Annotated in this window: 59 protein-coding genes and 1 tRNA gene (2 of these 60 cut by a window edge); 40 read left to right on the top strand and 20 right to left on the bottom strand. The window is 63.5% G+C overall.

What is annotated here, in order from left to right:
- The 4 genes from dusA to ACVOKO_RS04495 form a co-directional block, all read left to right on the top strand.
- Positions 1-860, top strand: partial view of a tRNA dihydrouridine(20/20a) synthase DusA gene (gene dusA / locus ACVOKO_RS04510; RefSeq protein WP_346497690.1) — the 3' portion only. Its footprint begins 148 nt before the window's first position; only the last 860 of its 1,008 coding nucleotides appear in the window; its start codon lies off the left edge, out of view; it ends in the stop codon at positions 858-860.
- 198 nt (positions 861-1,058) lie between these two features.
- Positions 1,059-1,445, top strand: coding sequence for a PepSY domain-containing protein (locus ACVOKO_RS04505; RefSeq protein ID WP_346497688.1), 387 nt, complete (start codon positions 1,059-1,061; stop codon positions 1,443-1,445).
- 73 nt (positions 1,446-1,518) lie between these two features.
- On the top strand, positions 1,519-2,202 hold the full coding sequence (locus ACVOKO_RS04500) for a response regulator transcription factor (RefSeq protein ID WP_057627010.1): 684 nt from the start codon (positions 1,519-1,521) through the stop codon (positions 2,200-2,202).
- Between the two features lie 21 nt (positions 2,203-2,223).
- The gene (locus ACVOKO_RS04495; RefSeq protein WP_346497685.1) at positions 2,224-3,651 is read left to right on the top strand and encodes an ATP-binding protein; all 1,428 of its coding nucleotides are present in this window, start codon (positions 2,224-2,226) and stop codon (positions 3,649-3,651) included.
- A gap of 208 nt (positions 3,652-3,859) precedes the next feature.
- Here ACVOKO_RS04495 and ACVOKO_RS04490 read toward each other — a convergent pair whose 3' ends face one another.
- The gene (locus ACVOKO_RS04490; protein ID WP_346497683.1) at positions 3,860-4,606 is read right to left on the bottom strand and encodes a M90 family metallopeptidase; all 747 of its coding nucleotides are present in this window, start codon (positions 4,604-4,606) and stop codon (positions 3,860-3,862) included.
- An 8-nt stretch (positions 4,607-4,614) separates the two neighbouring features.
- On the bottom strand, positions 4,615-4,899 hold the full coding sequence (locus ACVOKO_RS04485; protein WP_430980713.1) for a hypothetical protein: 285 nt from the start codon (positions 4,897-4,899) through the stop codon (positions 4,615-4,617).
- Positions 4,900-5,025: 126 nt separating this feature from the next.
- On the opposite strand from ACVOKO_RS04485, the gene birA reads away from it, so the two are divergent.
- From birA to ACVOKO_RS04455, 6 genes are all read left to right on the top strand, one after another.
- A complete protein-coding gene (gene birA, locus ACVOKO_RS04480; protein WP_346497679.1) occupies positions 5,026-5,991 on the top strand; it encodes a bifunctional biotin--[acetyl-CoA-carboxylase] ligase/biotin operon repressor BirA in 966 nt (321 codons plus the stop codon).
- Positions 5,988-6,725, top strand: coding sequence for a type III pantothenate kinase (locus ACVOKO_RS04475; protein WP_346497677.1), 738 nt, complete (start codon positions 5,988-5,990; stop codon positions 6,723-6,725). Before birA ends, ACVOKO_RS04475 begins: the two co-directional genes overlap by 4 nt.
- A 9-nt stretch (positions 6,726-6,734) precedes the next feature.
- Positions 6,735-7,538, top strand: a complete 804-nt coding sequence (locus tag ACVOKO_RS04470; protein ID WP_346497675.1) for an SPOR domain-containing protein — start codon at positions 6,735-6,737, stop codon at positions 7,536-7,538.
- A 106-nt stretch (positions 7,539-7,644) separates the two neighbouring features.
- A tRNA-Thr gene (locus ACVOKO_RS04465) sits at positions 7,645-7,720 on the top strand.
- Positions 7,721-8,011: 291 nt separating this feature from the next.
- On the top strand, positions 8,012-8,776 hold the full coding sequence (locus ACVOKO_RS04460) for a DUF72 domain-containing protein (protein WP_346497673.1): 765 nt from the start codon (positions 8,012-8,014) through the stop codon (positions 8,774-8,776).
- The gene (locus ACVOKO_RS04455; RefSeq protein ID WP_346497671.1) at positions 8,769-9,545 is read left to right on the top strand and encodes a DNA-formamidopyrimidine glycosylase family protein; all 777 of its coding nucleotides are present in this window, start codon (positions 8,769-8,771) and stop codon (positions 9,543-9,545) included. Before ACVOKO_RS04460 ends, ACVOKO_RS04455 begins: the two co-directional genes overlap by 8 nt.
- A 131-nt stretch (positions 9,546-9,676) precedes the next feature.
- On the opposite strand, the gene arsB is transcribed toward ACVOKO_RS04455, so the two are convergent.
- Positions 9,677-10,717 (bottom strand): ACR3 family arsenite efflux transporter, encoded by a 1,041-nt coding sequence (gene arsB, locus ACVOKO_RS04450; RefSeq protein WP_346497738.1) that lies wholly within the window; start codon positions 10,715-10,717, stop codon positions 9,677-9,679.
- An 8-nt stretch (positions 10,718-10,725) separates the two neighbouring features.
- On the bottom strand, positions 10,726-11,040 hold the full coding sequence (locus ACVOKO_RS04445; RefSeq protein ID WP_346497669.1) for an ArsR/SmtB family transcription factor: 315 nt from the start codon (positions 11,038-11,040) through the stop codon (positions 10,726-10,728).
- A 56-nt stretch (positions 11,041-11,096) separates the two neighbouring features.
- Here ACVOKO_RS04445 and arsH point away from each other — a divergent pair, with 56 nt between their 5' ends.
- Together arsH and arsC are read left to right on the top strand one after the other, a co-directional pair.
- Positions 11,097-11,819 carry an arsenical resistance protein ArsH gene (gene arsH, locus ACVOKO_RS04440; RefSeq protein ID WP_346497736.1) on the top strand — a complete coding sequence of 241 codons (723 nt, stop codon included), beginning with the start codon at positions 11,097-11,099 and terminating at the stop codon, positions 11,817-11,819.
- On the top strand, positions 11,816-12,247 hold the full coding sequence (gene arsC, locus ACVOKO_RS04435; RefSeq protein WP_346497667.1) for an arsenate reductase (glutaredoxin): 432 nt from the start codon (positions 11,816-11,818) through the stop codon (positions 12,245-12,247). Before arsH ends, arsC begins: the two co-directional genes overlap by 4 nt.
- Before the next feature lie 75 nt (positions 12,248-12,322).
- On the opposite strand, the gene ACVOKO_RS04430 is transcribed toward arsC, so the two are convergent.
- Positions 12,323-12,463: a hypothetical protein gene (locus ACVOKO_RS04430; protein WP_346497665.1), complete on the bottom strand. Its 141-nt coding sequence runs from the start codon at positions 12,461-12,463 to the stop codon at positions 12,323-12,325.
- Positions 12,464-12,585: 122 nt separating this feature from the next.
- On the opposite strand from ACVOKO_RS04430, the gene ACVOKO_RS04425 reads away from it, so the two are divergent.
- The gene (locus ACVOKO_RS04425) at positions 12,586-12,939 is read left to right on the top strand and encodes a BON domain-containing protein (RefSeq protein ID WP_346497663.1); all 354 of its coding nucleotides are present in this window, start codon (positions 12,586-12,588) and stop codon (positions 12,937-12,939) included.
- Positions 12,940-13,093: 154 nt separating this feature from the next.
- Here the strand turns inward: ACVOKO_RS04425 and ACVOKO_RS04420 are convergent, their stop codons facing one another.
- A complete protein-coding gene (locus ACVOKO_RS04420) occupies positions 13,094-14,257 on the bottom strand; it encodes a zinc-dependent alcohol dehydrogenase (protein ID WP_346497661.1) in 1,164 nt (387 codons plus the stop codon).
- A 487-nt stretch (positions 14,258-14,744) separates the two neighbouring features.
- Here ACVOKO_RS04420 and ACVOKO_RS04415 point away from each other — a divergent pair, with 487 nt between their 5' ends.
- Positions 14,745-16,775, top strand: a complete 2,031-nt coding sequence (locus ACVOKO_RS04415) for a catalase (RefSeq protein WP_430980714.1) — start codon at positions 14,745-14,747, stop codon at positions 16,773-16,775.
- Between the two features lie 137 nt (positions 16,776-16,912).
- A complete protein-coding gene (locus ACVOKO_RS04410) occupies positions 16,913-17,125 on the top strand; it encodes a hypothetical protein (RefSeq protein WP_346497657.1) in 213 nt (70 codons plus the stop codon).
- 77 nt (positions 17,126-17,202) lie between these two features.
- On the opposite strand, the gene ACVOKO_RS04405 is transcribed toward ACVOKO_RS04410, so the two are convergent.
- The 4 genes from ACVOKO_RS04405 to ACVOKO_RS04390 all read right to left on the bottom strand — a co-directional run bounded on the left by ACVOKO_RS04405 (position 17,203) and on the right by ACVOKO_RS04390 (position 19,228).
- Complete coding sequence (locus ACVOKO_RS04405) at positions 17,203-17,382, bottom strand: hypothetical protein (protein ID WP_346497655.1); 180 nt, start codon at positions 17,380-17,382, stop codon at positions 17,203-17,205.
- Between the two features lie 61 nt (positions 17,383-17,443).
- A complete protein-coding gene (locus ACVOKO_RS04400) occupies positions 17,444-18,085 on the bottom strand; it encodes a DUF4142 domain-containing protein (RefSeq protein ID WP_346497653.1) in 642 nt (213 codons plus the stop codon).
- A 243-nt stretch (positions 18,086-18,328) separates the two neighbouring features.
- Positions 18,329-18,619 carry a hypothetical protein gene (locus tag ACVOKO_RS04395; protein ID WP_346497651.1) on the bottom strand — a complete coding sequence of 97 codons (291 nt, stop codon included), beginning with the start codon at positions 18,617-18,619 and terminating at the stop codon, positions 18,329-18,331.
- A gap of 420 nt (positions 18,620-19,039) precedes the next feature.
- The gene (locus ACVOKO_RS04390; RefSeq protein ID WP_346497649.1) at positions 19,040-19,228 is read right to left on the bottom strand and encodes a VHS/ENTH/ANTH domain-containing protein; all 189 of its coding nucleotides are present in this window, start codon (positions 19,226-19,228) and stop codon (positions 19,040-19,042) included.
- Positions 19,229-19,517: 289 nt separating this feature from the next.
- On the opposite strand from ACVOKO_RS04390, the gene ACVOKO_RS04385 reads away from it, so the two are divergent.
- Both ACVOKO_RS04385 and ACVOKO_RS04380 read left to right on the top strand, forming a co-directional pair.
- On the top strand, positions 19,518-19,901 hold the full coding sequence (locus ACVOKO_RS04385) for a response regulator (RefSeq protein ID WP_346497647.1): 384 nt from the start codon (positions 19,518-19,520) through the stop codon (positions 19,899-19,901).
- Positions 19,891-21,300, top strand: a complete 1,410-nt coding sequence (locus ACVOKO_RS04380) for a sensor histidine kinase (RefSeq protein ID WP_346497645.1) — start codon at positions 19,891-19,893, stop codon at positions 21,298-21,300. Before ACVOKO_RS04385 ends, ACVOKO_RS04380 begins: the two co-directional genes overlap by 11 nt.
- 92 nt (positions 21,301-21,392) lie before the next feature.
- Here the strand turns inward: ACVOKO_RS04380 and ACVOKO_RS04375 are convergent, their stop codons facing one another.
- From ACVOKO_RS04375 to ACVOKO_RS04365, 3 genes are read right to left on the bottom strand one after another with little or no spacing between them, the layout of a single operon-like run.
- Entirely contained in the window at positions 21,393-21,605 is a 213-nt protein-coding gene (locus ACVOKO_RS04375; protein WP_346497643.1) for a hypothetical protein, read from the bottom strand.
- A gap of 44 nt (positions 21,606-21,649) precedes the next feature.
- The gene (locus tag ACVOKO_RS04370; RefSeq protein ID WP_346497641.1) at positions 21,650-22,123 is read right to left on the bottom strand and encodes a DUF2269 family protein; all 474 of its coding nucleotides are present in this window, start codon (positions 22,121-22,123) and stop codon (positions 21,650-21,652) included.
- On the bottom strand, positions 22,104-23,384 hold the full coding sequence (locus ACVOKO_RS04365) for an SDR family oxidoreductase (protein WP_346497639.1): 1,281 nt from the start codon (positions 23,382-23,384) through the stop codon (positions 22,104-22,106). The genes ACVOKO_RS04370 and ACVOKO_RS04365 overlap by 20 nt, the downstream gene beginning before the upstream one ends.
- On the opposite strand from ACVOKO_RS04365, the gene ACVOKO_RS04360 reads away from it, so the two are divergent.
- Positions 23,316-23,858, top strand: a complete 543-nt coding sequence (locus tag ACVOKO_RS04360; protein WP_346497744.1) for a hypothetical protein — start codon at positions 23,316-23,318, stop codon at positions 23,856-23,858. The two genes, ACVOKO_RS04365 and ACVOKO_RS04360, sit on opposite strands and share 69 nt — an antisense overlap.
- Positions 23,859-23,867: 9 nt before the next feature.
- On the opposite strand, the gene ACVOKO_RS04355 is transcribed toward ACVOKO_RS04360, so the two are convergent.
- Complete coding sequence (locus ACVOKO_RS04355; RefSeq protein ID WP_346497637.1) at positions 23,868-25,355, bottom strand: FAD-dependent oxidoreductase; 1,488 nt, start codon at positions 25,353-25,355, stop codon at positions 23,868-23,870.
- Between the two features lie 272 nt (positions 25,356-25,627).
- Here ACVOKO_RS04355 and ACVOKO_RS04350 point away from each other — a divergent pair, with 272 nt between their 5' ends.
- Positions 25,628-26,614, top strand: a complete 987-nt coding sequence (locus ACVOKO_RS04350; protein ID WP_346497635.1) for a magnesium transporter CorA family protein — start codon at positions 25,628-25,630, stop codon at positions 26,612-26,614.
- Positions 26,615-26,737: 123 nt separating this feature from the next.
- On the opposite strand, the gene ACVOKO_RS04345 is transcribed toward ACVOKO_RS04350, so the two are convergent.
- Positions 26,738-29,659: an EAL domain-containing protein gene (locus tag ACVOKO_RS04345; protein ID WP_346497633.1), complete on the bottom strand. Its 2,922-nt coding sequence runs from the start codon at positions 29,657-29,659 to the stop codon at positions 26,738-26,740.
- 384 nt (positions 29,660-30,043) lie between these two features.
- On the opposite strand from ACVOKO_RS04345, the gene ACVOKO_RS04340 reads away from it, so the two are divergent.
- The 4 genes from ACVOKO_RS04340 (at position 30,044) to ACVOKO_RS04325 (ending at position 32,217) form a co-directional block, all read left to right on the top strand.
- Positions 30,044-30,181: a hypothetical protein gene (locus ACVOKO_RS04340; RefSeq protein ID WP_346497631.1), complete on the top strand. Its 138-nt coding sequence runs from the start codon at positions 30,044-30,046 to the stop codon at positions 30,179-30,181.
- A 137-nt stretch (positions 30,182-30,318) separates the two neighbouring features.
- Positions 30,319-30,834 (top strand): lipocalin family protein, encoded by a 516-nt coding sequence (locus ACVOKO_RS04335; protein WP_346497629.1) that lies wholly within the window; start codon positions 30,319-30,321, stop codon positions 30,832-30,834.
- Positions 30,835-31,064: 230 nt separating this feature from the next.
- The gene (locus tag ACVOKO_RS04330; protein ID WP_346497627.1) at positions 31,065-31,310 is read left to right on the top strand and encodes a hypothetical protein; all 246 of its coding nucleotides are present in this window, start codon (positions 31,065-31,067) and stop codon (positions 31,308-31,310) included.
- Positions 31,311-31,464: 154 nt separating this feature from the next.
- On the top strand, positions 31,465-32,217 hold the full coding sequence (locus ACVOKO_RS04325) for a ferritin family protein (RefSeq protein WP_346497625.1): 753 nt from the start codon (positions 31,465-31,467) through the stop codon (positions 32,215-32,217).
- Positions 32,218-32,363: 146 nt separating this feature from the next.
- Here the strand turns inward: ACVOKO_RS04325 and ACVOKO_RS04320 are convergent, their stop codons facing one another.
- From ACVOKO_RS04320 to ACVOKO_RS04305, 4 genes are all read right to left on the bottom strand, one after another.
- Positions 32,364-32,543, bottom strand: coding sequence for a hypothetical protein (locus tag ACVOKO_RS04320; protein WP_346497623.1), 180 nt, complete (start codon positions 32,541-32,543; stop codon positions 32,364-32,366).
- 609 nt (positions 32,544-33,152) lie between these two features.
- Positions 33,153-33,440, bottom strand: coding sequence for a hypothetical protein (locus ACVOKO_RS04315; RefSeq protein WP_346497621.1), 288 nt, complete (start codon positions 33,438-33,440; stop codon positions 33,153-33,155).
- Between the two features lie 8 nt (positions 33,441-33,448).
- A complete protein-coding gene (locus ACVOKO_RS04310; protein WP_346497619.1) occupies positions 33,449-33,613 on the bottom strand; it encodes a hypothetical protein in 165 nt (54 codons plus the stop codon).
- 419 nt (positions 33,614-34,032) lie between these two features.
- Positions 34,033-34,464 (bottom strand): CBS domain-containing protein, encoded by a 432-nt coding sequence (locus ACVOKO_RS04305; protein WP_346497617.1) that lies wholly within the window; start codon positions 34,462-34,464, stop codon positions 34,033-34,035.
- Between the two features lie 837 nt (positions 34,465-35,301).
- Here ACVOKO_RS04305 and ACVOKO_RS04300 point away from each other — a divergent pair.
- Positions 35,302-35,628 (top strand): hypothetical protein, encoded by a 327-nt coding sequence (locus tag ACVOKO_RS04300; protein WP_346497615.1) that lies wholly within the window; start codon positions 35,302-35,304, stop codon positions 35,626-35,628.
- Here ACVOKO_RS04300 and ACVOKO_RS04295 read toward each other — a convergent pair.
- Complete coding sequence (locus tag ACVOKO_RS04295) at positions 35,625-36,029, bottom strand: hypothetical protein (protein WP_057627026.1); 405 nt, start codon at positions 36,027-36,029, stop codon at positions 35,625-35,627. The genes ACVOKO_RS04300 and ACVOKO_RS04295 overlap by 4 nt on opposite strands.
- A gap of 196 nt (positions 36,030-36,225) precedes the next feature.
- Between ACVOKO_RS04295 and moaA the strand changes: the two genes are divergently transcribed.
- The 16 genes from moaA to ACVOKO_RS04215 form a co-directional block, all read left to right on the top strand.
- Complete coding sequence (moaA, locus tag ACVOKO_RS04290; protein ID WP_346497613.1) at positions 36,226-37,206, top strand: GTP 3',8-cyclase MoaA; 981 nt, start codon at positions 36,226-36,228, stop codon at positions 37,204-37,206.
- 8 nt (positions 37,207-37,214) lie between these two features.
- Entirely contained in the window at positions 37,215-38,213 is a 999-nt protein-coding gene (gene moaCB / locus ACVOKO_RS04285) for a bifunctional molybdenum cofactor biosynthesis protein MoaC/MoaB (protein WP_346497611.1), read from the top strand.
- Positions 38,210-39,469: a molybdopterin molybdotransferase MoeA gene (locus ACVOKO_RS04280; RefSeq protein WP_346497609.1), complete on the top strand. Its 1,260-nt coding sequence runs from the start codon at positions 38,210-38,212 to the stop codon at positions 39,467-39,469. Before moaCB ends, ACVOKO_RS04280 begins: the two co-directional genes overlap by 4 nt.
- Complete coding sequence (locus ACVOKO_RS04275) at positions 39,466-39,726, top strand: MoaD/ThiS family protein (RefSeq protein ID WP_057627030.1); 261 nt, start codon at positions 39,466-39,468, stop codon at positions 39,724-39,726. Before ACVOKO_RS04280 ends, ACVOKO_RS04275 begins: the two co-directional genes overlap by 4 nt.
- 1 nt (position 39,727) lies before the next feature.
- Complete coding sequence (locus ACVOKO_RS04270) at positions 39,728-40,228, top strand: molybdenum cofactor biosynthesis protein MoaE (protein ID WP_346497607.1); 501 nt, start codon at positions 39,728-39,730, stop codon at positions 40,226-40,228.
- Positions 40,206-40,772: a molybdenum cofactor guanylyltransferase gene (mobA, locus tag ACVOKO_RS04265; protein ID WP_346497605.1), complete on the top strand. Its 567-nt coding sequence runs from the start codon at positions 40,206-40,208 to the stop codon at positions 40,770-40,772. Before ACVOKO_RS04270 ends, mobA begins: the two co-directional genes overlap by 23 nt.
- Positions 40,769-41,140: a DUF7009 family protein gene (locus tag ACVOKO_RS04260; RefSeq protein WP_346497603.1), complete on the top strand. Its 372-nt coding sequence runs from the start codon at positions 40,769-40,771 to the stop codon at positions 41,138-41,140. The genes mobA and ACVOKO_RS04260 overlap by 4 nt, the downstream gene beginning before the upstream one ends.
- Positions 41,141-41,289: 149 nt before the next feature.
- On the top strand, positions 41,290-42,708 hold the full coding sequence (locus tag ACVOKO_RS04255) for a NarK family nitrate/nitrite MFS transporter (RefSeq protein ID WP_346497601.1): 1,419 nt from the start codon (positions 41,290-41,292) through the stop codon (positions 42,706-42,708).
- A 69-nt stretch (positions 42,709-42,777) separates the two neighbouring features.
- Complete coding sequence (locus ACVOKO_RS04250; protein WP_346497599.1) at positions 42,778-46,533, top strand: nitrate reductase subunit alpha; 3,756 nt, start codon at positions 42,778-42,780, stop codon at positions 46,531-46,533.
- Positions 46,533-48,077: a nitrate reductase subunit beta gene (gene narH, locus ACVOKO_RS04245; protein WP_099589916.1), complete on the top strand. Its 1,545-nt coding sequence runs from the start codon at positions 46,533-46,535 to the stop codon at positions 48,075-48,077. The genes ACVOKO_RS04250 and narH overlap by 1 nt, the downstream gene beginning before the upstream one ends.
- Positions 48,074-48,754: a nitrate reductase molybdenum cofactor assembly chaperone gene (narJ, locus tag ACVOKO_RS04240; protein WP_057627037.1), complete on the top strand. Its 681-nt coding sequence runs from the start codon at positions 48,074-48,076 to the stop codon at positions 48,752-48,754. Before narH ends, narJ begins: the two co-directional genes overlap by 4 nt.
- Positions 48,751-49,455 carry a respiratory nitrate reductase subunit gamma gene (narI, locus tag ACVOKO_RS04235; protein ID WP_346497596.1) on the top strand — a complete coding sequence of 235 codons (705 nt, stop codon included), beginning with the start codon at positions 48,751-48,753 and terminating at the stop codon, positions 49,453-49,455. The genes narJ and narI overlap by 4 nt, the downstream gene beginning before the upstream one ends.
- A 3-nt stretch (positions 49,456-49,458) precedes the next feature.
- The gene (locus tag ACVOKO_RS04230) at positions 49,459-50,349 is read left to right on the top strand and encodes a peptidylprolyl isomerase (RefSeq protein WP_346497594.1); all 891 of its coding nucleotides are present in this window, start codon (positions 49,459-49,461) and stop codon (positions 50,347-50,349) included.
- Positions 50,350-50,372: 23 nt separating this feature from the next.
- Positions 50,373-51,704, top strand: a complete 1,332-nt coding sequence (locus ACVOKO_RS04225; RefSeq protein ID WP_346497592.1) for an MFS transporter — start codon at positions 50,373-50,375, stop codon at positions 51,702-51,704.
- A gap of 44 nt (positions 51,705-51,748) precedes the next feature.
- Positions 51,749-52,960 carry an oxygen-independent coproporphyrinogen III oxidase gene (locus ACVOKO_RS04220; RefSeq protein WP_346497590.1) on the top strand — a complete coding sequence of 404 codons (1,212 nt, stop codon included), beginning with the start codon at positions 51,749-51,751 and terminating at the stop codon, positions 52,958-52,960.
- A gap of 7 nt (positions 52,961-52,967) precedes the next feature.
- Positions 52,968-53,064, top strand: the beginning of a protein-coding gene (locus tag ACVOKO_RS04215) for a helix-turn-helix domain-containing protein (protein ID WP_346497588.1). It continues 680 nt past the right edge of the window; only the first 97 of its 777 coding nucleotides appear in the window; the start codon lies at positions 52,968-52,970; its stop codon lies beyond the right edge, outside the window.

Raw genomic sequence — 53,064 nt, 5'->3', positions numbered from 1 at the left:
ATGCGGTGATCCATGGCGACCGTGAGCGGCTGATCGGTTTCAATCCGGTCGAGCAGCCACTGGCGCTGCAGCTCGGTGGCAGCGATCCGGCCGCGCTGGCGCAGGCTGCGCGGATTGCCGCCGATTGGGGCTATGACGAGGTCAACCTCAACTGCGGCTGCCCGTCGGACCGCGTCCAGGCCGGGCGCTTTGGTGCCTGCCTGATGCGCGAACCTGAATTGGTGGCGGACTGCGTCGCGGCAATGGTGGCGGCGGTGGATATCCCGATCACGGTGAAGTGCCGCCTGGGTGTGGACGAGGACAAGGACTACGAGGTTTTTGCCGGTTTTGTCGACCGCCAGGCCCAGGCCGGTGCCGCGATGGTGGTGGTTCACGCCCGCAATGCCTGGCTCAAGGGGCTCTCGCCCAAGGAGAACCGGGAGATCCCGCCGCTGCGTTACGAATGGGCCTACCAGCTCAAGCGCGAGCGCCCGCAGCTGCCGGTGGTGATCAACGGTGGCATCGCCACGGTCGAGGCCGCCCAGCAGCACATGCAGCACCTGGACGGGGTGATGCTCGGCCGCGCGGCCTACCACGACCCCTACGTGCTGCACGCGCTGGACTGTGCCCAGACCGGCCAGCCGCTGCGTGGGCGTGAGGAACTGCTGCTGGCGCTGCGCCCGTATGTGGAGGCGCAGCTGGAGGCCGGCCTGGCCTTGAAGCACATCACCCGTCACCTGCTTGGCCTGTTCCACGGACAGCCCGGCGGGCGTGGCTTCCGCCAGGTGCTCAGCGAGGGTGCGCACCTGCCCGGCGCCGATTGGACGCTGCTGGAGCAGGCGCTGCAGGTCACCCGCCGCCAGGCTGCGCGGGTAGCCTGAGCGCTGGACCCCGGCGGCGGCCCGCTGTTTGTCCGGCCATTTTGCTGAACGGGTGTACGGGGCAGGGGCAGGGTTCAGATCGGATTCACCCCTAAAAATCAAGAATTTGGCTCAATTTCGTGAGGTCCATGGAAAATCTCCCCGGGCCGTTGTTTACGAATTTTGAACGTTGCCTCGCCGTCCGCTAGGATCTGTCACATGCACTCGCTTTCCCGTCGTCGTCTGCTCGTCGCTCTGATTGCCGCGCTGGTCGTGGCCGGTCCGGGCGTGGTCGTGGCGTCGGCCCAGCAGCCGCAGCCATCGCGGGGCGAACACGCCCGCGGGATTGAAGGTGGCGAGCGCGTCGCACGCGCCGGCCGGCCGGCCAATGACCGCTCGTTGTCCGATGCGGTGCGGCGTGTGCAGCGTGAAACCGGTGGGCGCATTCTTGGCGCTGAGCGCGTGCCGTATGACGGCCGTGACATCAATCGTGTCAAATACATGGATGACCGTGGGCGCGTACGCTACATGGACGACCCTTCGCCTTCACGAGACCACCCGCGCGACCAGCGGGCGGAGCTGCCACCACGCGGCGATAACTCCTGAACAGCGATAGTGGTTGTGGTTATTGAATACACACGCTGGCCGCTTGGCCGGCCCAAAGTACTAGGGAGAGTTCATGCGTATCCTTCTGGTTGAAGACGAAGCCCCGCTGCGGGAAACCCTTGCGGCCCGCCTCAAGCGCGAAGGTTTTGCCGTGGATGCCGCTCAGGATGGCGAGGAAGGCCTGTATATGGGCCGCGAAGTGCCGTTCGACGTGGGCATCATCGATCTGGGCCTGCCCAAGATGTCGGGCATGGAGCTGATCCGCGCGCTGCGTGACGAGGGCAAGAAATTCCCGGTGCTGATCCTGACCGCGCGTTCCAGCTGGCAGGACAAGGTCGAGGGCCTGAAGCAGGGCGCCGACGACTACCTGGTCAAGCCGTTCCACGTCGAAGAGTTGCTGGCCCGCGTCAACGCGCTGTTGCGCCGCGCCGCTGGCTGGTCCAAGCCGACCCTGGAATGTGGCCCGGTGGCGCTGGATCTGGCCGCACAGACGGTGAGCGTGGCCGGCAGCAATGTCGACCTCACCAGCTACGAGTACAAGGTGCTGGAGTACCTGATGATGCATGCCGGTGAGTTGGTCTCCAAGGCCGACCTGACCGAACACATCTACCAGCAGGACTTCGACCGCGACTCCAACGTGCTGGAAGTGTTCATTGGCCGCCTGCGCAAGAAGCTGGATCCGGACGGTGAGTTGAAGCCGATCGAAACCGTGCGTGGCCGCGGCTACCGTTTCGCGATTCCGCGCAACGAGGGCTGAGCCCCGTAGGGGCATTGCATCATGACGGGCCGTCAGTGGCTATTGAAGCGTTGGCGGCCCCGCTCCCTGCAGGCCCGCCAGCTGCTGGCTGCCTCGGTGGGCCTGGTGGCCTTCCTTGCGCTGGCCGGTTATGCGCTGGATGCCGCGTTCGGCCAGACCGCGCGTGACAACCTCAGCGAGCGCCTGAAGAACTACGCCACCGCCTATGCCGGTGGCATCGATTTCACCCGCGATGGCTCACTGTACATCCGCGAACAGCCACCGGACCCGCGCTTTGATGTGCCTGGCAGCGGCCTGTACCTGCAGGTTGTGATGCCCGGCCATGTCGCCAACTCGATGTCGGCCGAAGGCCCGATGCTGCCGGATGTGAGCGAGCGTACGCTCAAGCCGCGCGAGGAAGTCTTCGAAGGCCCACTGCCCATCACCCAGATCGACGGCACGCCCGGCGAGGTCTACCGCTATGGCATAGGCCTGGTATGGGGTGGCGATGGCGCGCCCGAATCCGAATTTCCGTACACCATCTACGTGCTCGAGGACTCGCGCGCGCTGGGCATGCAGCTGCGCAGCTTCCGCGCTGCGGTGTGGTTCTGGCTGGGTGTTACCGGCCTGATCCTGCTGTTGCTGCAGACACTGGTGCTGCAGTGGAGCCTGCGCCCGCTCAAGCGCGTGATCAACGAACTGACCCGCGTGCAACGCGGCGAGCGCGAGCGCATGAGCGAGCTGCATCCGCGCGAGCTGGAACCGCTGACCGAAAGCATCAACGCCTTCATCGAAAGCGAGCGCGAAAACCTCGAACGCCAGCGCAACACGCTGGCCGATCTGGCGCATAGCCTGAAGACGCCGTTGGCGGTGCTGCGCACCCAGCTGGAAAGCGGCAACAGCAGTGATGGCGAACTGCGCGAAGAGGTAGGCGTGCAGCTGCAGCGCATGAACAATCTGGTGTCCTACCAGCTGGCGCGTGCGGCATCGTCCGGGCACAAGCTGTTCTCCGCACCGGTGCCGATCGAGACCACGGCCGAAGAGATCGTGCGTGGGCTGGAAAAGGTCTACGCCGCCAAGGGTGTGCTCTGCGAGTTCGAAGTAACGCCGGGCGTGAACTTCTACGGCGAGCCGGGCGACCTGCAGGAGCTGCTGGGCAATCTGCTGGAAAACGCCTTCAAATGGGCCAACCGCCGGGTACTGCTGACGGCGCGGCCGATTACCGCAGGCAACGGCAAGCGTGCCGGCCTGATGCTGGCGGTGGACGACGATGGCCCGGGCATTGCCGAGGACAATATCGCCAAGGTGCTGCAGCGTGGCGTGCGTGGCGATGAGCGCGTGCAGGGCCACGGCATCGGCCTGTCGATCGTGCAGGACCTGATCAAGGCCTATCGCGGCGAACTGCAGGTCAAGCGTTCCGAGGAACTGGGCGGCGCCCGTTTTGAAGTGACCTTGCCGCCGGGCATCTGACCTCGGAAAGGCTGAGGGTTCGCCGGCCGTGTGTGTTCGCTGCGTTGGCTGTGCGGGGGAGCCCCAAAGCCAAAGTCAAAAACAAACCCCTCCCCAGCCCTTCCCTACGCACTGCGTGCGCAAGGGAGGGAGCAGGGCATGCGCTCTGCCCCCTCCCTTTGGCGTAGCCAAGGGGAGGGCTGGGGAGGGGTTGGCAGTTGATCCTGCTCTACCGCAGCCCGCCTTCAACCGGCCCATAAAACCGCCGCAGGTGCGCAGCCACCGCCGGCATCGTCTGCACCAGCAGTTCCGGCGCGGAGAAGTGGTACTCGCTGACCACCGCAAAGAACTCCTCCGGTGCCTCCGCCGCATAAGGGTCGATCACGGTTTCAACATCCGCATCCACCTGCGCGCAGAACGCGTCATAGGCCTGCTGGAAATCCCGCGCCCATTGCCGCTGCCATTCGCGCGGCAATGGCGGGGTGCCATCGATGGCGCCATCGAGCGCATCGATCTTGTGCGCCATTTCATGCACCGCCACGCAGAAGCCGGCCTGCGGCTCGGCAATATCGGCCTGCACATCCGCCCACGACAGAATCAATGGGCCACTGCCCCAGGCCTCGCCAATCAGTTCGTCATCCCACTCATGCAGCACGCCGGCCGCATCGGTATGGCTGTGGCGTACGCGGAATGCATCCGGGTAGACCACCAGCTCCGACCAGCCATGCAGGCCTTCGCGGCCGAATTCGATCAGTGGCAGGCAGCACAGCGCGGCCAGCAGCATGCGCTGGCCGTCATCCAGTTGCAGCCCGGCAACCGGGGTGATGGTCTTGCGCTGCAGGAACAGTTCCACCAGGGCGCGCAGTTTGCGCTCGCGCACAGCCGACAAACCGTGCAGCCAAGGGCATTGCTGGCAGGTCTGCTGCCAGAGGGTGTCATCAAGCGGTGGCGGTATGCGCTGCAACCAGCGCAACAACGACTGGATCAGCGGAACATCCCGGGCAACAGGCGGTGCCAGCGCGGTGCACGCAGGCGTGGCAGCAGGTCATCGTCGCTGCCGCCACCGGTACGCGGGGTGACGGTCTTGGCCGGGGCCGGGGTTGCCGGCGGGGCGTTGGCGATGCCAACCGCGGCGGCCGGGGCCGCAACCCGCTCCACTTCAGCCGGGGCGTAGCTGCACGCACTTTGGCCAGCGCCGCCGAGCGCGTCCGAAGCCTGCGCTGCAACTGGCGCCAGCAACAGGATCAGGCAATGAGCGAGGTGGCGCATCGTCAACATCCAAGAGCGGGCTAATTCCCGATTCTAGCCTGCTTTTTCTCCCGGTTTGGGTGGCCGGTGCTGGGCGGCCTGTAAGGCTTGCCGCATAATTTCCAAGTCTGTCGTGAGGGTACTGCTGTGGATGACCGCCAATTGCTGGCCAAGCTGGGTGCCGGGGCGTTGTCCGGCGACGCGCTGGCGCGCGAGCTGGGGCTGACCCGGGCGGCCGTCTGGAAGCGTATTCAAGGGCTTCGCGCCGCTGGGGTGGCGATCGAAGGCCGTGCCGGCGATGGCTATCGCCTGGCCCAGCCGCTGGAATTGCTGGACCTGGCACGGATCCGTGGCGGCCTGCCTACGGCCGTGCAGGCGCTGTTGGCGGAGTTGGAAATCGGCTGGACATTGAGCTCGACCAACACAGAATTGCTGCAGCGCAGCGCGCCTGAGCGCGGAACGGCCGTTCTGCTGGCCGAGCGCCAGACCGGCGGCCGGGGGCGTCGTGGCCGCCATTGGGCCTCGCCGCTGGCGGCGCATATCTATCTGTCGCTGTCGCGTGGCTTCGCCGGCGGCCTGTCGCGGATGGGCGGCCTGAGCCTGGCGGTGGGCGTGGCGGTGGTCGAGGCCCTGCATGAATTGGGCTTCAAGGACGCCGGCCTGAAATGGCCCAACGACGTGGTCGTGGACGGGCACAAGCTCGGTGGCCTGCTGGTGGAGGGCGGTGGCGAGTTTGCCGGCCCGGCGCGGGCGGTGATCGGGCTGGGTTTGAATGTCCGCATGCCAGCGGCCAATGCCGCCGAGATTGGCCAACCATGGACCGATCTGGATACGCTGGCCGGCGCCGAGGTGTCGCGCAATGCGGTGGTGACGGCCTTGCTGGCGGCCTTGCTGCCGGCATTGCAGCAGTTCGAGCAGCACGGGCTGGCCCCGTTCCTGCCGCGCTACGCGGCGATGGATGTGTTGCGCGGGCGCGCGGTGCGGGTGGAAGAAGCGGGCGTGCTGCACGATGGCGTGGCCTGCGGGCTGGCCGAGGACGGTGCGTTGCGGGTGAGCATTGCGGGGCAGGAGACCTGTTTCCATGCCGGCGAAGTCAGCGTGAGGGCGGCATGAGCGATTGGTTGTTTGATCTGGGGAATTCGCGTTTCAAATTTGCACCGCTGCAGGGCAACCGTGCCGGCAGCGTGCAGGCCTGGGCGCACGGTGCCGAGGCGATCACCGCCAGCGCGCTGGAGGCCCTGCCTAGGGGCGACACCGCCTGGGTAGCCAGCGTGGCGGCGCCGGCCTTGACCGAAGAAGTCCTGCAGATCCTGCAAGGCCGCTTCGGCAAGGTGCAGGTGGCCAGGACCTTGCCGCGCTGCGCCGGGGTGAGCGTGGCCTATGCGCGGCCCGAGAAATTCGGGGTCGATCGCTTCCTCGGATTGCTGGCCGTCGCACCCGCGCGGCAATCGGTGCTGGTGGTAGGCGTGGGCACCGCGCTGACCATCGATCTGATCGATGCGGACGGCCTGCACCGGGGCGGTCGAATCGCTGCCTCACCCACGGTCATGCGTGAAGCCTTGCATGCGCGCGCTGTGCAGCTGCCTGCCAGCGGCGGCGACTACGCCGAGTTCGCCAACGACACCGCCGATGCGCTGGCATCCGGCTGCGACGGTGCGGCCGTGGCGCTGGTCGAGCGCAGCCTGCGGCAGGCGCAGACCTTGCTCGGCACCCCGCCGCAGCTGGTGGTCCACGGCGGCGGCGCCTTGCCCTTGCTGCCCTTGTTGGCCGACGCCGATTACCGGCCCGCACTGGTGCTCGATGGTCTGGCGCGCTGGGCGGTTCACCATGACGCGTGTGAACGGTAGGATCGCCGCATGCTGACCCGTCTTCTTATCGTTCTGCTGGCCATCCTCAACGTGGGTGTCGCGCTGTGGTGGATGGCGCCGCGCGCCGAACCGGTGGCCGCCGTGCCGCGCGCCGAGCCCGGCGTTGTCACGCTGGAAGTACTGCCAGCGCCTGCGGCGGAAAACACTGCCGTAGCCGCGCCGCCGGCCGCTGCGGTAGCCGCGACCGCCGCTGCTGCCCCGCTCATTGCAGCACCAGTTGCCGCTGCCAAGCCGGCAGAAGCTGCGCCAGCGCCTGCAGCTGTCGCAACCAGCACAGTCCAGGCACCTCCCGCCGAGGCCAAGCCGGCCGAGCCGAAACCCGCTGCCGCCGTGCAATGCGCCAGCCTTGGCCCCTACGCCAGCCAGGCCCAGGCACAGGCAGCGCTGGCCGCGTTGGGCGCGGATGCGGCCCGCCCGCGCCTGCGCGAAGTGCCCGGCAAGGCCGCCAACAGCTACCGGGTGCTGATCGCCCCGGCAGCCTCGCGCGAGGAAGCCCAGGCCACCGCCAAGCGCATCGTCGACGCCGGTTTCAGTGATTACTTCATTGTTTCCCAGGGCGAGGAAGCCAATGCCGTCGCCCTCGGCCAATACCGCAACCGCGAAGGCGCGGAGCGCCGCCTGGCCAGTCTCACCGCCGCCGGCTTCCCGGCCAAGCTGGCCGCCAGCGGTACCGAAATCGCGCCCAGCTGGTGGGTGGATGCCGCCACCGCCGGCACCGCCACCCCGGCCAGCTTGAAGCAGCGTGCAGCGGCCGCCCAGCAACAGTCGTTGGATTGCGCGCGTCTGCGGTAGAATGGCGCGCCCCGCCACGGTGGGGTTCGGGAAGTACCGGATTTCGAACCAGCTTCCCACCGGTTGCAGCGCGACCATCGCGCAACCGCAGCAGGTAACGCGTCTTGCCGCTTTAGCTCAGTTGGTAGAGCAACTGTCTTGTAAACAGTAGGTCATCCGTTCGATTCGGATAAGCGGCACCAACGCCTGGTTTCATGGCGTCCAAGCAAGTTCAGAGTTCACAGCAAGCCTGCAGAAACGCGGGCTTTTTTGTGGGTTGTGGTCGCGCTTGTGTGCGCAGGGGAGCATGTGGATGCGCATGTCCGATGGAGGGCGTTGGGGCAAGCCCTTCATGCACCGGTCCCCTCTCGATATGCGAGCGGAGCGCCTTCGGGCAGACAGGCCACGATGCGGAAGGTAGGGAGAGGCGGTTTCACGTCTTCCATGAACCGTTTTCACCGTCGCGCTACGCATGCAGGCTGATGTTCTGTGCGATGAACCGATCAGCTCGCAATACCGCAATGCATGACACCTTGGTGGGCTGCGCAGGATGGTCGCTGCCTTCGGCGCACGCTGCGGCTTTCGGCAACGGCGGCAGCGCGCTGCAGCGCTATGCGACGCGGTTGTCGGTCGTGGAAATCAACTCATCCTTTTACCGGCCACACCGCGCGGCGACCTATGCGCGTTGGGCTTCGGTGGTGCCTGCAGGGTTTCGCTTCTCGGTGAAATTCCCACAGACCATTTCGCACCAGCTGCGGCTGAGTGGTGCAGCGCCGCTGCTTGATCCGTTTCTGGAAGCGGTGCAGCAGCTAGGCGGGAAACTGGGCGCGCTGCTGCTGCAGTTGCCGCCCAGCCTGGCTTACGACGGCCGGGTTGCCTCGTCCTTTCTGCGCGCTTTGCGCAGGCGTACGACAGCACGCGTGGCCTGCGAGCCGCGTCATGCAAGCTGGTTCAGCGAGGCTGCGGATGCGATGTTGCGGACGCACGACATCGCCCGTGTAGCCGCCAATCCTGCCCGTTTCCCGCTCGCAGCATGGCCTGGCGGGAGCCGCAGCTGGAGCTATTGGCGTTGGCATGGGCAACCGCGGATGTACTACGGCCGTTACGGCGAGCCGGCATTGCGGACGTTGGCCGGCGATCTGGCCAAGCGCGATGTCAGTGGCCAAGCATGGGTGATTTTTGACAATACCGCCGATGGCTCCGCCGTCGCCGATGCCCTGTGTCTGCAGGCGCTGCTGCGGAAGAAGCCCGATGCCTGAGGGCCCTTCCATCGTTCTGCTGTGCGAGGCCGCTGCCCGGTTCAAGGGCCATACGGTGCGGAAGGCTTCCGGCAACAGCCGTTTGGACCTTGCGCGACTGGAAGGCAGGCGCGTCAAGGCGGTACGCGCCTGGGGAAAACACTTCCTGCTCGAGTTCAGCAACGTCAGCCTGCGCATCCATCTGCTGATGTTTGGCAGTTGGCGTATCGATGAACGCAAGGAGTCACCGCCGAGGGTCTCGCTGCACTTTGACAGCGGTGAAATGAATTTCTATGCGTGCTCGGTGAAGTTGATCGAACAGCCACTGGACGATGTATACGATTGGCGCGCCGACGTCATGAATGATGCATGGGACCCGAAACTGGCGCGGCGCAAGCTCAAGGCCGCACCGGCGCTGATGGTCTGCGACGCTCTGTTGGATCAGACCATTTTCTCCGGCGTGGGCAACATCATAAAGAATGAAGTTCTGTTCCTGACCGGCGTGCATCCAGCCACCCGTGTCGGTGATTTGCCGCCGCGCAAACTCACGCAACTGATCAACCAGGCGCGCCTCTACAGTTTCCAGTTCCTTGAATGGAAGCGCGCCTTCGTACTGAAGCAGCACTGGCAGGTGCATACCCGACGAACCTGCCCGCAATGCGGCGGGCCGGTAAGCAAGCGGTATATGGGGACCACCAACCGTCGTACGTTTTTCTGCCAGAACTGCCAGGTGGATTACAGCTTGGGCCACCGCGATGAGGTTGATGGCGGCGGTGGACAGGAAGAGTGATCGCTTTCGCTGAAGCGCGCGAACCCCACCCATTAGCCCGCTCGGCGCAATAGTGGAGCAGGCCACTACTGCCCCGGTGCGCACTCCAGCTGATAGCGAAGGCTTGCCCGCACCGCCTCCGTGAGGAGGCGCTACGCGAAACCTCGCTTCAGCCGGAGCGCGACGTGTACCAGCAGGATCAGAACCGGCACTTCGATCAGTGGGCCAATGACGGCGGCGAATGCGACCGGCGAGCTGATGCCGAACGCAGCTACCGCCACAGCGATGGCAAGCTCGAAGTTGTTGCCCGCCGCTGTGAACGCGATGGCGGTAGTGCGCGGATAGTCTTTGGCGATCAGCTTGCCCATGAAGAAGCTGACGGTGAACTGGACCAGAAAATAGATCGTCAACGGGACAGCGATGCGCAGCACATCCCACGGCAGTTTGAGTACATCGCCGCCCTTCATGGCGAACATCACCGTGATCGTGAACAACAACGCGACCAGGGTTATCGGGCCGATGGCGGGCAGGAACCTGTGCTCATACCAATCAAGCCCCTTCGACCGGGTCAACGCCCGGCGCACCAGATACCCGGCAGCGAAGGGGATGCCCAGGTAGATCAGGACAGCCTCGGCAACCGGCCAGAAACCTACATCGAGCACCACGCCGTGCAGCCCCAGCGCAGTTGGCAACCAGGAAAGAAAGAACCAGGCGTAGACGCTGAACAGTGCAATCTGGAACAGGGAATTGAATGCGACCAATCCGGCGACGTATTGGTTGTCACCTTTTGCCAGCTGGTTCCAGACCAGAACCATCGCGATGCAACGCGCCAAGCCGATCAGAATGAGCCCGGTCATATACCCCGGCTGGTCGCGCAGAAAGATCACCGCCAGGGCGAACATCAGAACCGGCCCTATCAGCCAGTTCTGGATCAGTGACAGCGCCAGTACGCGCTTGTCCTTGAACACCACGCCCAGTTGCGCGTAGTCCACCTTGGCCAGTGGCGGAAACATCATCAGGACCAGGCCGATGGCGATGGGCAGGTTGGTGGTGCCAACGCTCAGCGCGTCTATTCGGTACTGCAGCCCGGGGAAGGCTGCGCCCAGGCCCACGCCGACCGCCATTGCCAGGAAGATCCAGACGGTCAGGAAGCGATCCAGGAATGACAGGCGCCCGGCAGGCGCCGCAGCCATGTCATTCATCAGCAGTGCCCTGGCGTGCCACAGGATTGATCGCCCGCGCAGCAGTTCTCGGTCAGGTAATCGACCAGGCTGGTCATGGCGTCAAAGTTGGCGCGATAGCAGACCGTGCGGCCGCGCTGTTCTGAGCTGACCAGGCCGGCGGCGGACAACTCCTTCAGGTGGAAGGACAGGGTGGCGCCGGGAAGCGTCAGTGCCTCGGCGATCTCGCCGGCCAGCTTGCCGCCGCGGCCTGCTTCGACAAGCAGGCGGTAGATCGATAAGCGGGTTCCGTGACCGAGTGCGGCCAGCGCCCGCGTTGCAGTTATATGTTCCATAGTTCTAGAATAGTGGAAATGATGAAGAGGGACAAGCCGTGCTCGACCTACCCAATATCCACGCCGGCGCTGTGCAACAGCCTGCCCACTCCGATCTGGACGTGCTGCGCCCGAGTACACACAGGCCGCGCATCCTGATCCTCTACGGCTCGCTCCGGCCCCAGTCCTTCAGCCGGAAGCTCGCCCTGGAGGCACAGCGCCTGCTGGAGCACTTCGGTGCCGAGACCCGGCTATTCGATCCTCATGAGCTGCCAATGCTGGATGCAGTGCCGGCCGATCACCCGAAGGTGCGCGAACTGCGCGAGGCCTCGCTGTGGTCTGAAGGCCAGGTCTGGGTCAGTCCGGAACGACACGGAACATTGACTGCCGTACTGAAAAACCAGATCGACTGGCTGCCGCTGGAGGACGCCGGCATTCGCCCCACCCAAGGCCGCACGCTCGCGGTGATGCAGGTCAGCGGCGGCTCGCAGTCCTTCAACGTGGTGAACGCCTTGCGTTTGCTCGGCCGCTGGATGCGTATGGTCACCATCCCCAACCAGTCGTCGGTACCAAAAGCCTGGCAGGAGTTTGATGAGCAGGGGCGGATGAAGCCATCGGCGTATTACGACCGCGTCGTCGACGTGATGGAGGAACTGGTGAAGTTCACGCTGCTGGTCAGGGATCGCAGTGACTACCTGGTTGATCGCTACAGCGAGCGCAAGGGTGAGGCGGCGGTGGCAGCGCTTGCTGCAGCGTCCGGCGCCACAACTTCTGCCGCGGCCGCAGGAGCCGCAGCATGAAGGCGACGATCTACCACAACCCCAACTGTGGAACCTCCAGAAACGTGCTTGCTCTGCTCAGGCATGCCGGCATCGAACCGGTGATCATCGACTACCTGACCGACACGCCAACCAAGGCGCGATTGCATGAGCTGATCGACAAGGCTGGGTTGACCGTGAGGGAGGCAATCCGCCAGAAAGGAACGCCTTACGCCGAGCTCGGCCTGGACGATCCGGGCCTTACCGACGATGAACTGATCGATGCCATGTTGGCGCATCCGATTCTGATCAACAGACCGTTTGTGGAAACCGACCTGGGCGTGCGGCTCGCGCGCCCGTCGGAAGCCGTCTTGGCCATCCTGCCGCCACTGGCTGCTGCGTTCGTCAAGGAAGATGGCGAGGTGATCATGGATGAACGCGCCAACACGCCGATACCCGGTTCTTCATAGGCGCTCAACGCCTGCAGGAATGCGGATGACGGCCTTCAAGCCGATCAAGATGAATTGACCGCTCCGCCGCAAGCTTCAGTTGGCGGCAGGGAACAGCGTCGCCACCGCACGGGTGCCGCGCGTATCCACATCAAGCGACGCGCGGATCAGGGCCCCCGCAGCACACGGAACCGCGCTGATCATCATCCACACTGCTGCAGTGAGAACTGCGTACATCAATGTCATCGGTAGATGAGCACGCTTGGGTGCAGGGATGCGCCTCGTTAACCGCAACAGGCAGACGCTGGCGATGGAGCTCTCCTGCTCCGTTCAAGGACACGTCAATGAACCGAGCAAACATGAGCCGATTCGCAATGATGCTGGTGATTCCACTGGGCATGGCCGCTGCGGTGGCAAGCGCGGGCAACCCGCCAACGGCACATGACAAGGCCAAGGCCGGGCACACCACGCAGACGGATTCCCAGCAGCCGGGCAGCGATACGTGGATCACCACCAAGGTGAAAGCCGACCTGCTGACCACCAGCAATGTACCGGGCATGGAAATCAAGGTTGAGACCGTCAACGGCGTGGTTGCGCTGAGCGGCATGGTCGGCAGTGCCGCAGAGAAGGAGCGGGCGGTCGCCACTGCGGGCGGCATCCAGGGCGTGAAACGCGTTGATGCGAGTGGTCTTACCCTCGCGGCCAACAAGTAAGCGCGGAACCGCACTTCCCCGCCGCGCCTGCTGGCTGCCGTTGCGCAGGCGCTGATGATGGCGGCAGGAATGCCGTGCAAAGAGCCCCTCGCTGAGGGGCTCTTGCTTGCGTGCCGATGTCAGTTCCGTTTGGCATCGCCAATAGCCGCCGCAATCATGGGGTGAGTACCACCTTGCGACAGTTGTCCTGCCGCTCGTCGAACAGCTCATAGCCGCGTACTGCATCCTGCAATTTCATGCGGTGGGAAATGATCACTTCCGGTTTCAGTCGTCCCTCGCCTATGGCCTCCAGCAATTCCGGCATCAGGCCCTGCACGTGGGTCTGGCCCATCTTGAGGGTCAGGCCCTTGTCGAACGCGTCGCCAAACAGGAAACCATGGATGAAGCCGGCATAGACACCCGGTACGCTTACCGTGCCGCCGCGCCGCGTCGCGGCTATGCATTGGCGCAGCGCTTTACCGCTGGAACCTTCCAGTTTCAGCGTGGTGAGCACGGTCTCGGTGGTGCTGCCCTTGGCCTCGAAACCCACCGCATCGATACAGGCGTCTACACCGCGCCCCTGTGTTGCCTGGATGATGAGCTCGGCCGGGTCGTGGTCCTGGTCGAAGTTGATCGGCAGCACGCCATAGGTATCGCGTGCGAATTCCAGCCGGTAAGGGTTGTGGTCGACCATGTAGATGGTTTCGGCACCGAGCATGCGCGCGCAGGCTGCGGCCATGCAGCCCACCGGCCCGGCACCGAAGATCGCCAGCGTTGAACCGGGCTTGACCCCCGCGTTGAGCACTGCCTGGTAGCCGGTTGGCAGAATGTCCGAGAGAAACAATACCTGTTCATCGCTGAGCACATCCGGCACCACCAATGGGCCGACGTTGGCTTTGGGTACGCGCACAAGTTCCGCCTGTCCACCTGCAATGCCGCCGTACATATGGCTGTAGCCGAACAACGCCGCTGGCGGCTTGATGCTCTTCGGGTTCATTGCCGCACCGGGGCCGCTATTGGTGGTTTCGCAGGCGGCGTACTCATTCAGCAAGCAATGGAAGCACTGACCGCAGGCGATGACGAAGGGAATAACCACCCGGTCGCCAGGTTTCACGCGCGTCACCTCCGAACCAACTTCTTCGACAACACCCATGAATTCGTGGCCGAGGATGTCACCATCTTTCATGCCCGGAATCTTTCCGTGAAGAATATGCAGGTCCGATCCGCAGATGGCAGTTGCCGTCACCCGCAGAATCATGTCGTCAGCTGCAATGATTTCAGGATCGGGTACGGTTTCCATGCTTACGTTGTTGGCGCCCTGATAGGTGAGTGCTCTCATGATCATCTCGACGGCTGGGTGTCGCTGGAAACTGCGCTGGCTGCGGTCAACCCGCCGTGATTGGAACCGACATTCGGATCACGTGTGTTTCACCCCATGTGACTATGTTTGAGAGCCGTCCAGAAGAGTCCCTGTCATGGCCAGCCGCAAACATCCCTCATCACCCACTCATCCGGAAAAATCCGCCGCACGTTCTGACAGCGGCCCGGCGCAGGCGAGCTCGCGTAAACCTGTCCGTGACGTGGATGCGGTGCCGAAAGCCATGGATGACTGGTCCGCAGCGCGTGCACACAATGCACAGAAGGCGGCCGAGCACGGCCGGAAAAACGCACTGTCGCCACCGGAGGGTGAGCACTTCACTGCCCCCTCCACCGCAGCGGGTGCAAGTACCACAAGCGAATCGAACGCAAACGAAAAGACGGGGATTGCCGCTGCGCCAGGGCAGGACTCGGGTGGCGGGGCGCTGCCGCGGGCACGCAACGATGCGATGGATCAGCAGCTCACCACGAATCAAGGGGTGCCGGTTGCTGACAACCAGAACAGCCTAAAAGCTGGAGTACGCGGGCCTGCGCTGTTGAAAGACTTCATCTTGCGCGAGAAGATCACCCACTTCGATCACGAACGTATTCCCGAGCGTATCGTTCATGCACGCGGCTCTGGCGCACACGGCTACTTTGAAGCGTATGAAGACCTCTCCGCGCTGACCCGCGCCGCGCCTTTCCAGACAGCCGGCAAGCAAACGCCGGTGTTCGTGCGCTTCTCAACCGTTGCCGGCGAGCGCGGCTCCAAGGACACGGCACGCGATGTACGCGGCTTCGCGGTCAAGTTCTATACCGAGGAGGGGAACTGGGACCTGGTTGGCAACAACATGCCGGTTTTCTTCATCCAGGACGCTATCAAGTTTCCTGATCTGGTGCATGCGGTAAAGCCAGAGCCGCACCACGCCATGCCGCAGGCAGCATCGGCGCATGATACGTACTGGGATTTTGTGTCGCTGATGCCGGAATCCACTCATATGTTGATGTGGCAGATGTCCGACCGCGCCATTCCGCGCAGCTATCGGATGATGCAGGGCTTCGGCGTCCATACTTTCAGGCTGGTGAATGCGCGCGGCAAGTCCGTGTTCTGCAAGTTCCATTGGTCGCCGAAGCTGGGCACGCACTCGCTGGTATGGGATGAGGCGGTAAAGATCGCCGGTGCGGATCCGGACTTCCATCGCCGCGACCTGTGGGAAGCCATCGAAGCCGGCGAGTATCCGGAGTACGAGTTGGGCGTGCAGGTGTTCACCGAAGAACAGGCGGAAAGCTTCAGCTTTGATGTATTGGATGCAACCAAGCTGGTGCCGGAGGAACTGGTGCCGGTGCAGCCCGTCGGGCGCATGGTGCTGAACCGCAATCCCGACAATTTTTTTGCCGAAACCGAGCAGGTGGCGTTCTGCACGGCGCATGTGATTCCCGGCATTGATTTCAGCAACGATCCGCTGCTGGCCGGTCGCATTCATTCGTATGTGGACACGCAGATAAGCAGGTTGGGCGGGCCGAATTTCCATGAGATTCCGATAAATGCGCCTGTTGTTCCGGTGCACAACAATCAGCGCGACGGGATGCACCGCCAAGCGGTACATCGGGGCAGGGTGTCCTACGAACCCAACTCGCTGGCGGGCGGTTGCCCTTTCCAGGCCGGCGGTGCCGGCTTTGTGTCTTTCGCCGAGCCCGTACAGGGCGACGAAGTCCGTGCCAAACCCGAGAAATTTGCGGAGCACTTCGCCCAGGCCACGCTTTTCTACGAAAGCCAGACCGAAGCGGAGCAGCGCCACATCGCCGAGGCGTTCCGGTTCGAGCTGAGCAAGGTTACAGTGCCGGCGGTGCGCAAACGCGTGGTGTCCATGCTCCGTAATGCATCTGAGGCACTCGCAGCGCAGGTGGCGCAGGGGCTGGGTATGCCGCTGCCACCGCGCATGCCAAGCATTTCAAAAGGCAAGGTGAAAGTAGAAGTTGCCAACTCGCCTGCATTGTCGTTGCTGGCGCGGCCAGGCGAAGGTGGTGTGCACACGCGCCGTATCGCCATCCTGGTGGCGGATGGAAGCCGGCAGGGCGACCTCGTCGTGCTGGCCGAGGCACTGAGCGCGCAGGGTGCGATGGTGCGCCTTGTAGGGCCGCATGTGGGGGCGCTGGAAAGCGAGGAGGGCGGCGTCATCGATGCAGATGCGTCATTGGAAAACGAGCCAGGCGTGCTGTTCGACGCCTTGGTGGTCGCGTCGGGAATGAAGGCGGTGGATACGCTCTCGCGGGACGTGCGCGCCTTGGAGCACGTACGCGACGCCTATCGGCATGGCAAGCCTCTGCTGTTCGTTGGTGATGCCAAGGCGGTGCTGGAGACTGCAGGGCCAGGCGTGCTTGAACACGACCCGCTGCTGCTCATGGCCGAGGATCTCAACGATGACGTGATAGCAGACTTTGTTGCCGCCATCGAAGCCCACCGCAATCCGGCCCGGGAACCTGCATTGATCGCGCCATGAAGCGTAGGCGCGAGTTGTTCTGCTGAACCGTCGAGACAATGCACATGCGCGTCACACCTGTGCACTTCCTCAACATGCGGCAGGCGCGAGGATGACACCGTACCGCAGCATTCCGCTGGCGGGGATGGAGAAACACCATGAGCCAGAATCCACGCGAAAACGAACAGACCCGCAATGAGCAGAACCAGAATGATCAGAATCCGAATGATCAGACTGGCAATGACCAGAACCAGAACGATCAGAACCAGAACGATCAGAAGCGCACTGATCAGAATGATCAGAACCGCAAGGACCCGAACCGCAATGATCAGAACGATCAGAACCGGAAGGACCAGAGCCGCAGCGAGTAAGAGCGCAATCGTTGATTGAGCTCCAAAAGCAGAAGGCCCCGCATCGCGGGGCCTTTTTTATTGTTCAACGTGGGAGATCATTTTTCTTTTCGGGCGGGCGGTGGTGGACGCTCGTAGTCCTCCGGCTTGGCGGTGTGTTGCGCGTCGGACATGTCATGGTCCTTCCACAACGCCTTGTCGTTGCGAAGCTTGTCAGCGGTGTGCGGCTTGTTCTGGTGGCTTGCAGTGCCCGTTGGATTGAACGGCAGCTTTGCCATGAGTGTTCTCCTCGGTACGGATGGGCTCAACATCGGTCAGCCTGGTAGAGCGGGATGAAGGTCAATCAGCCTTGTCGGGCGCGGCCTGCTTCTCGTCCTTGGCCAGTGCGCGGGCCTGGGTCAAATGACGCGCCACATGCTCCCGTGTCTGCTGAAGATGGGCCTTGGCCTGCGGGCTGGCTGTAGCGGGGATCAGCTTGTCGTCCAGAGCAGCCAATGCGTCGGTATGCCCGGTGATCATCGCCGCCACATACGCCTTGCTGTAGGCATCGCCCTGTTTGCTGTTGATCTGATCGAGCAGCGCTTGGCCGGCGGCCGCCTGGGTTTTGGCATCCGCGCTCTGGTTATCCGGATTCAGCGCGTTGGTCTGCTCTTTGTTGCGTGTGTGCTCGTTGATCATGAGCCGCGCATAGTCGGCGACCTCGCCTTTGACATTTTTCTCCAGCGCCTGGCGGCCAGCGGCGATCTCGTGATCGTTGATGGCGTTCAACACGCCGAGCGCGGAGCGTTCACCGGCGCTTTGATCCGGCATTGTTGGTTTCTCGGCGGCCGCGTCAGGGCTGGCGGTGCCGGCGGCAGACGCGGTGGCAGGTGTGCTCGGCGCTGGGTCTGACGGCGCGGGATGGTCGGGTTCACCCCGGCAGCCGGCCAATGCAATGGTGCAGGCCAAGGAAAGTGCAGTTGTGAGGATGCGGATGTTCATTGGGCATTTCCTTTGTTTGGATGCAGGCGCTGACCACTTCGCTGTATGCGTAAGCGTGGATGCGGGGTGCCTGAGTCCAGCGCACACCAGCATCTTGGCAAGCACTGTGTTGTGCATCCGTGGATCGCTGTGAGCAGATGATCACCTGTCGCCTTGGCTGCCCTCCTTCATTGCGTGGCCAACCGGCAACAACTGCATCAGAAAGCGTTTGAAAGGCGTTTCAAAGCGGTCACCGTGGCCTGTTCAGGACGGTGTTGTGGGCGTGTGATCATCCTTGGCTGCTGCGAGAGATGAGAGCAGGCGCACGCGCAGCTTTGCCCAGTTCGCACCCCAGCGCATGCCTGCGTTGGCCGAGCCTACCGCGACGATCGGCTGCGGGCGTTCCGGGTCCTGCAGAAAGATATGCACTATCCATCCGCGGTTGCGCTTGCAGATTTCCAGCACCTTTGTGCTGCCCAGGAACAGATGCTTCCGGTCCTGCTCTTCCACCCAATGAAAGGGTGGGGGAAGCCGGCTTGGCAGCGCCTTGGTCACCTTGAGCTCCGCGTCATGGCATCGCCTTCCGTTGGCTGACGCAGGGAATGTGCGGTGGCCCATTTCGAGGATGGAGCGCGGTGCCGCGAGCGCAGTGCGGCTGTGCTTGCGTGGGTACGCGCTTGCGTACCTTTGCGGCATCCGTGAACGCCGTTGGCAACGGTTTTCTGATCTTCATGGTTCCGATCACGGCATTCGCGATCCGTGCTGGGGACGTGCGAGAGCGCAGGCAAGCGGACTGTTTGCAGCACGTTGCCCCTGTCGTGGTTGCGGCGGACCATCTCAATCTCCTGGATCGGCAGGCGGTGACGTACGGATGAAACAGCAGGCATCTGCAACGCCTTCAAAGCGCCTTCTTCGGTGCCCCGGATTCCTGCGCTGCTATCGGCACCCACGTTGGATGAATGGGTGCCAGCGGTCTCAGGCTTTCGTCGCCTGACTTTGAGACCGGATGGCCGATCCGCAACGCTCGGCAGCCTTTTCAATGTGGCGAAGTGTGTCCAGCGCCTCTGTCGGCGCCTTGCCATCCAACTGCCTTCTAAGCAAGGACAGGCCCAAGGTCACAACGTTCAAGTCGTTGCGAAGGTGGTGCAGGCGCTGATTGTCCATTTGGCGGTGTCCGCTGAACGTGGGGGTACGCAGGCGCCGGCGTTGCCGAGGATGACGTTTGTCTGCCCGCGGCGCGCGGAAGCGGGTGTGGGCGGCGCCTGCCAACACAGGCAAACCGTAGTCCCGCAGGCGTTACGTCGTCGTCAGTTGAAGCGCATACACGTTGACTCTTGCCACACGGCCATTGCCTGGTTGTTTGAAGGCGGCCTCACTTCATTGTTCGCTTCTTTCACGCTTGCAGAACACGGACGGGCTGATATTTCCATTCAGATTCAAAGGAACCGCCCTGATGCCTAGCAATCTCGCCGGACGACGGATTCTTGTGGTCGAAGACGAATACATTCTGGCTCAGTGTCTGCGCGATCTTCTTGAAGGCGACGGTGCCGAAGTTCTGGGGCCGGTTGCAAACCTCGAAGACGCCGATGTGCTGTTGGACACGTGCCCGCTGCCGGATGCAGCGATCCTGGATGTCAACCTGGGTGGGCAAAGCGTGTATCCAGTAGCGGACAGACTGAGCAATGAACACGTGCCGTTGCTGTTCACCTCAGGCTACGACCGGGAGCTGGTGCCGCCGCGTTATGCCGACAGCCCGCAGTGCACCAAACCATTTGGTGTGGAGCAGGTAAGGGAAAAGTTGGCGGCGCTGCTGGATATCAGCGGCGATGTCCATTGATCCCGAACGCGGTGGCTCGGACATGGGGATTCCGCCGGTGGTGTCGGCTGATCTTGCGGGTTGGGTGTGGCAGGTAGAGGACGATTCCATCGTATGGGCAGACCGCCGCTTCGACATCTGCGGTTATCGCCCCAGCGTCATTGCGCCAACCATGCAGGCCTTGCTGGCCCGCGTCCATGAGCGGGACCGGGAAGCGCTGCGCACGGTGTTGCTGCGGGCGGGCGAGGAATACGACGAATTTACCTGTCGCTTCCGGTATTGGTTGCCCGATGGCCAGCAACGTTGCCTGCTGCTGAAGCGTCTGTTCCTGTCGCAGCCGGTCGATGAACCGGAGCGTGTGGTTGGCACCATCCATGACATCACCGATCACATCGACACCGGGCGCGCCCTGCAGGAGAGCACGGCGCGGTTTGCACAATTCAGCAATGCATCTTCGGACGTGCTGTGGATACGCAACGCCGAGACGCTGGACCTGGAATACCTCAGCCATGCTTTCGAGCGGCTCTATGGCTCCGAATGCGGCGCCATGCTGGCTCACCCGACACTGGAAAGCTGGCTCAGCCACATACTCCCCGAAGACCAGCACAAGGTGCACGACGCACTGAAGCGCGTCCGCACGGGCCAACGGATGGTGATCGAGTACCGGATTCTCAGAGGAGACGGTGCCATCCGCTGGATGCGCAATACCAAGTTCCCATTGCTTGATCCCGAAGGGCGCGTGGTGCGCATCGGTGGCATTGGCCATGACTGCACCGAAGAGAAGGAAGCCGCTGGCCGTGCCCAGGTGCTGATGGCCGAGCTGCAGCATCGCACCCGCAACCTGATGGCGGTGATCCGTGCGGTGGCCGACCGCACGCTCAGTGAATGCGAAAGTATTGACCAGTTCCGCGACGCTTACGGCAACCGTATCGAAGCCATCGCGAGGGTGCAGTCGCTGCTGTCCAGTCTGGACGACGGCGGCAAGGTGGCGTTTGACAAGCTGCTGCATCAGGAGCTGCAAGCGCACGGTGCCGAACGCGGCTGCGTGGTGCTTGACGGGCCAACAGGCGTGGGCTTGCGTTCGACCACATTGCAGACATTTGCCTTGGCGCTGCACGAACTGGCGACCAATGCAGCCAAGTACGGCGCGCTCGGTTCCGACACCGGAAAGCTGACCGTGCGTTGGCATGTCCATCGTTGGGAAGATGGCACGCCGGCATTGAAGATGACCTGGAGTGAGGAGTTCTACGGCGAGGTCGAGCCGCATCCCGAGCGCAAGGGCAGCTATGGCCGGGAGTTGATCGAACGGGCATTGCCCTATCAGCTCAAAGCGCGGACGTCCTATGAGCTGACCAGCAGAGGTGTGGAGTGCGTGGTGGAAGTGCCGCTGCCGAAAACGTCGGCGATACCGTCGGCATGATGTCATCCACAGTTGCCTGCGCGATGGGATGAGCCGGCAAGGAGTGGGGCCGCATTCCTGCATTGGCTCACGATTGCGAGCGGCCCGATAGCTCAGACGAACAGCGCTTCGTCGGTGGCCCCTATCTGTACAGCCAGGCTTGCCAGTTCGTTGGCGACATTGGCGTGGTCGCCCGTCCGTGTCGTGACCAGGCGCAGCAGCGTCTGGTAGGTCTCCCAGAATTCGGCGCCGCTCCCGTGCAGCTGGTAGGCGGTCTGCAGGGTCATTCGCTCATCGTCTGACAGGTAGTGCGTAGTATTTTCCATAGTCACCTCCAGGTGTTCCATCCTTCGATTGCATAAGCGTGGTTTCAGCCAAGCGCGGGTTTGGCGGTCATCAGGTAGAACACGATCAGGAACGAGATCAAGGCCGGCACGCCCAGCGCGGCCCATGCGCCCAGATACTGGTAGTAGCGCAGCGGCAGCAGCTGCTGCCCGGACGCTGCAGCTGCCTCGGCGATGTCGCGCAGCTTCATCTGCAGCCAGACCACCGGCAACCAACAGAGCGCGGCCAGGATGAACAGCACCACCGACCAGTAGAGCCAGGGCGTGGTCAGTGCTATGCCCATGCGATGGGCCAGGTACAGCCCCGACAGTGGCTGCAGGATGATGGTGGTGGCGGTGAACAACCAATCGGCAATCACCACCAGGCGTGCAACCGGCGCAACCACGGCGGGGTCGCGTTCGCGGCTGATCAACAACAGGTAGAACGCAGTGCCCACGCCGGTTCCGAACAGGAACGTCGAGGAAAGAATATGCAGGTATTTAACGAGTACGACGTCCATGCGGACTCTCCAGCCAGAGCAGCAGTGCGGTCAATGCGAGCATCGGCAGGTTCTTGACCATCGGCCCGTAGGGGTGGGCCCAGTACTCGGGCAGCCACAGGCTGATGATCACGCTGTACACCAGCATCAGGCCTATCTGCAGCAGATACACACCGCGTCGCCAGCGCCGCACCCACATTGCCAATGCCAGTGCCGCGTCCAGCAGTGCTGCCGTGTACAGCGCCAGTGGTGCCACCACCAGCGGAACCTGCGCGCGCACCAGCAAGTCGAGGCTGGCCGCCTGCGGGTAAACAAATGCCGACACCCACGCAGTTACCAACCACGTCAGTGACAGGCTCAGCCGCAGCACCGGCAGCATGTTGGCCAGCACCGCCAGCTGATGGGCCTGCTGCCGACGCGCTGGTTCGACGAACTGCTCCGGCCGCCGCAGCGGCCTGCCGACCAGGGCCGCCCATGGCGCAGCATTGGCGGTGTTTGGATGGGCGAGCATCTTCAGCGCATCCGTACTGACGGTGCTGCCGGGAAGCTTCTGCAGGCATTTTGCCAACGGCAGGGCCACGCGCATTGGAATGCGCCACACGATACGGCGCTTGACCGGTGCTGGAGAAAGCGCCCGCAGATAGGCATCCATGCCCAGCGCAACCGGGCCTACAGCGGCAATCAGCGGCGGCGGTTGCGGGTGCTGCACCAGCGCGACCAGGCCATCGACCAGGTCATCCAGGTGAATAGGTTGCACCTCGCCGGCTGTGGCCGGCAACGGCAGCCACGGCAGCACTGCCAGACGCTGAAACAGCACACTGCTGGCGCCCAACGCGGCATATACCAACGAAGGCCTCACCACCACGGCGGTTCCTGCAAACGCGCTCGCACAGCGATCCCCCCGGGCCTTGCTGCGCCAATAACGCGTGTCAGCATGCAGCTCCGCGCCGAGTGCGGATATCTGGATGATGCGCTTCACACCGGCCTGGGCGGCAAGGTCGAACAGAGTGCACGGGCCTTTCACATGCACGTCGTCGAAACTCTGCGTGGAGGTCTCGTTGAAGATGCCTGCGGCATTCACCACCACGTCCACGCCGGCCAGCAGCGCAACAACGGATGGATCGGGGCGGCCGGTGAAATCAAGGTGGACAAAGCGCGCACCCGGCTGACTGCGTGAAGCTTCGGCTTCGTCCCTCACTCCCAGGATGACCCCATGTCCACAACGCTCAAGTCGCTCCGCCAGTGCTTTGCCGATCAACCCGGTGCCGCCGCTGATGAACACACACAGCGGCGCACGGTGAAGCAATTGTTCGTGCGCGCCCTGTGCTCCGGAAGTTGCGCCAGTGTGGTGTCCAGCGTGTTGGTCTCGTGGTTCAGCTACCGCCGCAGCAATGCGGCGGCCGCCGGCACCAATGCCACCAGCCAATGGATCTGGCCGCGCCAGGCGCACCGTCGCACAGGTTGGAGCATTCGCCATACCGTTACGGGGTATCTGATCCATCATGCGTCCTCCGTGTTCTGGGCAACGGGGTATGAAACCCTGCGGCGGGGCCGCTGCTCACCGCAGCCGGTTGTAACGCTGGCTGCAGCAACAGCTGTCACTGCGTATCTGGTCGATTACAAGGTCGTACCGTCGCGGATGACGCCGGGCTTTGAGCGACGGCTGCAACCGGTGGACATGTTCTGCATCTACGCAGCGTTCGGCATGGGCCTGGCCTTGCCGTGGTTGCTCACCCGCGCGGCTGCGCGTGCATGAAGGGATGGCCTAGGAAGGCGCTCGTTTACTTGCCAGTCCCGTCAATGCGGGGCCTTCGAGTAGTTCACCGGTGGGGCTGAAGCGGCTGCCGTGGCACGGGCAGTCCCAACTGCTGGCTTCCCCGTTCCACTGCACGATGCATTTCAGATGCGGGCAGACCGGAGACATTGCATGCAACATGCCGCTTGGGTCGCGATACAGGGCACAACGGTTCTCGCCACGGCCCACGATACGTCCGGAGCCCGGTGCGATCTCCGTGCCATCGTCGGCTCCCGCCTTCAGGCGGTCGCCGACCATATGCTTGATCACCGTGGCATTGGTTCTGGCCCAGCCAGCGGCCGACTTGATCGGCGTTATCCGCAGCGGACTGAGCAGATGTGCCAGGTCGCTGGGCTGCTGCCCTTCGATGCCCTGGACGATCAACTCGGCCGCAAGCGCACCCCAGGTCAAGCCATCGGCCTGGAAACCGGTGGCGACCCACACATTTTCATGTGCGCTGCTGCCGATATAGGGCAGCCCGTCAGCGGGTTTGAACTGCTGGGCTGACCAGCTTGCCGCCACCGGGCCGTTCACCACGAACCGTTGCTGCGCATAGTCAAGCAGGCGGCCGACAGGGTCCTGCGCAGGAGACCATTCGCCGGTGCGATGTTTTTCGCCGACGACTACCAGCAACGGCGACTGCCGCCCCGGTACCGAGCGCAGCGAGCGGCCACTGTCGGTCACCCAATGAATGCCTTCGGCAGGCGGCGTCTCGACCGGGACCGCGATGCCGTACTCGCGGTACACCTCCATTTCCGCCTGCAGCAGGTTGAAGCCCGCCGGTGAATGCGTTGCCAGAACGATGTGGGTGGCGTGCACCGTCCCGTTGGCCGTGGTCACCCGGCCCGCGCGGGCGTCGATGTCGGTGACCTGGCTCTGCTCGAATACCGCAGCGTGCTGGCTCAGCTGGGCAAGCAAGGCACGACAGAACCGGTAGGGATCAAACTGCGCCTGTGCTTCCACGTTGAACGATTCGGTCAACGCGAAGGGCAGGCTGCTCCGGCCCGTCTGCGGATTCAGGCCGGCAGTCTGGTATGCCGCGAGCTCCCGCTGATACGCCTGCAACTCGACCTGGCCGCTGCCTTCGATACCCCACTGCAGCGGCGCGCGCGCGAAACCACATTCAATCAGCTGTTGCTGGACCAGTGTCTCGACCCCGGCAATGGCGTGCATGCGTGCGGCAACCACCTCGCGCACGACATCCTTCCCCCATTTGTCGAGCATGCCTGCCATCTGCGACGTGGCGGCATAGAGGTTGCCTGTGGAGGCACCGGTGTTCTTCTGCCCGGCCAGCCCTGCCTCCAGAACTACCACCTGGTAGCCCGCGTCGCACAGCCGCCACGCCGTCAGCAGGCCGGTAATGCCGGCACCGACAACCACCACGTCGGCATTGATGTCACCGCTCAGTACCTGTGGGGTGGGAACGAAGGGATGAGAGGCCATCCAGATGCTGGTCATGCTCATCACCACGTTCTGAGTTGATCTGCATGCTCCATGTACGGTCGTTGGTAGTCCGTGGATTTGTGTGAACACACTGTGTTGATGCATGCGGATACAACACGCCTGCGTTCGCTTCACGCCTGCTCACGCGTCGTTATCGGTGGGCTGGCTACACCACAGGCAGCTGCAGCCGCAGCGGGTCCCCAGCGTTGCGATGTGCAGCGCTGGGGTGCGACAGGACACAACGTACCGCCATCAATGGTTGCCTGTGTTTGAAGGAGGAGCGGTAGATGGAAAGCAGGGCCGCCGTGCCGGGTTTCTTTGCCCGATTGTTCCGATCCAATGCACCGCCACATGAGTTGAGCCTGGCCGACATGGGCGAATGCCTGCCTACGGAAGATGAGTTGCTGTGGGTGGATCTGTCGGCACCCGACGAGCAGACACTGGATAGCCTGTGGCGCGCCTGCGAACTGCCCGCGCTTGTACGGCCGCTGCTGGAGTCTGGCAGCACGCCGTTGGTGGAACGCGAGGGAGAGTACTTCTGGGCGCGCGCCGTCGCCGTAGCGCCGGCACAGGGCGACGAGCTGGTGAGTGGTGCCGTACTGACCTGCGTGGTGGGGCGCAACCGTGTGATCACCTACCACAGCGAGGAAATCCCGTTTCTGGCCGCCTTGCGTGAAACTGCGCATGGCGCCGTCATCGGCAGCCTGTCGTCGGAGAGCTTCGTCGCCACGCTGCTGGACCGCCAGCTATCCGGGTACTTCGACGCTGTCAGCGATTTCGAATGTGCCGTCGAGCACCTGGAATCGGACATGTCGAGCAATGACATCGAAGCCAACCTCCAGGAGCTGCAACGGTTGCGGCGCTGGGCGTCGCGCCTGCGTCGAATGCTGGCGCCGCACCGTGCCGTGTTCGGCACCTTGTCGCGGCCTGATTTCCGGCCGTCGGAGAGCAGGGATGCAGAGCGTCATTTCGTCGCGCTGGACACACGATTCGAACGGGCCATGGACATGATCGAGAACGCGCGCGAACTGGTCGTCGGCAGCTTCGAGCTGTTCAGTGGCCAGGTCGCGCTGCGCACCAACGGATCGATGCGGGTACTGACGTTCGTCACCGTGATCGCCGGTGTGCTGGCCACGTTCGTCGGCGCGTTGGGGATGAATTTCGAAGCCAGCCTGTTCCAGACGCGCGATGCGGGCTTCTGGTCGATCGTGGTCGGGTTGTTGCTGTTCTCGGTAGCGATGACCTTGCTGGGCCGCCGCCGCCGCTGGTTCTAGCGGCGCCACGCGTAGGAACAGCGGAACAAGGTGACGAGTGAACGTACGCGGTTCGAGTTCTGCAGGCGCAATGGCTGTCCCTGGTGCTGTTGCTGTCGCTTCTCGCTGGCGGCACCTGAGCGGCTAGGCAGCGTTGGCTTCCACCCACTCGATGAACGCCTGCAGAGGCATGGGGCGTGCGATGTAGTAGCCCTGCACGCAATCAACGCCATGCGCGGCCAGCCATTCGAACTCGGCGGGGCTCTCGACGCCTTCGGCAACAATGCTCAGCCCCAAGCCATGCCCCAACGCGACCAGCGCATTGCAGATGGACGCATTGCGCGGGTCGCTGTGCACGTTCTGTACGAAGCTCCTGTCGATCTTGAGGTGATCCAGCGGCAGGTCGCGCAGGTAGCTCATGCTGGAGAAGCCGGTGCCGAAATCGTCTATCGAAACGCAGACACCGTCCCGCCGTAGCTCCTCCATCGTTGCCTGTGCCATTTCCGGGCGCTGCAGCATCGCGCTTTCGGTCAGCTCCACATGCAGGGCGCCGCGTGGCAGGTGGTAACGCAGATGTGCATCGCGCAGCATGCTCGACACCGTGCCGGACATGAACTGCACGGCGGACACGTTGATGGCGATGGCGATGCCGTCGTGGCCCCACGCGCCCAATGTCTGGCGTGCACGCGCCGCTGCGTCAATCACCCATTCGCCAAGTGGCACGATCAGCCCGGATTCCTCGCACAGCGGAATGAAGGTAGCCGGGGAGACATAGCCGTCCTCGGTGTGCCAGCGCAGCAGCGCTTCGGCGACGATGATGCTTCCATCGCGCACCCGTTTGATGGGCTGGAAGAACAGCTCGAACTCGGCGTTGGCCAATGCGCTGCGCAGCCGGTGCACCGTCGCCAGCCGGTCCGCCGCATGCTCGGCCATGCGCGGTGAGTAATGCATCGTTGGCAGGTTCTGCGCGCGCGCCTCGAAGGCCGCCAGCACGGCGTGCCCGGCTACCTGCTCGGCCAGTTCTTCAGGCTGTTGGAAGGCAACGCCGATCCAGCCTTCCAAGCGATGCACGCCGGTCACCGACTCGATGGTCTCGGTAAAGGCCGCGCCCAGCGCATCCACCAGATCGTTCCAGTTCTCGCCCTGCGTGATCGCCAGCACGAACGCGTCCGCCGGTGCATAGGCCAAGTGCCCGTGGCCTTCGGCTATCCGCTGCAGGCGCCGCGCGATGCTGCGGATGAGGGCGTCCCGGGTTCCGCGCCCGAAGGTGGAGGACATCAGTTCCAGGTCACGGAGCTGGATGTGGATGATGGCGTAAGGGCTGCTGGGGGCTGCTCCCCTGTGGGCTGCATCCACCCGTTCCAGCAGCGTACGCAGGTGCAGGAGGCCGGTGCTTTCTTCGTGCGCGGCACGCCATTTCAGATCGGCCTCATAGGCCACCCGGTCGCTGACATCCTCAGCCAGCACCAGGCGCGCGTCATGGCCGTCAAAACGGATGCTGCTGCTATAGACGCGAACGTGCATGCGGCGGCCGTCGCGGGTCATATGCAACCAGATGGGCTGCGAATCACGGGGCTCGGCCTGATCATCGACCGACTCCTGTACCGCCGTTGCCTGCTCGGGCAGCCGGATCTGAAGAATGGTCATCGCCAGGAATTCCTCACGGGAATAGCCATAACGACGTACCGCCGCCGCGTTCACCGCAAGGAAGCGCAGCGATTGGATGTCGAATACCCAGAACGGAAGTGGATTGCGCTCGAACAGTTCGCGGAACTGTGATTCGGCGCGTTCCAGGTCACTCTGCTGCAGCCGGCGGACCGTGATATCCATGATGGTGCCGGTCATGCGCAGCACCCCGTCGTGGTCATGCACCGGAGCGCCGCGCGCGCTTATCCAGCGCTGCTGCCCATCGGGCAGCATGATGCGGTATTCGGCACGGAAGGGGCTGCCGCTTTCCCACGCCTGCGCGAATGCCTGCTCAACCCGTGGCCGGTCCGCGTCATGCATGCGGTTGAAGAATTCCTTCAGCGGCAGCATGCCTTCGGCACGCGGGAAACCAAACAGCTCTGCCGCATGCGCCGAGGCGCGTACCTGGTCGCGGCCCGTATCCATCGCCCAGACTCCCGCGCGCGAGGCTTCCTGCGCCTTGCCGAGCCAGTCCGCGTGACGCTGCAGTTCAACATGTACGTTGTGACGTACTGCCTCCGATGCCGCCATCCGCCGCATCAGATAGAACATGCCAAACCAATACAACACCAACAGCGACACCGCGAATGCGCTGTAGTTTCTCCAGGGCTTCATCGCCTCGTTCCTGGACAGGGCCGCCGCCACCACGAACGGATAACCGCTGCTGGACGCCAGACTGGTCAGCAGATCGCCATCAGCGCCTGCATGTAGTCGCGGCGGCTGTTCTGCCAGGCCGCCGGGCAGGTCTGCGTAGTCCAGGCTTGCGCCCTGGTGCGAAAGCACGACACCGGCCGGGGTCATGATGGCGGTGCCACCGTCCCTGCCCACATCGACGTCCTCCAGCATCGACTGCAGTTCCGACGTGCGCAGCCGCGCCACCAGCCAGTTCCCGTGCGGCGTGCGTACCACCAGCTGCACGACAGGCTGCGCGCGACCCTGCTTCAGCAACGCGCCCACACCCAACTGGCCGGTCTGAAGTGATGGCTGCAATACGGCTGACGCCGCGGTAGGCGCGTTCACGCCGCCGTGGAGCAAGCTCCCATCAGCACCGAACACATCGATATCCTGGAGCTCGCCATTACGTGAAATGACACCGCGGATGGTTTCGGGCAGATCCCAATGGGAAGGATCGGCTGCGAAGCCGTCAGCCTCGGCGGCCATGCCGTTCAATGCTCTTTCCAGGTTGCGTATCTCGTAGCGGAGCAGCCGGTCCACGCCTTGGGCTATCGCCGCACTCTGGTGTTGCGCTGCCTGCAGGCGCGCTGAGCGGTCCTGGAGAATCGTTGACAGCAAGCCTGCACTCAGCACCAGACCCAGCAGCGTTCCCACCCAGCGCATTACCGATGTGGAGCCGACCTTTGCTGTGGAACCCGCTGTCATCAATCCCTCCACTCCATCGAATAAGCCGTAGCCCGCCCGTGCACAGGCGGGGCACCGCGCCGAAGAATACCGTTACTGCCGTACTAGCGACCAGGTAGCAATCGCAACCCCGCCAGTAGCGGCACGCGTTGTTGGAGCAGTGCGACTGGCGCGAAGCGGGCGTACAGCCCCGCCACCGGAAAGCGCCACGAAGTATCCATGCGCATGGCGCGGAACTTCTTCTCGATCTTCTTTGCAATCCGGTTGTCAGGTCAGCGATTGAGCCCGCGAGCGCATTATTCGTATTACGCAGGCAAACGTTATGAGGATGCGATGGCGGCCGTGGCGGTCGTCATGGGCGAACCCTCAGCACAGCGATGACCCGCGCAGCATTGGCGCGGCTGGTTGGAAATCGCCTATGGCAGTGCGACGCACGCAGAAAACATCTTCAACCAGCGGTTGCGCAAGAGCGATGCAGGCGCCGTGGTGGACGGTAAGGCCGTGGCTCATCTCCGTTTTCTGAGCTTCGCGGTTTTAGGCTGATTCCTTGCTGCCGTGCGCGCTGTTTCTGCAGGTATCAGCATTCCGATCCCGCACTGCAGCGTGAAAGCCCTGTCGTCAGCCTTCACGGCCAACGTTGGCGCCAAGTGGCTTTAATGATGCCCATGCATACCTGTCTTATGGACGCGATAAAAATGAAACCGGAACTATGGCGGGCGCCTTATGTGGATGTCGAGGCGCACATGGGACGTTGGTACGAGGTCGTACGGACGCCGACCAGCGGTGATGATCTGCAGATGCGGGACGTGTTCCGCGACTACACGCTACGCGAGGATGGCTTCATCGATGTCGTGAGTACCTACACGCACAGTACCTTGGGCAAAAAAGTCTTCCATGGTGAGGCGACTGCAACTGACAGTGCGAATTCAAGATGGAAAGTGGACTATCCCGGAACAGTTCATTGGATGCCCTTCTTTCGAGGTGAAATCTACATCATCAAGGTCGACGTCGCGGGGCAGATCGCGCTGCTGGGGCAGCCGGACCGGAAGCACATGTGTCTGCTGTACAGGAAGCCGGTTGTTGAACCCGCAATCGCCAAAGCATGGCTGAAAATCGGCGAGGCTCAAGGTTTCAGCACATCGAACCTGGTGTGGCCAATCAACTCGGCTTTTGAGATTCCAGCCCCGCGCTATTGATCACATTGCAGCAGGCTTTACGCTCTGCGCATGGCGGTGGCTCGTGAGGCATCCGCATACGTTTTGGCGGCCAGTGTTGCGGCGATGGCAAGCCAGTCCATTCCGGTGGCGGCGGTATCCAGCAGCTGAAGCCCCGCAGGAGGTGTGAGGGCGGGTTGCCAATTCAGGAGTTGGTTTGCTGTATACCAGTGAGGCTAGTACAGGGTGGGTCCCGCAAAGGGAGAAGTATCTTGAACGGTTTGAACATGTTCCTGGAAGGTCCGGGACTGGGACGTCGCGCGGTGAAGTTGCTGCGTACTGAACGCGTACCACTTGATGACTTGCTGCGCCACGCTGCGAGCAGGGCGGCGGCAGCCTTGATTGATCTGCATGTAATGATCGACAACCTCGGGAACATCGCCACGCAGGTGGACCACGAAGGGTTGCGTTACCGCTTTTCCGGATCCAAAGCCCCTTGGGCCTTGATGGTGGGTTGACGATCACCCTTGGCGTACGCACGCCGCTGCCATGGGTTCGCGTGGAAATCTGCTTCTCCCATGCTGATTGATCGGATTACTCGTTCTTTTTGCCGCGACGGCAACGCAATAGCACGACTACGCGCAGATCCGTAGTTCGCCATTTGACTTTGACATGCGCCAGCACGGGGGCTCCGCGACTGGCGATGCCTTCCATATCTTCTGCACACACGGCCGGTGCGTGTTCGCGTTGCATTCACGGGCGCTCACGCATCGCTATCGTCGCTGCCGCTACACCACACGTTCGTCCCTCAGGAGAGCCGTCATGGCCAGAAAGACAGATAGCGCCCAGGTCACCGAGTTGCTGCTTCAGGCACTTGAGACCGAGCGCGGTGGGCAGAAGATCTACACGACCGCCTTGAAGGCGGTACAGAACGACGACCTGCGTGAAGAGTGGGAGGGTTATCTCGAAGAAACCCGTGGCCATGAAGAAATACTTACGCGGGTTTTCAAGGAGCTCGGCCTTGATACCGAGATGGCCAGTCCCGGCCGGCAGGTAGTTGCCCATCATGGCAAATCGCTGGTAGCCGCCATCGAAATGGCAATCAAGAACGACACGCCGGCCGCAGCCGAGTTGGTTGCAGCCGAATGCGTTGTGTTGGCGGAAACCAAGGACCACCAGAATTGGGAGTTGATCGGCAAGGTTGCCGAACAGGGCGGCGCTTCGGCAAAAATACTCAAGCAGGCTTATGAAGCCGTTGAGAAGCAGGAAGACCATCACCTTTACCACACCGCCGGTTGGGCCCGGGAGCTCTGGCTGCAGAGTCTTGGCATTCCTGCGGTTCTGCCTCCGCCCGAGGAGCAGAAGGATGTGGAGACCGCCATCGGTGCCGCACGCGCGGAAAAGGCCCGCAAAGACTATCTCTGAGTCTGCCGGGATTGCGCGGCGGCAAGGGGATGGCCAAATGCGAACACCGGTGTATGCATGCATGTTGCCCGCCATGGCAGTAAACGCACGTAGCGATCGACCCTGAGGGCGTGGGGTCGCCGGAACGCCGGCCACCCCACGCTTGATCAATCCGGCGCCTTGGCAGGAACGAAAGGCGATACCGGGTCGCTGGCGGGGAAGGTTTCTTCCAGCGCCTCGTCGTGATTGGAACTCTCGTGCTCTTTGCGCTGGCGACGCTGTTGGCCTGACTCGGGGCAGTCGCGCTCCTCGGAAGGCTCGGGCGGATCCTTGCGGTCTCGTATCATCTTCGTGCCTCGTGGAATTGGACGATGCCGGCATTGATGCGGCCGTGCTGGCAACAGTAAATCTGATCCACGTGCTGCTAGCAGCGCGTGCAGGTCTGCCAGCAAGTTGTGAAGAGTGATCGCCCGCTGCGGCCCCTGTTCATTGAAGGCTTGCCCGGCGAAGTGTGGCGTTCAATCGCAGCAGTGAATGTCTACGCGCCGTTGACATTCCGTGACAGGAACTCCTTGCAGCGTGTGGTTGTTTGCTTTCGGGAACGCTGCCCATGAATCAGGATGCCGACAATGACAACACCCCTGGAAACAAGCCCAAGCTTGCTCGCTTCCGACAGCTGCGAATTACTGGAGATGGCAGAGCCCGCGCGGCGCCAGGGACGAATGGCGCAGGATCAGGACACCAGCCGCGAGCGTCGCGTGCAGCCACCCGATATCGAGGAGGAAGCGTAGCCGGACGCAGATTGCCCACTGGGTCGTTCGTCCACGCGTCCGTCGGCCCCGGATCCATGAACAGCTCCGCGCATGCCGGCGCCATTCTGCAGGGCGGCAGATGCTGCGGAGCCATACGGACAGTGAGCTCGTGCTCTGAAGCAATATCCCGAGTTGGCGGAGCCGTCAGCGCTCAGCGGACGTGGCGCGCCTGCGCTTGCGGCGCGACACCCACTGCCCCGCCAGCGCGGTAAGTAGAAGGCAACTGTTGGTGATTACGAAGATCGTGTTGCCTACCAGCGCGGAGTAGATGACAAACAGTATTGAAGCCGCTGCCTGCCCAACGAACAGCCAGGTGGAGAGGGTTTCCGGGTGCTCAGCCTGGGCCTGTTTGACGATCTGCCGGATCAACGTGGCCAGCAGGATCACCGATGCAGCCCAACCAATGCTTTCTGTCAGCAGTTCGTTGTCCATGGTCTGGCTCAGAGAAAGAGCGCGGTTTCGGTCACGCCGAGTTGCACGGCGAGTCTTGCCAGTTCATTGGCAGCGGCAGCCCCATCGCCATGCAGTGCGGCCGTGTCCAGTATGTCGCGATACGCTTCCCAGAACTCTGGCCCGCTGCCGTGATGCTTGTGCGATGCGCTCAACCGTAGCCACTGCTCCTCTGAGAGTACCTGTGCGCTGAGCCCCATGATCAGTTGGCCCGGATGAAACACGCCAGGGCGGTGCCCATCGCGGGGCACAACAGGGCGGTTCTTTGTGGGAATTTGCGTGCGGCGGTCATGGCATTGGCTGCGTCAAAGTGTACCCGCATGCTGCCAAGTTCAGGGTTAAGCGCTTGTTTCCGACCGCATCCATTTTTCCAGACGTCCTTCACGCGGCACGGCTGTTACCGGCGGCGCAGGTAAAGGGAGGTCATCAAGGTCAGGATTGGATCAAGGCGCGGCGGCGCGCTGCCGGTGGTGCGCTATCGTCAACGGGCGATCACTGCTGATCTGGCGAGCGTGGTTGCGCTGATGGCCGTGCTTGTTAGATGCACGGGCAGGCTTGCACGCTCGCCGGGGGCTCAGTGCGCGGCGGTGTAGATGTCCTGCAGCACGGCCTTCTCCAGCTCAAGTTCGCTGAGCAGGTTCTTGACGATATCGCCCAGGCTGATGATGCCGACCAGCTTGGAGGTCTCGGTGACCATCAGGTGGCGGTGGTGCGAGTACGTCATCAATGCCATGGCCTGCTTGAGGCTTGCTTCGGGCGAGATTACTTCCAGACCGGTTGAGGGCAGGCTGGAGATGACCCGGCGTACCGTTTGCGGGCCGTCGTCGGCCACGCTGCGCACGATGTCCTTTTCGGAAAGGATGCTAACCGGTGCGTCGTCCTTCATCACCACCAGTGCTGCGATCTTGTTCGCGCTCATTTTGTGCGCGGCTGCACCGATAGTGTCTTCACTGTCGATGGTGACTACGGTTTGCTTCTTGGACTGCAGGAGTTCGCGGACGTTCATTGATGTTTCCTGTTGCAGGTTGCTCAATCGGAAAAGTTCGCTTGCGGCCAGCAAGGCTGGCTGCCGTGTTGCCGTGATGTCCCCGGCAGCTCGATTCTACGAGCCCGAAGGACGCTTGGAATTTGCGTGCTTGGGATGGTTCGTCATGCCGATGTAGGTGATTGGCAGCATCTCAGCTCAAGCCAAACCGGTGCTGAACGCCGCGCCATTACGACCGGCATCTTGTGCTGGGAGCAACGCTGTGCGCACTTGCCCGCAGCGGCCAAGGGGGAATTGATTCGCTGCCTGGAAGGCCGCGTGCTCCGCAACCGATTGCGAAAGGATCGCCCGGGCATCGCTGCTTGCCGAAGTAGTGGAAACCGCATGCACGGCATCGCCCGGCGCCTATGTTGGGCGCACTGCGCTGTTGGACAGGTTGGTGGATGGCAACAGATGCAATGCGCCGTTTTTGTTCGGACGGGAAGTTGGATATGGGCGCCCGCGCCGCGCTGTGCTCGCGTTGGTGCGGGTATGCGTTCGCTCGTCATCGCTACCGTTGCTTTTACCGCATGGCAGTGTTTGATCTGGCGATGGAGAACGCGCGGGTTGTGGCTGAACGCGGCGGACCGGGCGAGGGCAAGCGCGGACGGCGGTAAGTGACCTTGGTGGTTCGCGCCTGATCGGCGTGCAGATCACGCCAGGCAGCAACGGTCCACGCGCTTGACGATGCGTGCCGGAACACGCCGGCGTCACCGCCCTCTGCGCTGCCCTTGCACGGTGGTTCGCCTGCGGATTTGACCCGCTCGTCCGGCAGGTGCAAGCTCGGGTACAGTGCTGCCCAACCCAGGAGTCCAGACCATGACTGCTGTCAGTTCGATGCATACCTCAGACGACAAGCTGCCGCCGTCACGGCTGTGGCGGGTGTTCTGGCTGCAGGGGGTGATCCCCAGCAACCTGTTGTGGGCCGCCGCGCTATGGGCGCTGGACCAGGGACGCACCCCTTTGCTGCTGGGTCTGTTTGCGGTGCTGCTGCTCTACACCGGCTGGATCATTCCTGCGGTATGGCGGGCCGCTCCCAGTGCGCACAACCCCAATTACGGCATGGCCGCGCGCGGCCTGACCGTGGCATGGGGCGTGAACACCGTGTTGGTGGTGTTTTTCCTGCTGCTGCAGCTGGCGAGCTAGTAGAACTGTACGGGCGTGCCGTCGCGGTCGAACGCGGCGAAGCGGCTGATCTGGCCGTCGTTGACGGCATTGACCATCAATCGCAGTGGCTGTGCGGCTTCATCACTGGACGGGGCAATGCCTGCGCGCCCATCCAGCGCGGCGACGAACACCAGGTCCCAGGCCTGGCCGGTAGCGGCGGATTCGGCTGCCAGTGCGGCGAACGAGGTGATGTCCTGCGGGGCCTTGTCCACGCACAACACGGCGGTGAGGGTTCCGCCTTCGCCATTGTCGTGGCGGGCGTGTTGATCGGCCGTCGGAGACTCGGGCAGCTCGGCCTTCACGAACACGAACAGCAGGCGTTGTGGCTCGGTTTGTTGCGCGGATGCGCTGAGCAGGTCGTTGAAATCACTGAGCATCATGATCGGCGTCACATTGGCGGTATCCGTGGAAAGGCCATGCTGCCACAGGCATCGGGGGCACGGCTGGGGTCTGAATTGATTTAAGTCATGCCATCGACGCAATTCGCCACGTAGGCTGACAGCCATTCAATACAGGCGAGGGCACCCCGGCATGCCGGGCGAGCGTGGAAACGTGGAGTCAGGAGGTGAAACAGCCATGAGCCAACTCACCGACGGCTTCGGTCGCAGCTTTCCATACCTGCGCCTGTCGCTGACCGAGGCCTGCAACTTCCGTTGCAGCTATTGCCTGCCCGATGGTTACCAGGCCGATGGCCGCCCGCAGTTCCTGGCGGTGGACGAGATTGCGCGGCTGGTCCGCGCCTTTGCCATGCTGGGTATGCACAAGATCCGTCTGACCGGTGGCGAACCTAGTCTGCGCAAGGACCTGACCCAGATCATCGCCACCGTGGCGCAGGTGCCGGGCATCCGCAAGGTGGCCATCACCACCAATGGCTGCCTGCTGCCGCGGCATCTGCCGGGCTGGCACCGGGCCGGCCTGACCGCGCTCAACGTCAGCATGGACAGCCTGCAGCGCGAACGTTTCCACGCCATCACCGGCCACGACCGCCTGCCCGAGATCATGGAAGGCCTCACTCTGGCGCAGGCCTTGGGGCTGCAGTCGATCAAGCTCAACGCGGTGTTGCTGCGCGGGCTCAATGACGACGAACTGCCGGCGTGGATGGAGTTCCTGCGCGAGCGGCCGATGAGCGTGCGCTTCATCGAGCTGATGCGTACCGGCGACAACCGCGAGTACTTCGAGCGCCATCACCTGCGCGCCGATGTGGTGATCGAGCAACTGCTGGCCGCTGGCTGGAGCGAGCGCCAGCGTGGCGGCGATGCCGGCCCTGCGCGTGAGTTCGGCCACCCCGATTACCGCGGCCGCATCGGCATAATCGCGCCGTATTCAAAGGATTTCTGCAAAGGCTGCAATCGCCTGCGGGTAACCGCACGGGGTGATCTGCGGCTGTGTCTGTTCGGCGATTTTGGCGTGGCGCTGCGGCCCTTGCTGCAGTCCGATGATGACCAGGACGCACTGCTGGCACGCATCACCACCCAGCTCGGGCTCAAGGCGGCCGGGCATGGACTGCATTTCGGCCAGACCGGGCTTACCCCGCACCTGGCCTCGATTGGAGGATGAGACAAGCAATGAGTGGGCAGATAAGTGCGGCATTCCATATGGCCGATGTGCGCGACAAACGCATCACCCGCCGTCGCGCGGTGGCGGTGGGTGAGCTGATCGCAGGGCCAATTGCCTACCCGTTGATCGTGGAGCGGCGCCTGCCCAAGGGCGATGCGCTGGTGATGGCGGAAATTGCCGGCCTGCAGGGCGCCAAGATGGCCTCGGCATTGATGCCGATGTGCCACCCGCTGCCGTTGGAACTGGTACGCGTGTACTGCGCGCCGGTGCCGGAGCGGCAGGCGATCCGGGTGTGGTGCGAATGTGCCAGCGAGGCCCGCACCGGCGTGGAGATGGAAGCCCTGGCCGGCGTCAATGCGGCCCTGCTTACCCTGTATGACCTGAGCAAGCCGGTCGAGCCAGCGCTGGAGATCAGCGGCATCCGTCTGCTGTTCAAGGAAGGCGGCAAGAGCGGCGTGTGGACGCACCCGCAAGGCATGGATGCAGGTGAGCTGGAACGTTTCCGCCCGCGTCCGCCCAAGACCCTGGGTGCAGCGCGTTGTGCGGTGATCACCCTCAGCGACCGCGCCAGCCGTGGCGATTACGTTGACGAATCCGGGCCGGTGCTGGTCAAGGGCCTGCAGGCGCTGGGCGGTGAAGTGGTCAGCAATGAAGTGCTGGCTGATGGCATCGAACCGCTGGTCGCGCGCCTGCGCGCCTTGGCGGCCGATGGCGTGCGCCTATGCCTGTGCACGGGCGGCACCGGTCTTGGCCCGCGTGATCTCACCCCGGAAGCCTTGCAGGCCCTGGGTGGCCGTGCGGTGCCGGGATTGGCGCAGATGCTGCGTGGGCTCAGTGCACAGCACACCCCGCTGGCCTGGCTGAGCCGCGCCGAGGTGGTGCAGCTTGATGGATTGCTGGTGATCGCCTTGCCGGGCAGCCCACGTGCGGCCGCGCAGTGCATGAACATCCTCACGCCGGTGCTGGGTCACGCGCTGGCCATGATGGATGGGGGCGCGCACGCATGATCAGTTATGCCCAGGCCCTGCAGCAGTTGCTTGCCGCGGCCCCATCGGCCCGTGCCGAACAGGTGGCGATTGCCGCTGCGGCTGATCGTGTACTGGCCGCACCGGTGTTCAGCACGCAGGATCTGCCGCCGTTCGACAACGCGGCGATGGACGGCTTTGCCCTGCGCGCAGGCGGCCAGCCGCTGGCGGCAGGCAGCATTCTGCAGGTGCAGGGTTGGCAGGCCGCAGGTGATGGTGCCGCGGACGGTAATGCGGCGCAGGCCTGGGAAATCATGACCGGCGCGCGCATGCCCTCGGGCCTGGACAGCGTGGTGCCGGTTGAACAGATCGAGGTGCTGGACGCCGTCGACGGCCGTCCCACCCGCATACGCCTGCAGGCAACGGTAAAGCCGGGCCAGCACGTGCGCCTGCGTGGGCAGGACGTGGCGCAGGGTGAAACCGTGCTTGCCGCAGGTGCGACGCTGGATATCAACGCGATGACCTTGCTGCATGCGCTCGGCGTTGCCGCCGTGCAGGTACAACAGCAGCCGCCGGTGGCGGTGATCAGTACCGGCAAGGAACTGATCAGCGACGCGGGCGCGGTGTTGCAGTCCGGGCAGATCCGCGACAGCAATCGCCCGTTCCTGCTCAGCCGGCTGCGTGCGGCTGGCGCCGACGTCGTTTGGAACGGCGTGGTCAGCGATGACGTGGCCGCCTTTGATGCGGCACTGGACGCAGCCTTGGCTGCAGGCGCCCGCGTGGTGCTGAGCACCGGCGCGGTGTCGCAGGGGCGCTACGATTTCATTCCCGATGCGCTGCGCGCGCGCGGTGCCGAGATCCTGTTCCACAAAGTGGCCATTCGTCCTGGCAAGCCGCTGCTGTTCGCGCGTCTGGCCGATGGCACGCTGTACTTCGGCCTGCCGGGTAATCCGATTTCCGCAGCGGTAGGGCTGCGCTTCTTCGCCGAACCGGTGCTGCGGCACATGCTGGGGCTGGCCGAAGAAACCGCGCTGCAGCTGCCCTTGCAGGCCGATGTGCGCAAGCCGCCGGGCCTGCGTTTCCATGCGCGCGCGCAGGTGCAGGCCGATGCGAGCGGGCGTTTGAGTGTGAGTGTGTTGGCCGGGCAGGAGTCGTTCCGCCTCAAGACCATGCTGCGCGCCAATGCGTGGGTGGTGTTGGAGGGTGATGACGATCTGGCCGCGGCCGGCAGTCTGGTACGTGTACAGGGCTGGGGCCACCGCGAGCCGGTGCAGCTGAGCCTGCAGGAGATGGCATGAAAGAGATCATCGTTCAATTGTTTGGTGCGTTCTCGGAGCTGGATGCGCAGCGCCAGCTCAGCGTGGCGGTCGAAGGCGGGCAGGTCAGCGACCTGCGCCGGGCTTTGCGTGCACTGCTGCAGGAGCGCTTCCCGCAGTTTCGTGCCGGGCTGGTGGATTACTCGGCCTTTGCCGATGAACAGCGCGTATTGCGTGACAACGAACTGCTGCCCAGCGACGGGCGGGTGGCCATCCTGCCGCCGGTAAGTGGAGGCTGAAATGAGCTTCGAGAACCAGTGGAAAGTGGTGGACCGCACCGATGCGCCGATTGATCCCAGCGAAGGCATCGCCTTCGTCTCCGATCCCGGCTTCGGCGGCATCGATGTCTTCATCGGCAAGGTGCGTGATCTGAACCAGGGGCGGCCGGTGCTGGGCATCACCTATGACCTGTTCGAGCCGCTGGTATTGAATGAGTTCGAGCGCTTGATCGCCGCTATCACGGCTGATTTTGGCCCGCGCATCAAGTTGTACGTGGCCCATGCAAAAGGCCGCCTTGCCGTTGGCGATGTCGCGGTGGTGGTGGCTGCTGGCAGCCCGCACCGTGACGAGGCCTTCCGTGCCTGCCGGCAGTTGATCGAGGGCGTGAAGCACCGTTCGCCGATCTGGAAGCAGGAGCATTACCAGGATGGCGACAGCGAGTGGAGCGAAGGCTGCAGCCTGTGCCAACCCGACACCGAACACGCGCATATCGACGGGCATGTCCACGACCACTCGCATTGAGCCGGTGCCGGTCGCCGGCATCGTACTGGCCGGCGGTCTGTCCAGCCGCATGGGCCAGGACAAGGCGCTGCTGCGTTGGCGTGGGCGCAGCCTGCTTGAACACAGCTGTGCGCTGCTGGGCGCACTCGGTGCCAACCCGGTAAAGGTGAGCGGTGACTACCCCGGCTTTGATTCGGTGCCCGATTCGGTGCCGCGCTGTGGCCCTCTGGGTGGGCTGCACAGCGTGGTGGCAACCCTGGACGACGGGCCGGCGTGGGTGGTGCCGATCGATATGCCCCTGCTGGACGTGACACTGCTGCGACAGCTGCGTGATGCCGGTGCGTCTTGTGTGACCTATTCAGGGGAACCGGTACCGATGTACTTGAACATCGACGGCACATGTCGCACCCTCCTGTACGAAATGGTCACGGGTACAGATGGGCCACGCTCGCTACGCATGTTCCAACGCCGCCTCGGTGGCCTGGAACTGCCGCTGCCAGCCGGTGCCGAAGCCCGCCTTGTGAACTGCAATACCCCCCGCCAATGGGAGGAAGTTGCTTCATGAAAGTCCAGATCCAGTCGCAGTCGCTACGGCTGCGCGTTGACGAAAGCGAGCTGGCCCGCCTGCTCGCTGGCGAGGTGCTGGAGAACCAGACCTGGCTTGGCACGCCCGGAGCCCTGTCGCAGCGCTTGCAGCTGCACGACACGGCGGAGGCGCTGCTGGATGGCGATGCACACACGTTGATGGTCAAGCTGCCCCGCGAGGACGTGCTGGCGCTGCAGGCACGCCTGCCGTGCCGTGATGGTTTGAGCTTCACCCTGCACACGCAGGCGCAACCGTTGCAATTGCAGTTCGATGTGGATGTACGTGACAGCGTGCGTCAACGCGGTGCGCAGCGCCGCAATTCGGCGGACGTTGTCAGCCTCAGTTGATATTTGTCAGGTAGTTGGCGTGAGAGCGCCGTTGGATTGATCAAGATCAAGACTGCCCCAGGGGGCGCCGGGCTTAATGACGCCGTGGCGGCTGGGCAAGCAAACAGCACAGCAAGCCAGCGCCGTATCACACAGCCTTGGAGCGATGCATGAGTGCCAGTCGCGATGTCGCAAAACAGAGCAGTTCAGGTCCGGGTCGCGTCATCAGCGATTGGAGACCCGAAGATCCTGATTATTGGGAACACACCGGAAAGAAGGTTGCCACCCGCAACCTGGTGATCTCGATACCGTCGCTGCTGCTGGCGTTTTCGGTATGGGTGCTGTTCTCATCGGTGACCATCAGCCTGCCCAAGATCGGCTTTGCCTTCAGCACCGATCAGCTGTTCTGGCTGGTGGCACTGCCCAGCCTGTCCGGCGCGACCCTGCGCATCTTCTACTCGTTCGTCATCCCGATCTTCGGCGGCCGCCGCTGGACGGCGTTGTCGACCGCGTCCTTGTTGATTCCCACCCTGTGGCTGGGCTTCGCGGTGCAGAACCCGGCCACGCCGTACTGGGTGTTCGTGCTGATCGCCATCCTCTGCGGCTTCGGCGGTGCCAACTTCTCCTCGTCAATGTCCAACATCTCCTTCTTCTATCCCAAGCAACGCCAGGGCATGGCGCTGGGCTTGAACGCGGGGCTGGGCAATGTCGGCGTATCGGTGTCGCAGGCGGTAGTGCCGCTGGTGATCACGGTGGGCGTGTTTGGCGCGCTGGGCGGTGCACCGCAAGCGGTGGTCGATGGCGGCGCGCCATTGTTCGTGCAGAACGCCGGCTTCATCTGGGTGCCCTTCATCGCCTTGTTCGCGATTGCGGCCTGGTTCGGCATGAACGACCTGACCAGCGCCCGCTCTTCGTTCTCCGAGCAGGCGGTGATCTTCCGCCGCAAGCACAATTGGCTGATGTGCTGGTTGTACATCGGCACCTTTGGTTCCTACATCGGCTTTTCTGCCGGTTTCCCGATGCTGGTCAAGAGCCAGTTCCCGGATGTGAACCCGCTGGCCTATGCCTTCATCGGTCCGCTGCTGGGCGCGTTGATGCGCTCGGTGGGCGGCAGCCTGGCCGACCGCTGGGGCGGTGCGCGGCTGACGTTCTGGGTGTTCGCACTGATGATCGCGGCGGTGTTCGGCGTGCTGCACTTCCTGCCAAGCAATGGCCAGGGCGGCAACTTCTACGGTTTCCTGCTCTCGTTCATGGCCTTGTTCGTGCTCAGCGGCATCGGCAACGGCACCACGTTCCGGATGATCCCGGTGATCTTCCGCACCCTGCATGAGCGCCTGTCGGCCAATGAAGGCGCCGAAGGCAAGAAGGCCGCTGCACACCAGGCCAGCATTGAATCGGCCGCCGTGGTCGGCTTCTCCGGCGCCATTGGTGCCTACGGCGGCTTTTTCATTCCCAAGAGCTACGGCTCATCGATCACCTTGACCGGCAGCCCGGATATGGCGCTGTACGGCTTCATTGCGTTCTACATCACCTGCCTGGTCGTCACCTGGTGGTGGTACTACCGGCGCGGGGCCGAAACCCCCTGCTGAGAAAGCAATGCACCGCAGCCAGATGACACACACAGCCACGATGCAGCAGTTTGCGAACGGAGATTCACCATGAGCTATTTCCTTGATCGCTTGCAGTTCTTCAAGCGTGATCCACAACCCTTCGCCGACGGCCATGGGTTCAGCAAGAGCGAAGGGCGGGACTGGGAAAACAGTTATCGCGCCCGTTGGCAGTACGACAAGATCGTGCGCTCCACCCACGGCGTGAACTGCACCGGCTCGTGCAGCTGGAAGATCTACGTCAAGAATGGCCTGGTCACCTGGGAAACCCAGCAGACCGACTACCCGCGCACCCGCCCGGACCTGCCCAATCACGAACCGCGCGGCTGCCCGCGTGGTGCCAGCTATTCCTGGTACCTGTACAGCGCCAACCGGCTGAAATATCCGCTGATCCGCGGCACCTTGCTGCGCATGTGGCGGCAGGCACGCAAGACCATGTCACCGGTCGAGGCCTGGGGCAGCATCGTGCAGGACCCGGCCAAGTCGCGCGAGTACAAACGTCGTCGCGGCATGGGCGGATTCGTTCGATTGAACTGGGACGAGGCCAACGAGATCATCGCAGCCTCCAACCTTTACACCACCAAGGAGTTCGGCCCGGACCGCATCGTCGGTTTCTCGCCGATTCCGGCGATGTCGATGGTGTCCTACGCGGCCGGTGCGCGCTACCTGTCGCTGCTCGGTGGTGCCTGTCTTTCCTTCTACGATTGGTACTGCGATCTGCCGCCGGCCTCGCCGCAGGTGTGGGGCGAGCAGACCGACGTGCCCGAATCGGCTGATTGGTACAACAGCCGCTACATCATCGCCTGGGGCTCGAATGTGCCGCAGACGCGCACGCCCGACGCGCACTTCTTCACCGAGGCGCGCTACAACGGCACCAAGACGGTGTCGATCTGCCCCGACTATTCCGAGCTGGCCAAGCTCACCGACCATTGGCTGCACCCCAAGCAGGGCACTGACGCCGCGCTGGCGTTCGCCTTCGGCCACGTGATCCTGCGCGAGTTCCACGTCGATACGCCCTCGCAGTACTTCCAGGACTACTGCCGCAAGTACTCGGACATGCCGATGCTGGTGCGCGTGGAGCGACGCGCCGACGGCCGCCTGGTGCCGGGCCACTTCCTGCGCGCAAGTGAGTTGGGCGGGCTGGGCGAGAGCAACAACCCCGAATGGAAGACGCTGGCATTCGACGAGAACAGCGGCGACATCACCGTGCCGAACGGCTCGGTCGGCTTCCGCTGGGGCGAGAAGGGCAAGTGGAACATCGAGGAGAAGGCCAGTGATGGCCATGAAACCCGCCTGCGGCTGAGCCTTGCCGATATCCACGACGGTATCGAAGCAGTGAGCTTCCCGTACTTCGGTGGCATTGAGAGCGACGGCTGGACCGCTGCGCCGGCCGAAGAAGTGCTTGAGCGCAACATCCCGCTGCGCCGCCTGCCGCTGGCCGATGGTGGCGAAGCACTGGTGGCGACGGTGTATGACTTGTTGCTGGCGCAGTACGGCGTTGATCGCGGCTTCGGCGGCGTCAACGTCGCCAAGAGCTTCGACGAAAATGTGCCGGGTACGCCGGCCTGGCAGGAGCGCATCACCGGCGTGTCACGCGCCGAGGTGATCGAGATCGCCCGCGAGTTCGCCCGCACTGCCGACAAAACCCATGGTCGCAGCATGATCATCGTCGGCGCCGGCATGAACCACTGGTTCCACAACGACATGAACTACCGTGGCCTGATCAACATGCTGGTCATGTGCGGCTGCGTGGGCCAGACCGGCGGTGGCTGGGCGCATTACGTGGGGCAGGAAAAACTGCGTCCGCAGACCGGCTGGCAGCCGCTGGCGTTTGGCCTGGATTGGAGCCGTCCGCCGCGCCAGATGAACGGCACCTCGTTCTTCTACTTCAACACCGGGCAGTGGCGTTACGAAAAGCTGCAGGTGGACGAACTGTTGTCACCGCTGGCGGATGCATCCAAGTACAGCGGCAGCCTGGCCGACCTCAACCTGCGCGCGGTGCGCATGGGCTGGTTGCCGAGTGCACCGCAGCTGGACCGCAACCCGCTGCAGCTGGTGCGCGAGGCCGAACAGGCCGGCATCGCTCCGGCCGATTACGCGCTGTCCAAGTTCAAGGACGGCTCGCTGGACTTTGCCTTCGCCGATCCTGATGCCGCGCAGAACCACCCGCGCATGATGTTCATCTGGCGCTCCAACCTGCTTGGTTCCTCCGGCAAGGGCCATGAGTACATGCTGCGGCATCTGCTCGGCACCCGTCACGGCCTGCAGGGCAAGGACCTGGGCGAGATGGGCGCGGTCAAGCCCGAGGACGTGAAGTGGCATGACGAGGCGCCGGAAGGCAAGCTCGACCTGCTGGTCACGTTGGATTTCCGCATGTGCACCACTGCGCTGTATTCGGACATCGTGCTGCCGACCGCCACCTGGTACGAGAAGGACGACCTCAACACCTCCGACATGCATCCCTTCATCCATCCGCTGTCCAAGGCAGTGGATCCGGCCTGGGAATCACGCAGCGACTGGGACATCTTCAAGGGCGTTGCACGCACGCTGAGCGACATGGCACCGGGCGTGCTCGGTGTTGAAAAGGACTTGGTGCTGGTGCCGACCCTGCACGACACGCCCAACGAGCTGGGCATGCCGTTCGGTGTGGCCGACTGGAAGAAGGGCGAGTGCGAGGCCATCCCCGGCAAGACCATGCCGAGCATGACCGTGGTCGAGCGCGACTACCCGAATCTCTACCGCAAGTTCACCTCGCTCGGTCCATTGCTCGACAAGCTCGGTAATGGCGGCAAGGGCATGAGCTGGGATACCAAGCACGAGGTTGAATTCCTCGGCAAGCTCAACCACACCGTGCTGGAGGAAGGCATCAGCAAGGGCCGACCATCCATCGACACAGCGATTGATGCCTGCGAAGTGGTGCTGCATCTGGCCCCGGAAACCAACGGCCATGTCGCGGTCAAGGCCTGGGAATCGCTGAGCACCTTCACCGGCCGCGAGCACGCGCATCTGGCGCTGGGCAAGGAACATGAGGCAATCCGCTTCCGTGACATCCAGGCACAGCCGCGCAAGATCATTTCCTCGCCCATCTGGTCCGGGCTGGAAGACGACAACGTCAGCTACAACGCCGGCTACACCAATGTGCACGAGCTGATTCCGTGGCGCACGATCACCGGCCGCCAGCAGTTCTACCAGGACCACGAGTGGATGATCGACTTCGGTGAGGCCTTCATGAGCTACCGGCCGCCGGTCAACACCCGCACGGTGGAGCCGCTGCTCAACAAGCGCTCCAACGGCAACAAGGAGATAGTGCTGAACTGGATCACCCCACACCAGAAGTGGGGCATCCACAGCACCTATAGCGACAACCTGATCATGCAGACACTGTCGCGTGGTGGACCGATCGTGTGGCTGAGCGAGGACGACGCGCGCAGTGCCGGCATCGAGGACAACGACTGGATCGAGCTGTTCAACGTCAACGGTGCGATTGCCGCGCGTGCGGTGGTCAGTCAACGGGTGATGTCGGGCATGGCGATGATGTACCACGCCCAGGAACGCATCATCAACGTGCCGGGGTCGGAGATTTCCGGCACCCGTGGCGGCATCCACAACTCGGTGACCCGCATCGTGCTCAAGCCCACCCACATGATCGGCGGCTACGCGCAGCTGGCATGGGGCTTCAACTACTACGGTACCTGCGGTACCAACCGCGATGAGTTCGTGATCGTGCGCAAGATGGACAAGATCGATTGGCTGGATGACGAGCAATCCAACTCGAATGCCTCGGGCGCAGCACGGGAGGTGGTGTGATGAAAGTACGTGCCCAGATTGCGATGGTATTGAACCTGGACAAGTGCATCGGCTGCCACACCTGCTCGATCACCTGCAAGAACGTGTGGACCTCGCGCGAAGGCGTGGAATACGCCTGGTTCAACAACGTTGAAACCAAGCCCGGTATCGGCTACCCCAAGGAATGGGAGAACCAGGACAAGTGGAACGGCGGCTGGGTGCGCACCAGCGCCGGCAAGCTGGTGCCGCGTGCCGGTGGCCGCTGGCGCATGCTTGCCAAGATCTTCTCCAACCCCGACCTGCCGCAGATCGACGACTACTACGAGCCGTTCGATTTCGACTACCAGCACCTGCACGACGCGCCCGAGCTGAAGCATCAGCCGACCGCACGGCCGCGCTCGCTGCTGACCGGGCAGCGCATGGAAAAGATCGAGTGGGGCCCGAACTGGGAGGAAATCCTCGGTACCGAGTTCTCCAAGCGCTCGCGTGACTACAACTTCGACAAGGTGCAGAAGGAAATCTACGGCGCCTTCGAGAAGACCTTCATGATGTACCTGCCGCGCCTGTGCGAGCACTGCCTCAATCCGGCCTGCGTGTCAGCCTGCCCATCCGGTGCGATCTACAAGCGCGAGGAAGACGGCATCGTGCTGATCGACCAGGACAAGTGCCGTGGCTGGCGCATGTGCGTGTCGGCCTGCCCATACAAGAAAATCTATTACAACTGGAAAAGCGGCAAATCCGAGAAGTGCATCTTCTGCTACCCGCGCATCGAGATGGGCGAGCCCACCGTGTGTTCGGAAACCTGCGTGGGCCGCATCCGCTACCTCGGGGTGATGCTGTACGACGCCGACCGCATTGCCGAGGCCGCATCGGTGGCGGCGGAGAAGGACCTGTACCAGGCCCACCTGGACATCTTCCTGGATCCGTTCGACCCGGCGGTGATCGAAGCCGCGCGTGCCGAAGGCATCCCCGACAGCTGGCTGGAATCGGCCAAGCAGTCGCCGGTCTACAAGATGGCCATCGACTGGAAGCTGGCACTGCCGTTGCACCCGGAATACCGCACCTTGCCGATGGTCTGGTACGTACCGCCGTTGTCGCCGATCCAGTCGGCGGCCGAGCGTGGCCACGTCGGCATGAGCGGCGAGCTGCCGGATATCGCTTCGCTGCGTATTCCGGTGCGTTACCTGGCCAACCTGTTGACGGCGGGTGACGAAGCGCCGGTGGTGCGGGCGCTGGAACGCTTGATGGCAATGCGTGCCTGGCGGCGCGGCAAGAACGTCGATGGCGTGGAAGACATGCGCGTGCTTGAGCAGGTTGGTTTGACCCCGGCGCAGGTCGAAGAGATGTACCGCTACCTGGCCATCGCCAACTACGAGGACCGCTTCGTGATACCCAGCGCGCACCGCGAGTACGCCAACGACGCCTTCGGCGAACGTGGCGGTTGCGGCTTCACCTTCGGCAATGGCTGCAACGGTGACAGCCCGGCCGACCTGTTCAGCCAGCGCAAGAACACCACCTTTGCGGTGCATCCAAATCGCCAGCACCGGCACGAGGTGACGAAATGAGTGTGCTCAAGCTGATTGGTGTATTGCTGGATTACCCGCGTGACGAGCTTTGGCAGCATGGCGAGGAGCTGCTTGAGGCCTGCGACGATCCGGCGCTGTCGCCGGCCCGTCGCGGGCAGTTGCAGGCCTTCGTACGCGAGCTGCTGGCCAGTGATCCGCTGGATGCGCAGGACCGCTGGTTATCCACCTTCGACCGTGGCCGCTCGATGAGCCTGCTGGTGTTCGAACACATCCATGGCGAGTCGCGCGACCGTGGTCAGGCCATGGTCGACCTGATCGACGCCTATCGCAAGAACGGTTTCGAGCTGGATGCGCGCGAACTGCCGGACTATCTGCCGCTGTTGCTGGAATACCTCTCGCACCGGCCGCAGGCCGAGGCCAAGGACTGGCTGCACCACATCGGCCACATCGCCGGCATGCTCGCCGCGCGTGCGGCAGAGCGGCAGCTGCCGCATGCGGTGTTGCTGGAAATCCTGGTCGAGGCCGGCGAAGGCAAGGTCAACCTGGCGGTGCTGCGGCAACGGGCAAGCGAGGAAGTGCGCGATGACACCGTCGAAGCCATGGACAGCCTGTGGGAGGAAGAGGCGGTGCGCTTCGGCACCGATGCGCCTTCGCAGGATTGCGATCCACCCCATCGTTCACCGGCACGCGCGCAGCCGCGGGAGATCCAGCCATGAATTACCTCAATCAGTTCGCCTTCCAGTTCTATCCCTACATCGCGGTGGCGGTGCTATTGATCGGCAGCTGGGCGCGTTATGACAAGGCCATGTACAGCTGGCGTACCGGCTCCACCCAGTTGCTGTCGGATCGCGGCATGCGCATTGGCAGCAATTGCTTCCACATCGGCATCATCGCCATCCTCGGTGGCCATTTTGTCGGCCTGCTGACCCCGCATGCGTTGTATGAGCCCTTCATCACCTCCTCGCAGAAGCAGTTGCTGGCGATGGTGGTCGGTGGCTTCTTCGGCGCGCTGTGCTTCGTCGGCATCACCATTTTGCTGGTGCGGCGGCTGACCAATGCACGGGTCCGCGCCATCGGCAGCTTTGGCGACACGCTGGTGCTGGTGCTGCTGTTCGCCCAGCTCTGTCTTGGCCTGTACAGCATCAAGGTCTCGGCCGGCCATCTGGACGGCGGGGTGATGGTGATGTTGGCCGAGTGGGCGCAGCACATCGTCACCTTCCGTGCCGGCGCGGCCGACTATGTCGAAGGCGTGCATTGGGTCTACAAAGCGCACATCTTCCTCGGCCTGACGCTGGTGCTGATCGCACCGTTCACCCGTCTGGTGCATGTGTGGAGCGTGCCGCTCAGTTACCTGTGGCGGCCGTACCAGGTGGTGCGTCGTCGTCAGGCCACGCTGCGCTACGGTCCGCGGGAGTAAGCCATGGGCAGCCTGCCACGCATACTTCCGATCACGGTGATCGACTCGGACAAGTCGGTGCCGTCCGAAGCCGGCCACCATCACGAACAGGATGCGGGAACCCGTGGCCTCGGCCAGCCGGCGCCATGCAGCCTGTACGTGCAGGACACGGCAATCAATGAAGCCGATATCGCCCGCGAGATGCAATTCCATCGGGCGATGCGCCCCGAGCAGTCACGTGCCGATGCGGCACGTGCACTGGTGGTGCGCGAGCTGCTGCGGCTGGAGGCCGAGCGGCTCGGCCTGGCCGATGTACCCGGCGCCGGCCAGGAGACCAGCGAGGAAGCGCGCATCCAGCAGTTGATCGAGCAGACGCTGGAGGACCGCGTTCCCAGCGAGGACGACTGCCAACGCTACTTCGCGCAGAACCCGGAAAAGTTCCGTGCACCCGACCGCATCCGCGTACGCCACATTCTGCTGGCGGCGCCGGCCGATGATATCGCCGGCCGGTTGAAGGCGCGCACCCAGGCCGAGAAGCTGATTGCCGAGCTGCTTGAACAGCCGCATGTGTTTGCCGACCTGGCCGCGCGTCACTCGCAATGCCCATCCAGCAGCAAAGGCGGCGAGCTGGGCTGGTTGCAACGCGGCCAGACCACGCCGGAGTTCGACCGCCAGGTGTTCCGCCTGCGCCAAGGGCTGGCGGGCTTCCCGGTGGAATCGCGCTGGGGCTACCACGTAGTGGACGTGGTGGCGGCCGAAACCGGCGAAGCGCTCGGCTTCGAGCAGGTGCGGGCGCAGATCAGTGACTACCTGGAACTACAGGTGCGCCAACGCGACCTGCAGCAGTTCCTGCTTGAGCTGCGCGAGCGCTACCCGGTGCGCGGGCTTGAAGACATCGAAGCACAGGCCGAGTAAGACGTAACCCCCCAGGAGTGGCAATGAGCCAGAATCTACAGAACATCAGCAGCGGCGAACAACAACGTGCGTTGTGGTTGAGCACGTTCGCCTTCACCGTGTGCTTCGCGGTGTGGATGATCTTCGCCATCATCGGCATCCAGATCAGCGAGCAGCTGGGTTTGAACGACACCCAGTTCGGCCTGCTGATCGCCACCCCGGTGCTGACCGGCTCGGTGATCCGCGTCTTCCTCGGCATCTGGTCCGACCAGTTTGGCGGCCGCAAGGTGATGACCTTGGTGATGCTGTGCGGCGCGGTGGCGACCTGGCTGCTGACCTATGCACAGACCTACCCGCAATTCCTGCTGGCCGCGTTGTTCGTCGGCATTGCCGGCGGCAATTTCTCGGTCGGCGTCACCTATGTGTCCAAGTGGTTCCCGGCGGAGAAGCAGGGCACCGCACTGGGCATCTTCGGTGCCGGCAATATCGGGTCGGCAGTGACCAAACTGCTGGCCCCGCTGGTGATGGTGGCGTCCGGCTGGATGATGGTGGCCAAGTTGTGGGCGGTGGGATTGGCGGTGACCGCCGTGCTGTTCTATCTGTTCAGCAAGGAAGATCCGTCGCTGGAAGAACGCCGCCGCAGCGGCGTCAAACCGATGTCCTTCGCCCAGCAGATGGCGCCGTTGAAGAACCTGCAGGTGTGGCGCTTCTCGCTGTACTACTTCTTCGTGTTCGGCGGCTTCGTCGCGCTGGCACTGTGGCTGCCGCACTATCTGGTTGGCGCCTACGGCATGGACGTAGCCACGGCGGGCATGTTGGCGGCGTGCTATTCGATCCCGGCCAGCCTGTTCCGGGTGGTGGGCGGCTGGCTGTCCGACCGCATCGGCGCACGCCGGGTGATGTACTGGACGCTGGGTGTGTCGTGCATCTGTACTTTCATCCTGGCCTATCCGGATACCCGCTACATCGTGCAGGGCATCCATGGCGAAATCAGCTTCCATCTGGCGATCAGCGTGACCCTGTTCACCGTGCTGGTGTTCGTGCTCGGCTTCTTCATGTCGCTGGGCAAGGCCGCGGTATACAAGCACATCCCGGTCTATTACCCGCAGCATGTGGGCTCGGTCGGCGGTGTTGTCGGCATGATCGGTGGCCTCGGCGGTTTCATCCTGCCCATCGTGTTCGGCGCGCTGAACGATGCGCTTGGCATCTGGAGCAGCTGCTTCATGCTGCTGTTCGTGCTGGTCAGCATTTCCCTGGCGTGGATGCACTTCGCCATCCGCCGCATGGAGCGTCGCAACTTCCCGCAGCTGGACCGTGAGACCGACCTGCCCGAAGCCATCGATGCCGGTGTGGCGGAGAAACAGCGCCGCGCTTGATCCAGATCAGTGAAACCCGGCGGTCCGTGCGCGAGGATGCAGGCATGTCAGTAGAGACCGCCGGGATGGATGACGCCACATTGCATGTCGCATTGCTGCAGCAGCCGGCGCACGTACTTTTCCCGGCGCCGGCGGAGCTGAGCCCCGGCTTCGCCGAAGCCGGCTGGCGCGCCGCGCTGCAGGCCAGCAACGAACATCTCATTCCGCGTGCGTTGACGCTGGGCTTCTGCGCCCCGCCACATGACATGGAGCGCGCGGAGAACATTCTGGATGCCCTGCTGGTGTGCCTTGGCCTGCACGCCAACATGCTGGCCAGCGACCGCGAAGTGGCCGCCATGGTGCTGCAGCCGGGCATTGTCGAACACCTTCCGCCGGCATTGCTGGGACGCCTGCTGGATGCCGTGCCGAACCAGCTGTGCACCATCGCCAGGCCGCAGGTCGAGGTGCGCCTGGATGCGGCCAGTGAGGTCCAGCCTGCGGCATTGCGTGAGGTCGGTTGCACGCGGATGACGGTGATCGATCATGCCGGCGTCGATGGCCCGGCGATGCTGGCGCAAGCCCAGCAGGTCGGGTTCACCGCCTGCTATTACCAGCTGCGGGTTCCGTGCTACGCCGATGAGTCGTTCCTGCAGCGCTTGCAGCGGGTGCTGGAGCTGGCGCCGGAGCGTATCGTGCTGCCGTCACCGGCGCTGCTGCCCGGGTACCCGTTGCCGGCGAATTGGCTGCAGGCCTGGAGGCTGCTGCGTGCGGCCGGCTACCAGGCGCTCGGTGGCGACCACTATCAGCGGCCCGGGCTGGCACTGCCGGTGCGCAACGGCGACGGCCAGCGGCATTGCGATCTGCTCGGCGTGCCCCGGCGCGAGCGGCATGACCTGCTCGGTATCGGTGTCGGCGCCTGCAGCCAGATCGGCGATGTCATCTGCCGGATCGCGCCCGAGCCAAGCCACTGGCGTGCCTGCCTCGTCGCCGGGCAGCCGGGGGTATCGTCCGGGCTCATTCTTTCCGAGCATGAGCGTATGACCGATGAAGTGGTCCAAAGCCTGGCCTGCGACCACGCCTTGGACATGGGTGCGTTTGAGTGGCGTAACGCCCAGCCTTTCGACACCTGCTTCGCGCATGCCTGGGAACGTGTGGCCATGTTCATCGAGCGTGGCTGGCTGCGGCGTGAGGGCGACATGCTGTTGATTGAAAATGAAGGACAGCTGCTGTGGCGTATGATCGCAGCAAGCTTTCGACCCTTGGCCGTAGTTGCTTGAAACCGGAATGACGCCATCAGCCCCCCCACCGCGTGGCCCGCAGGGCTCTGCAACACCCAATCCGGCCGCTGCCAGCGACGGTGACGCGCTGCATTTCTGCACCA

It is taken from the genome of Stenotrophomonas sp. STEN240 (assembly GCF_056756175.1).
Note: the sequence above shows the minus strand (reverse complement) of the source record. Positions and strands in the feature narration are given on the sequence as shown.

What these genes read in the sequence shown, in the direction of transcription:
- ACVOKO_RS04505 (WP_346497688.1), top strand. Translation starts at nt 1,059, where the DNA reads ATGCACTCGCTTTCCCGTCGTCGTCTGCTCGTCGCTCTGATTGCCGCG.
- ACVOKO_RS04500 (WP_057627010.1), top strand. Translation starts at nt 1,519, where the DNA reads ATGCGTATCCTTCTGGTTGAAGACGAAGCCCCGCTGCGGGAAACCCTT.
- ACVOKO_RS04495 (WP_346497685.1), top strand. Translation starts at nt 2,224, where the DNA reads ATGACGGGCCGTCAGTGGCTATTGAAGCGTTGGCGGCCCCGCTCCCTG.
- ACVOKO_RS04485 (WP_430980713.1), bottom strand. Translation starts at nt 4,899, where the DNA reads ATGCGCCACCTCGCTCATTGCCTGATCCTGTTGCTGGCGCCAGTTGCA.
- ACVOKO_RS04475 (WP_346497677.1), top strand. Translation starts at nt 5,988, where the DNA reads ATGAGCGATTGGTTGTTTGATCTGGGGAATTCGCGTTTCAAATTTGCA.
- ACVOKO_RS04470 (WP_346497675.1), top strand. Translation starts at nt 6,735, where the DNA reads ATGCTGACCCGTCTTCTTATCGTTCTGCTGGCCATCCTCAACGTGGGT.
- ACVOKO_RS04460 (WP_346497673.1), top strand. Translation starts at nt 8,012, where the DNA reads ATGAACCGATCAGCTCGCAATACCGCAATGCATGACACCTTGGTGGGC.
- ACVOKO_RS04455 (WP_346497671.1), top strand. Translation starts at nt 8,769, where the DNA reads ATGCCTGAGGGCCCTTCCATCGTTCTGCTGTGCGAGGCCGCTGCCCGG.
- arsB (WP_346497738.1), bottom strand. Translation starts at nt 10,717, where the DNA reads ATGGCTGCGGCGCCTGCCGGGCGCCTGTCATTCCTGGATCGCTTCCTG.
- ACVOKO_RS04445 (WP_346497669.1), bottom strand. Translation starts at nt 11,040, where the DNA reads ATGGAACATATAACTGCAACGCGGGCGCTGGCCGCACTCGGTCACGGA.
- arsC (WP_346497667.1), top strand. Translation starts at nt 11,816, where the DNA reads ATGAAGGCGACGATCTACCACAACCCCAACTGTGGAACCTCCAGAAAC.
- ACVOKO_RS04430 (WP_346497665.1), bottom strand. Translation starts at nt 12,463, where the DNA reads ATGTACGCAGTTCTCACTGCAGCAGTGTGGATGATGATCAGCGCGGTT.
- ACVOKO_RS04425 (WP_346497663.1), top strand. Translation starts at nt 12,586, where the DNA reads ATGAGCCGATTCGCAATGATGCTGGTGATTCCACTGGGCATGGCCGCT.
- ACVOKO_RS04420 (WP_346497661.1), bottom strand. Translation starts at nt 14,257, where the DNA reads ATGAGAGCACTCACCTATCAGGGCGCCAACAACGTAAGCATGGAAACC.
- ACVOKO_RS04415 (WP_430980714.1), top strand. Translation starts at nt 14,745, where the DNA reads ATGGATCAGCAGCTCACCACGAATCAAGGGGTGCCGGTTGCTGACAAC.
- ACVOKO_RS04410 (WP_346497657.1), top strand. Translation starts at nt 16,913, where the DNA reads ATGAGCCAGAATCCACGCGAAAACGAACAGACCCGCAATGAGCAGAAC.
- ACVOKO_RS04405 (WP_346497655.1), bottom strand. Translation starts at nt 17,382, where the DNA reads ATGGCAAAGCTGCCGTTCAATCCAACGGGCACTGCAAGCCACCAGAAC.
- ACVOKO_RS04400 (WP_346497653.1), bottom strand. Translation starts at nt 18,085, where the DNA reads ATGAACATCCGCATCCTCACAACTGCACTTTCCTTGGCCTGCACCATT.
- ACVOKO_RS04390 (WP_346497649.1), bottom strand. Translation starts at nt 19,228, where the DNA reads ATGGACAATCAGCGCCTGCACCACCTTCGCAACGACTTGAACGTTGTG.
- ACVOKO_RS04385 (WP_346497647.1), top strand. Translation starts at nt 19,518, where the DNA reads ATGCCTAGCAATCTCGCCGGACGACGGATTCTTGTGGTCGAAGACGAA.
- ACVOKO_RS04380 (WP_346497645.1), top strand. Translation starts at nt 19,891, where the DNA reads ATGTCCATTGATCCCGAACGCGGTGGCTCGGACATGGGGATTCCGCCG.
- ACVOKO_RS04375 (WP_346497643.1), bottom strand. Translation starts at nt 21,605, where the DNA reads ATGGAAAATACTACGCACTACCTGTCAGACGATGAGCGAATGACCCTG.
- ACVOKO_RS04370 (WP_346497641.1), bottom strand. Translation starts at nt 22,123, where the DNA reads ATGGACGTCGTACTCGTTAAATACCTGCATATTCTTTCCTCGACGTTC.
- ACVOKO_RS04360 (WP_346497744.1), top strand. Translation starts at nt 23,316, where the DNA reads ATGTCCACAACGCTCAAGTCGCTCCGCCAGTGCTTTGCCGATCAACCC.
- ACVOKO_RS04355 (WP_346497637.1), bottom strand. Translation starts at nt 25,355, where the DNA reads ATGACCAGCATCTGGATGGCCTCTCATCCCTTCGTTCCCACCCCACAG.
- ACVOKO_RS04350 (WP_346497635.1), top strand. Translation starts at nt 25,628, where the DNA reads ATGGAAAGCAGGGCCGCCGTGCCGGGTTTCTTTGCCCGATTGTTCCGA.
- ACVOKO_RS04345 (WP_346497633.1), bottom strand. Translation starts at nt 29,659, where the DNA reads ATGACAGCGGGTTCCACAGCAAAGGTCGGCTCCACATCGGTAATGCGC.
- ACVOKO_RS04335 (WP_346497629.1), top strand. Translation starts at nt 30,319, where the DNA reads ATGGACGCGATAAAAATGAAACCGGAACTATGGCGGGCGCCTTATGTG.
- ACVOKO_RS04325 (WP_346497625.1), top strand. Translation starts at nt 31,465, where the DNA reads ATGCGCCAGCACGGGGGCTCCGCGACTGGCGATGCCTTCCATATCTTC.
- ACVOKO_RS04320 (WP_346497623.1), bottom strand. Translation starts at nt 32,543, where the DNA reads ATGATACGAGACCGCAAGGATCCGCCCGAGCCTTCCGAGGAGCGCGAC.
- ACVOKO_RS04315 (WP_346497621.1), bottom strand. Translation starts at nt 33,440, where the DNA reads ATGGACAACGAACTGCTGACAGAAAGCATTGGTTGGGCTGCATCGGTG.
- ACVOKO_RS04305 (WP_346497617.1), bottom strand. Translation starts at nt 34,464, where the DNA reads ATGAACGTCCGCGAACTCCTGCAGTCCAAGAAGCAAACCGTAGTCACC.
- ACVOKO_RS04300 (WP_346497615.1), top strand. Translation starts at nt 35,302, where the DNA reads ATGACTGCTGTCAGTTCGATGCATACCTCAGACGACAAGCTGCCGCCG.
- ACVOKO_RS04295 (WP_057627026.1), bottom strand. Translation starts at nt 36,029, where the DNA reads ATGATGCTCAGTGATTTCAACGACCTGCTCAGCGCATCCGCGCAACAA.
- moaA (WP_346497613.1), top strand. Translation starts at nt 36,226, where the DNA reads ATGAGCCAACTCACCGACGGCTTCGGTCGCAGCTTTCCATACCTGCGC.
- moaCB (WP_346497611.1), top strand. Translation starts at nt 37,215, where the DNA reads ATGAGTGGGCAGATAAGTGCGGCATTCCATATGGCCGATGTGCGCGAC.
- ACVOKO_RS04280 (WP_346497609.1), top strand. Translation starts at nt 38,210, where the DNA reads ATGATCAGTTATGCCCAGGCCCTGCAGCAGTTGCTTGCCGCGGCCCCA.
- ACVOKO_RS04275 (WP_057627030.1), top strand. Translation starts at nt 39,466, where the DNA reads ATGAAAGAGATCATCGTTCAATTGTTTGGTGCGTTCTCGGAGCTGGAT.
- ACVOKO_RS04270 (WP_346497607.1), top strand. Translation starts at nt 39,728, where the DNA reads ATGAGCTTCGAGAACCAGTGGAAAGTGGTGGACCGCACCGATGCGCCG.
- mobA (WP_346497605.1), top strand. Translation starts at nt 40,206, where the DNA reads ATGTCCACGACCACTCGCATTGAGCCGGTGCCGGTCGCCGGCATCGTA.
- ACVOKO_RS04260 (WP_346497603.1), top strand. Translation starts at nt 40,769, where the DNA reads ATGAAAGTCCAGATCCAGTCGCAGTCGCTACGGCTGCGCGTTGACGAA.
- ACVOKO_RS04255 (WP_346497601.1), top strand. Translation starts at nt 41,290, where the DNA reads ATGAGTGCCAGTCGCGATGTCGCAAAACAGAGCAGTTCAGGTCCGGGT.
- ACVOKO_RS04250 (WP_346497599.1), top strand. Translation starts at nt 42,778, where the DNA reads ATGAGCTATTTCCTTGATCGCTTGCAGTTCTTCAAGCGTGATCCACAA.
- narH (WP_099589916.1), top strand. Translation starts at nt 46,533, where the DNA reads ATGAAAGTACGTGCCCAGATTGCGATGGTATTGAACCTGGACAAGTGC.
- narJ (WP_057627037.1), top strand. Translation starts at nt 48,074, where the DNA reads ATGAGTGTGCTCAAGCTGATTGGTGTATTGCTGGATTACCCGCGTGAC.
- narI (WP_346497596.1), top strand. Translation starts at nt 48,751, where the DNA reads ATGAATTACCTCAATCAGTTCGCCTTCCAGTTCTATCCCTACATCGCG.
- ACVOKO_RS04230 (WP_346497594.1), top strand. Translation starts at nt 49,459, where the DNA reads ATGGGCAGCCTGCCACGCATACTTCCGATCACGGTGATCGACTCGGAC.
- ACVOKO_RS04225 (WP_346497592.1), top strand. Translation starts at nt 50,373, where the DNA reads ATGAGCCAGAATCTACAGAACATCAGCAGCGGCGAACAACAACGTGCG.
- ACVOKO_RS04220 (WP_346497590.1), top strand. Translation starts at nt 51,749, where the DNA reads ATGTCAGTAGAGACCGCCGGGATGGATGACGCCACATTGCATGTCGCA.